Origin of the sequence: Drancourtella sp. An12 (assembly GCF_002160935.1) — a bacterium.
Lineage (GTDB): Bacteria > Bacillota > Clostridia > Lachnospirales > Lachnospiraceae > Sellimonas > Sellimonas catena.
Map to the genome: position 1 here is coordinate 172,302 of NZ_NFLO01000001.1, position 57,671 is coordinate 229,972.

Annotated in this window: 51 protein-coding genes and 2 pseudogenes (2 of these 53 cut by a window edge); 49 read left to right on the top strand and 4 right to left on the bottom strand. The window is 44.5% G+C overall.

The genetic code is table 11. From position 1 onward, the window contains the following. The 4 genes from B5E64_RS00845 to B5E64_RS00860 form a co-directional block, all read left to right on the top strand. Positions 1 to 344, top strand: partial view of a glycoside hydrolase family 3 N-terminal domain-containing protein gene (locus B5E64_RS00845; RefSeq protein ID WP_087166637.1) — the 3' portion only. 922 nt of this gene lie to the left of the window's left edge; 344 of the gene's 1,266 nt are visible here — the last part of the coding sequence; the start codon falls outside the window, past its left edge; it ends in the stop codon at positions 342 to 344. Further along, complete coding sequence (locus B5E64_RS00850) at positions 341 to 1,126, top strand: RNA methyltransferase (protein WP_087166638.1); 786 nt, start codon at positions 341 to 343, stop codon at positions 1,124 to 1,126. The genes B5E64_RS00845 and B5E64_RS00850 overlap by 4 nt, the downstream gene beginning before the upstream one ends. A 152-nt stretch (positions 1,127 to 1,278) precedes the next feature. Beyond that, entirely contained in the window at positions 1,279 to 1,602 is a 324-nt protein-coding gene (locus tag B5E64_RS00855) for a type II toxin-antitoxin system RelB/DinJ family antitoxin (RefSeq protein WP_087166639.1), read from the top strand. Continuing rightward, positions 1,603 to 2,172: a Fic family protein gene (locus B5E64_RS00860; protein ID WP_087166640.1), complete on the top strand. Its 570-nt coding sequence runs from the start codon at positions 1,603 to 1,605 to the stop codon at positions 2,170 to 2,172. It begins immediately after the preceding gene. A gap of 66 nt (positions 2,173 to 2,238) precedes the next feature. On the opposite strand, the gene B5E64_RS00865 is transcribed toward B5E64_RS00860, so the two are convergent. Further along, positions 2,239 to 2,760 carry a GNAT family N-acetyltransferase gene (locus B5E64_RS00865; RefSeq protein WP_087166641.1) on the bottom strand — a complete coding sequence of 174 codons (522 nt, stop codon included), beginning with the start codon at positions 2,758 to 2,760 and terminating at the stop codon, positions 2,239 to 2,241. Positions 2,761 to 2,887: 127 nt separating this feature from the next. Here B5E64_RS00865 and B5E64_RS00870 point away from each other — a divergent pair, with 127 nt between their 5' ends. Further along, positions 2,888 to 3,634 carry a 3-oxoacyl-ACP reductase family protein gene (locus tag B5E64_RS00870; protein ID WP_087166642.1) on the top strand — a complete coding sequence of 249 codons (747 nt, stop codon included), beginning with the start codon at positions 2,888 to 2,890 and terminating at the stop codon, positions 3,632 to 3,634. 208 nt (positions 3,635 to 3,842) lie between these two features. Continuing rightward, positions 3,843 to 6,371 (top strand): FAD-dependent oxidoreductase, encoded by a 2,529-nt coding sequence (locus tag B5E64_RS00875; protein ID WP_087166643.1) that lies wholly within the window; start codon positions 3,843 to 3,845, stop codon positions 6,369 to 6,371. Positions 6,372 to 6,436: 65 nt separating this feature from the next. Here the strand turns inward: B5E64_RS00875 and B5E64_RS00880 are convergent, their stop codons facing one another. Both B5E64_RS00880 and B5E64_RS00885 read right to left on the bottom strand, forming a co-directional pair. Then, positions 6,437 to 7,348, bottom strand: a complete 912-nt coding sequence (locus B5E64_RS00880) for a CorA family divalent cation transporter (RefSeq protein WP_087166644.1) — start codon at positions 7,346 to 7,348, stop codon at positions 6,437 to 6,439. An 86-nt stretch (positions 7,349 to 7,434) separates the two neighbouring features. Continuing rightward, on the bottom strand, positions 7,435 to 8,400 hold the full coding sequence (locus B5E64_RS00885) for a helix-turn-helix domain-containing protein (protein WP_242960050.1): 966 nt from the start codon (positions 8,398 to 8,400) through the stop codon (positions 7,435 to 7,437). A 192-nt stretch (positions 8,401 to 8,592) separates the two neighbouring features. Between B5E64_RS00885 and B5E64_RS00890 the strand changes: the two genes are divergently transcribed. The 3 genes from B5E64_RS00890 to galE all read left to right on the top strand — a co-directional run bounded on the left by B5E64_RS00890 (position 8,593) and on the right by galE (position 11,726). Then, positions 8,593 to 9,519: a sugar phosphate nucleotidyltransferase gene (locus tag B5E64_RS00890; protein WP_087166645.1), complete on the top strand. Its 927-nt coding sequence runs from the start codon at positions 8,593 to 8,595 to the stop codon at positions 9,517 to 9,519. A gap of 2 nt (positions 9,520 to 9,521) precedes the next feature. Further along, a complete protein-coding gene (locus B5E64_RS00895; protein ID WP_087166646.1) occupies positions 9,522 to 10,637 on the top strand; it encodes an aminoglycoside phosphotransferase family protein in 1,116 nt (371 codons plus the stop codon). Positions 10,638 to 10,703: 66 nt separating this feature from the next. After that, positions 10,704 to 11,726, top strand: a complete 1,023-nt coding sequence (gene galE / locus B5E64_RS00900) for a UDP-glucose 4-epimerase GalE (RefSeq protein ID WP_087166647.1) — start codon at positions 10,704 to 10,706, stop codon at positions 11,724 to 11,726. Positions 11,727 to 11,757: 31 nt separating this feature from the next. Here galE and B5E64_RS00905 read toward each other — a convergent pair whose 3' ends face one another. Beyond that, positions 11,758 to 12,690, bottom strand: coding sequence for an AraC family transcriptional regulator (locus B5E64_RS00905; protein WP_087166648.1), 933 nt, complete (start codon positions 12,688 to 12,690; stop codon positions 11,758 to 11,760). Positions 12,691 to 12,842: 152 nt separating this feature from the next. On the opposite strand from B5E64_RS00905, the gene B5E64_RS00910 reads away from it, so the two are divergent. The 40 genes and pseudogenes from B5E64_RS00910 to nusG all read left to right on the top strand — a co-directional run. Further along, complete coding sequence (locus B5E64_RS00910) at positions 12,843 to 14,729, top strand: DUF5696 domain-containing protein (protein ID WP_087166649.1); 1,887 nt, start codon at positions 12,843 to 12,845, stop codon at positions 14,727 to 14,729. 297 nt (positions 14,730 to 15,026) lie between these two features. Further along, positions 15,027 to 16,316 carry a Gfo/Idh/MocA family oxidoreductase gene (locus tag B5E64_RS00915; RefSeq protein WP_330677539.1) on the top strand — a complete coding sequence of 430 codons (1,290 nt, stop codon included), beginning with the start codon at positions 15,027 to 15,029 and terminating at the stop codon, positions 16,314 to 16,316. A 79-nt stretch (positions 16,317 to 16,395) separates the two neighbouring features. Beyond that, positions 16,396 to 17,661 (top strand): sugar ABC transporter substrate-binding protein, encoded by a 1,266-nt coding sequence (locus B5E64_RS00920; RefSeq protein ID WP_087166650.1) that lies wholly within the window; start codon positions 16,396 to 16,398, stop codon positions 17,659 to 17,661. A gap of 17 nt (positions 17,662 to 17,678) precedes the next feature. Further along, positions 17,679 to 18,602: a sugar ABC transporter permease gene (locus tag B5E64_RS00925; protein WP_087166651.1), complete on the top strand. Its 924-nt coding sequence runs from the start codon at positions 17,679 to 17,681 to the stop codon at positions 18,600 to 18,602. A gap of 14 nt (positions 18,603 to 18,616) precedes the next feature. Further along, a complete protein-coding gene (locus B5E64_RS00930; RefSeq protein WP_087166652.1) occupies positions 18,617 to 19,444 on the top strand; it encodes a carbohydrate ABC transporter permease in 828 nt (275 codons plus the stop codon). A gap of 393 nt (positions 19,445 to 19,837) precedes the next feature. Continuing rightward, positions 19,838 to 20,482: an Rpn family recombination-promoting nuclease/putative transposase gene (locus B5E64_RS00935; RefSeq protein ID WP_242960051.1), complete on the top strand. Its 645-nt coding sequence runs from the start codon at positions 19,838 to 19,840 to the stop codon at positions 20,480 to 20,482. 121 nt (positions 20,483 to 20,603) lie between these two features. Then, on the top strand, positions 20,604 to 21,221 hold the full coding sequence (locus B5E64_RS00940) for a flavodoxin family protein (protein WP_087166653.1): 618 nt from the start codon (positions 20,604 to 20,606) through the stop codon (positions 21,219 to 21,221). 69 nt (positions 21,222 to 21,290) lie between these two features. After that, on the top strand, positions 21,291 to 21,740 hold the full coding sequence (locus B5E64_RS00945; RefSeq protein WP_087166654.1) for an Rrf2 family transcriptional regulator: 450 nt from the start codon (positions 21,291 to 21,293) through the stop codon (positions 21,738 to 21,740). A gap of 79 nt (positions 21,741 to 21,819) precedes the next feature. After that, on the top strand, positions 21,820 to 24,078 hold the full coding sequence (locus B5E64_RS00950; protein WP_162610111.1) for a beta-L-arabinofuranosidase domain-containing protein: 2,259 nt from the start codon (positions 21,820 to 21,822) through the stop codon (positions 24,076 to 24,078). A 183-nt stretch (positions 24,079 to 24,261) separates the two neighbouring features. Beyond that, positions 24,262 to 27,405 (top strand): glycoside hydrolase family 38 C-terminal domain-containing protein, encoded by a 3,144-nt coding sequence (locus B5E64_RS00955; protein WP_087166656.1) that lies wholly within the window; start codon positions 24,262 to 24,264, stop codon positions 27,403 to 27,405. 25 nt (positions 27,406 to 27,430) lie between these two features. Continuing rightward, positions 27,431 to 28,447, top strand: coding sequence for a M20/M25/M40 family metallo-hydrolase (locus tag B5E64_RS00960; protein WP_087166918.1), 1,017 nt, complete (start codon positions 27,431 to 27,433; stop codon positions 28,445 to 28,447). A gap of 16 nt (positions 28,448 to 28,463) precedes the next feature. Next, positions 28,464 to 29,147: a D-lyxose/D-mannose family sugar isomerase gene (locus tag B5E64_RS00965; RefSeq protein WP_087166657.1), complete on the top strand. Its 684-nt coding sequence runs from the start codon at positions 28,464 to 28,466 to the stop codon at positions 29,145 to 29,147. 9 nt (positions 29,148 to 29,156) lie between these two features. After that, the gene (gene pepV / locus B5E64_RS00970; RefSeq protein ID WP_242958823.1) at positions 29,157 to 30,545 is read left to right on the top strand and encodes a dipeptidase PepV; all 1,389 of its coding nucleotides are present in this window, start codon (positions 29,157 to 29,159) and stop codon (positions 30,543 to 30,545) included. 294 nt (positions 30,546 to 30,839) lie between these two features. Beyond that, complete coding sequence (gene ugpC, locus B5E64_RS00975) at positions 30,840 to 31,979, top strand: sn-glycerol-3-phosphate ABC transporter ATP-binding protein UgpC (protein WP_087166658.1); 1,140 nt, start codon at positions 30,840 to 30,842, stop codon at positions 31,977 to 31,979. Beyond that, entirely contained in the window at positions 31,976 to 32,845 is an 870-nt protein-coding gene (locus B5E64_RS00980) for a sugar ABC transporter permease (protein WP_087166659.1), read from the top strand. The genes ugpC and B5E64_RS00980 overlap by 4 nt, the downstream gene beginning before the upstream one ends. A 10-nt stretch (positions 32,846 to 32,855) precedes the next feature. Continuing rightward, positions 32,856 to 33,764 (top strand): carbohydrate ABC transporter permease, encoded by a 909-nt coding sequence (locus tag B5E64_RS00985; protein WP_087166920.1) that lies wholly within the window; start codon positions 32,856 to 32,858, stop codon positions 33,762 to 33,764. An 89-nt stretch (positions 33,765 to 33,853) separates the two neighbouring features. Further along, positions 33,854 to 35,260, top strand: coding sequence for an ABC transporter substrate-binding protein (locus B5E64_RS00990; protein ID WP_087166921.1), 1,407 nt, complete (start codon positions 33,854 to 33,856; stop codon positions 35,258 to 35,260). Between the two features lie 126 nt (positions 35,261 to 35,386). Beyond that, complete coding sequence (locus tag B5E64_RS00995; protein ID WP_087166660.1) at positions 35,387 to 36,133, top strand: glycerophosphodiester phosphodiesterase; 747 nt, start codon at positions 35,387 to 35,389, stop codon at positions 36,131 to 36,133. Next, positions 36,120 to 36,920 (top strand): HAD-IIA family hydrolase, encoded by an 801-nt coding sequence (locus B5E64_RS01000; protein WP_087166661.1) that lies wholly within the window; start codon positions 36,120 to 36,122, stop codon positions 36,918 to 36,920. The genes B5E64_RS00995 and B5E64_RS01000 overlap by 14 nt, the downstream gene beginning before the upstream one ends. Before the next feature lie 84 nt (positions 36,921 to 37,004). Further along, positions 37,005 to 37,715, top strand: a complete 711-nt coding sequence (locus B5E64_RS01005) for an FCD domain-containing protein (RefSeq protein ID WP_343215452.1) — start codon at positions 37,005 to 37,007, stop codon at positions 37,713 to 37,715. Positions 37,716 to 37,828: 113 nt separating this feature from the next. Continuing rightward, on the top strand, positions 37,829 to 38,998 hold the full coding sequence (locus tag B5E64_RS01010; RefSeq protein WP_087166663.1) for a PLP-dependent aspartate aminotransferase family protein: 1,170 nt from the start codon (positions 37,829 to 37,831) through the stop codon (positions 38,996 to 38,998). A gap of 15 nt (positions 38,999 to 39,013) precedes the next feature. Continuing rightward, complete coding sequence (locus B5E64_RS01015) at positions 39,014 to 41,236, top strand: alpha-galactosidase (RefSeq protein WP_087166664.1); 2,223 nt, start codon at positions 39,014 to 39,016, stop codon at positions 41,234 to 41,236. A 17-nt stretch (positions 41,237 to 41,253) separates the two neighbouring features. After that, a pseudogene (locus tag B5E64_RS18265) lies at positions 41,254 to 42,294 on the top strand (Gfo/Idh/MocA family oxidoreductase); the annotation flags it as partial. A gap of 102 nt (positions 42,295 to 42,396) precedes the next feature. Then, positions 42,397 to 42,789 (top strand): annotated as a pseudogene (locus B5E64_RS18270) (oligopeptide/dipeptide ABC transporter ATP-binding protein); the annotation flags it as partial. Positions 42,790 to 42,932: 143 nt separating this feature from the next. Next, positions 42,933 to 43,061, top strand: a complete 129-nt coding sequence (locus tag B5E64_RS18700) for a hypothetical protein (RefSeq protein WP_330677541.1) — start codon at positions 42,933 to 42,935, stop codon at positions 43,059 to 43,061. Further along, positions 43,058 to 43,570 (top strand): hypothetical protein, encoded by a 513-nt coding sequence (locus B5E64_RS01025; RefSeq protein WP_343284029.1) that lies wholly within the window; start codon positions 43,058 to 43,060, stop codon positions 43,568 to 43,570. The genes B5E64_RS18700 and B5E64_RS01025 overlap by 4 nt, the downstream gene beginning before the upstream one ends. Positions 43,571 to 43,804: 234 nt before the next feature. Then, on the top strand, positions 43,805 to 45,232 hold the full coding sequence (locus B5E64_RS01030) for an NAD(P)/FAD-dependent oxidoreductase (protein ID WP_255396370.1): 1,428 nt from the start codon (positions 43,805 to 43,807) through the stop codon (positions 45,230 to 45,232). A gap of 4 nt (positions 45,233 to 45,236) precedes the next feature. Next, on the top strand, positions 45,237 to 45,989 hold the full coding sequence (locus B5E64_RS01035) for an arginase family protein (protein ID WP_087166666.1): 753 nt from the start codon (positions 45,237 to 45,239) through the stop codon (positions 45,987 to 45,989). A 103-nt stretch (positions 45,990 to 46,092) separates the two neighbouring features. After that, complete coding sequence (locus B5E64_RS01040) at positions 46,093 to 46,596, top strand: CarD family transcriptional regulator (protein ID WP_087166667.1); 504 nt, start codon at positions 46,093 to 46,095, stop codon at positions 46,594 to 46,596. Positions 46,597 to 46,692: 96 nt separating this feature from the next. Then, the gene (locus B5E64_RS01045; protein ID WP_087166668.1) at positions 46,693 to 48,045 is read left to right on the top strand and encodes a hypothetical protein; all 1,353 of its coding nucleotides are present in this window, start codon (positions 46,693 to 46,695) and stop codon (positions 48,043 to 48,045) included. A 406-nt stretch (positions 48,046 to 48,451) separates the two neighbouring features. Next, positions 48,452 to 49,114, top strand: coding sequence for an amino acid ABC transporter permease (locus B5E64_RS01055; RefSeq protein ID WP_087166670.1), 663 nt, complete (start codon positions 48,452 to 48,454; stop codon positions 49,112 to 49,114). 79 nt (positions 49,115 to 49,193) lie between these two features. Continuing rightward, positions 49,194 to 50,030, top strand: a complete 837-nt coding sequence (locus tag B5E64_RS01060; protein WP_087166671.1) for a transporter substrate-binding domain-containing protein — start codon at positions 49,194 to 49,196, stop codon at positions 50,028 to 50,030. Between the two features lies 1 nt (position 50,031). Continuing rightward, complete coding sequence (locus B5E64_RS01065) at positions 50,032 to 50,793, top strand: amino acid ABC transporter ATP-binding protein (protein WP_343284030.1); 762 nt, start codon at positions 50,032 to 50,034, stop codon at positions 50,791 to 50,793. A gap of 60 nt (positions 50,794 to 50,853) precedes the next feature. Further along, entirely contained in the window at positions 50,854 to 52,134 is a 1,281-nt protein-coding gene (locus B5E64_RS01070; RefSeq protein ID WP_087166672.1) for a M20 family metallopeptidase, read from the top strand. Beyond that, the gene (locus tag B5E64_RS01075; RefSeq protein ID WP_087166673.1) at positions 52,122 to 53,282 is read left to right on the top strand and encodes a MalY/PatB family protein; all 1,161 of its coding nucleotides are present in this window, start codon (positions 52,122 to 52,124) and stop codon (positions 53,280 to 53,282) included. The genes B5E64_RS01070 and B5E64_RS01075 overlap by 13 nt, the downstream gene beginning before the upstream one ends. A 120-nt stretch (positions 53,283 to 53,402) precedes the next feature. Continuing rightward, entirely contained in the window at positions 53,403 to 54,542 is a 1,140-nt protein-coding gene (locus B5E64_RS01080; protein WP_087166674.1) for a helix-turn-helix domain-containing protein, read from the top strand. After that, complete coding sequence (locus tag B5E64_RS18705; RefSeq protein WP_087166675.1) at positions 54,539 to 56,674, top strand: double-cubane-cluster-containing anaerobic reductase; 2,136 nt, start codon at positions 54,539 to 54,541, stop codon at positions 56,672 to 56,674. The genes B5E64_RS01080 and B5E64_RS18705 overlap by 4 nt, the downstream gene beginning before the upstream one ends. A 193-nt stretch (positions 56,675 to 56,867) precedes the next feature. Continuing rightward, entirely contained in the window at positions 56,868 to 57,017 is a 150-nt protein-coding gene (gene rpmG, locus B5E64_RS01090) for a 50S ribosomal protein L33 (protein ID WP_087166676.1), read from the top strand. Between the two features lie 23 nt (positions 57,018 to 57,040). Further along, positions 57,041 to 57,241: a preprotein translocase subunit SecE gene (gene secE / locus B5E64_RS01095; protein WP_087166677.1), complete on the top strand. Its 201-nt coding sequence runs from the start codon at positions 57,041 to 57,043 to the stop codon at positions 57,239 to 57,241. A gap of 36 nt (positions 57,242 to 57,277) precedes the next feature. After that, positions 57,278 to 57,671, top strand: the 5' portion of a protein-coding gene (gene nusG / locus B5E64_RS01100; RefSeq protein ID WP_087166678.1) for a transcription termination/antitermination protein NusG. The gene runs 122 nt beyond the window's last position; 394 of the gene's 516 nt are visible here — the first part of the coding sequence; it begins with the start codon at positions 57,278 to 57,280; its stop codon lies beyond the right edge, outside the window.

Consider the following 57,671-nt stretch of genomic DNA (forward strand, 5'->3'; position numbering starts at 1 on the left):
GACATATTTCGCTTCCGAATATTCTGGAGGATGATACACCGGCTTCTCTGTCCGAAGAAGTAGTGACAGAGATGCTGCGTAATGATCTGGGATTTGACGGGATCGTAATTACAGACGCTATGAATATGGGAGCAATTACAAATAATTATACATCTGCTGAGGCAGCGGTACAGGCTGTTCAGGCGGGAGTTGACATGATTTTAATGCCGCAGGATTTTGAGGATGCATATCAGGGAATTTTGAGCGCGGTAAATTCCGGCACAATATCGGAAGACCGGATCGATGAATCCGTAAGACGGATTCTGGAAGTGAAAATGGGAGAATCAGGAGAGAGCGCGTCATGATTACAAGTACAGCAAATCAGAAAATCAAGCGGATACTGAAGCTGCAGAAAAAGGCAAAAGCAAGAAATGAGGAAGGAATCTTTATCGTAGAGGGGATCCGGATGATGAAGGAAGCGCCGGAAAGCCGGATCAAAGAGCTGTATATTTCAGAGACATTTCTGCAAAAATATCCGGATCTGCCGGAACATTTAAAAAAGAAAGCGGAGATGGTAAGTGATCCAGTGTTTGCCCACATGTCGGATACAAAAACGCCGCAGGGAATTCTCGGGGTGATTCGGAGAATGTCCTGGACGATGGACGAGCTTCTTCACGGAGAAGACGGAAGGGCACCTTTTCTGATGGTGCTGGATCATCTGCAGGACCCGGGAAATCTGGGAACGATTTTTCGGACGGCGGAGGGTGCCGGGGTGACAGGAGTGATCCTTGGTTCGAACTGCGCGGATCTTTATCAGCCCAAAGTCATCCGGTCCACGATGGGATCGATTTACCGGATGAGAGCAGTTTGTGTAGATGATATGAAAGAGACTGTTCGCCTTCTAAAACAACATGGAATTCACACGTATGCGGCACATCTGGATGACAGCCGTTTCTATGATGAGGAAGATTATACAAAACCGACGGCATTTCTTATTGGAAATGAGGGAAATGGTCTTCCGGAAGAGATATGTGCTGAGGCGGAGCATAAAATCAAGATTCCGATGCATGGTCAGGTAGAGTCTTTAAATGCGGCCATGGCAGCGGGAATTCTGATGTATGAGGTCTGCAGGCAGAGAAGAAAATAGGACAGACAGGGAAAGAAGACAGACGATCGGCGGGTGAGAGTTTTCGGTTTGATTATGAGGAGGAGCAGGATTTTGGGCCCTGCTTCTTGATGTTGAGCGTATTGACAATGTAAATACAAAAATGTAAAATAGAATACGGGAGGTGCAGAACAATGGCGAAGACATTTTTACAGGTACGGACAGATGAGAGAGACAAAGAGCAGGCCAGTGTGATTCTGGAAGAGCTCGGAACGAATCTGTCTTCTGTAGTGAATATGCTGTTGAAACAGATCATCATGACAAAAAGTATTCCGTTTGAAGTAAAAATGCCGCAGGCTTACACAGAACAGGAAAAGGCGGAAGAAGTCAAAGCCTCCATGGAGATGGAGAGGCTGACGTTGACAGAAGAAGACCTGAAACTGTTGAACAAGTACCGGAAAGCGGCAGATAAAGACAAATTCAGGGAGGAGATCCTGGCAGAATACGCGGAGGCATAAATGAGTGATACGATTTACTGTTATCCGGATTCGGACGTACTGATCAACAAGATGGACATCCGGGATCAGGCGAAACTGGAAGAGGCTGAGAGACGGCTAACAATGTTTCGCATGAGCGATTTGCTGGATGTTCCCGTGAAAGGTGATTTTGATTTGGATCACCTAAAGAGCATTCACAGATACCTGTTCCAGGATCTCTATTCCTGGGCAGGGGAGATCCGTACGGTTGATATTTCCAAATCGGCCGTCTTTTGCAAAGCACGTTTTATTGAGGGGCAGGCCGATGAACTGTTCGGAAAATTGAAAGAGGAGCATTACCTTGCAGGGCTTCCGAAAGAGCGGATTGTCAGACGTCTTGCCTATTATTTTTCCGAAATTAATGCGCTGCACCCGTTTCGGGAAGGTAATGGAAGGACACAGAGAGAGTTTATCCGGGAGCTTGCGCTGAAAAGAGGTTATGTAATCCGGTTTGCGCGGGTTTCCAGAGATGAGATGATGGAGGCGAGCAAGGAGTCTTTCCTGTGCAGATATGAAAAAATGGAGGCACTGTTCTGGAAGGCAGTGCAGTAAATGATAAAGGTAAAAAGGACTGCCCGGCAGAGAGAAAGATATTTCTGCCGGGCGGTCTTTTTGCAGTTATAGTTTTTTCGACAGATATAGTATGAGATCATCGTCGTTACAGCAGTCTGTATAAGGTTCACAGATATGATCTCCATACCAGACGCCGCTTCCGTCCGGAATGTATCCGCGTTTGATGTACATTCTCTGGGCGCTTCCATAGCCGCTGTGAAGCCCGACACCAAGATAGACTGTATCGGCAAATCCGGCAGCAATCTGTTCTGCGGTATCCATCAGAAGAGAGCCGATCCCATGGTTCCGGTATTTTTTCAGGACACCAAAATCAACCAGTTCCGGCAGCCCTTTTCCTGCAAAGGCGCCCCGGTCAGAATCCGGGTAGATGCTGATATAACCGGCTGTCTGCCCCTGGTATTCGGCAGCCAGTGCCACGGCTTTTCCCTCTGCCTGATCCTGAAGACGCATGTCATATTTTTCGCGGGTCACATGGTCGCCCTGGAACTGTTCTTCCTCTGCAAGAATCTGCGCATCATCCGGGACCAGCGTCCGAATCAGGATGATGCCGTCATCATAATAAATCATAATACTCCTCCCTGCGCATTTGATAATTTGATTTTATCATACTATTGTGAGTTTATCACCGAAAAATCTGAAAAATGTGTTATGATAATGATAAATAAAGAGGACGAACAAAAAGGAGGCGTATGATATGAAACTGAAAGACAAAGTTGCATTGATTACCGGAGGGAGCCGCGGAATCGGATTTGCTACAGCAAAACGTTTTCTCGAAGAAGGAGCAAAAGTGATTGTGGCTGCCAGCAGGCAGGAGACGGCGGATAAAGCAGTCGCTCAGCTGAAAGAGAGCGTTCCGGGAGCATCCGTGGAGGGAATCTGTCCGGATCTTTCCAGTCTGGAATCTGTGCGTGAAGCTGTAAAAGGCATACATGACACATATGGACGAATCGATATTCTTGTCAATAATGCAGGAGTTTCGGACAGCGTACCGTTTACAGAATATACGGAAGACTTGTTCGACAAGGTTATGAATCTGAACGTGAAGGGCGTGTTTAATGCATCCAGAGCAGTTGTGGATTATATGGTGGAGCAGGGAGAAGGAGTGATATTATCCACCTCATCGATGGTAAGTATCTCCGGACAGGCAGCAGGTGTGGCTTATCCGACTTCCAAATTTGCGGTAAATGGGATGACGATTTCACTGGCACGGGAACTTGGCCCGAGAGGAATCCGCGTCAATGCGGTGGCACCGGGAATTACGGAGACGGATATGATGAAAGCGGTACCGAAAGAAGTGATTGATCCGTTGATTGCGCAGATTCCGCTCCGCCGTCTCGGGCAGCCGGAAGATATCGCCAACGCATTTGTATTTCTGGCATCAGAGGAAGCATCCTATATTACAGGAGTGATTCTGAGTGTAGACGGCATGAGCAGGGCATAGAGATACTGTTCTTGAAAAAACGATTGTTTTAAATCAAAGGGGCTGTCGGGAAACGAAATTCCCGGCGGCTTTGTCTGTGGATTTGACAGAGGATACAGATGAAAAGAGGAATTGCAGATTGCGAAAAAAAGCTGGATTTTTTTGCCGACATGGATTATACTAAAAACAGTAATTATTATTTTTATCAGACATAACCGGAGGTTAGAGAATGAAAGCACTGAAACTAAGGGAGAATTTTTACTGGACAGGAATTGTAGATGCCGATCTGCGTGTATTTGACATTATCATGTACACAGAATTTGGAACAACATACAATTCTTACGTTCTGAAAACAGGGGACAAGACCATCCTCTTCGAAACTGCAAAAGAGAAATTTTTCGATGATTATCTGGAAAAACTTAAAGAAATTACCGATGTGGAGAGCATTGACTATCTTGTTGTAGAGCACACCGAGCCGGACCATGCAGGCAGTGTGGAGCGGCTTCTGGATCTGAACCCGGGTATGAAAATCATCGCTACAGGCTGTGCCCTTGGATTCCTGAAAGAGATCGTAAACAGAGACTTTACCGGAATTCCGGCAAGAGACAACATGACAATGAAGATCGGAGACCGTACGCTCCGTTTCCTCTTTGTACCGAACCTGCACTGGCCGGATACCATGTATACTTATATTGAAGAAGAACAGATTCTTGTTACCTGTGATTCCTTCGGATCCCATTACGGATTTGACGATGTCCTGCTGAGCAAGGTGACAGACTGGGAAGGCTATATGAGAGCCACAAAATATTATTATGATAATATTATCGGGCCGTTCAAGCCGTTCATGTTAAAAGCACTGGAAAGAGTGCGCGAGCTGGATATTTCCATGATCTGCACCGGACACGGACCGGTTATCGATGATAAGATTGACTTTATTCTGAATACCTACGAAGAGTGGAGCACAGTAGTCAATCCAAATCCGAAGAAAACGGTGATCATGCCATATGTCAGCGCCTACGGATACACCAAATCCCTGGCGGAAAAGATTGCAGAAGGAATCCGTGCAAGCGGGGATATCGATGTGCGGGCCTATGATATGGTAGAGGCTGATCAGGCAAAAGTACTTGAAGAGCTTGGATTTGCGGACGGTATTCTGTTCGGGTCTCCAACAATCGTCGGAGAAGCCCTGAAACCGATCTGGGATCTTACAACTTCCATCTTTGCGGGAACACACGGTGGAAAACTTGCCAGCGCATTCGGAAGCTATGGATGGAGCGGAGAGGCTGTGCCGCATCTGATCGAAAGATTGAAACAGCTGAATATGAAGGTGACAGAAGGATTCCGTGTACGGTTTAAACCAGACGAAAATCAGCTTCAGGATGCCTTTGATTACGGATTCAACTTTGGATGCCTTCTTCAGGAAAAAGAGAATCCAAAGAAGAAAAAAGGAGCAAGGACACTGGTAAAATGTCTTGTCTGCGGCGCTGTTTTTGATTCCTCCATTGACATCTGCCCGGTTTGCGGAGTAGGACCGGAAAACTTTGTGGAAGTGGAGGCGGAAGAGAACGAATTTTCCAATGATACAAAGAATTTCTATATCATTCTCGGAAACGGAGCAGCAGGCCACTATGCAGCAGAAGCGATCCGGAAGAGAGACCGTACCGGAACCATTACAATGATTTCCAATGAACCTTACCGGACATACAACCGTCCGATGCTGACCAAATCCATCATGGCAGGTCTGAATGAAGAACAGATCGCAGTGGAAGACGCATCCTGGTACGAAGAAAATCATATTTACCAGATTCTTGGACACGAAGTAGTCAAAATCGATCCGGAAGCAAAAGAAGTACATCTGGATGACGGAAGCAAATATCATTATACAAAACTGATTTATGCACTGGGATCCGAATGTTTCATTCCGCCGATCAAAGGAGCGGACAAAGACGGAGTCATTGCAATCCGGAGGCTTTCCGATACAAAGAAAGTAGCAGAGAAATTAAAAGAGACAAAACACGCAGTTGTCATCGGCGGAGGCGTTCTCGGCCTGGAGGCGGCATGGGAACTCAAAAAATCCAGATGCGAAGTGACAGTGCTGGAACTGGCACCGGTACTGATGGGACGCCAGCTTGATAAAACGGCAGGAGAAATGCTCAAGAAGATCAGCGAAGGACAGGGAATCCAGATCCACACCGGCGTACAGATCGAAGCCATCGAAGGCGGCGAAAAAGCAGAAGGCGTACGCCTCGCTGACGGCACCGTGATTCCGGCTGAACTCGTTATCGTATCCTGCGGCGTAAGAGCAAACACCGCACTTGCAAAAGAAGCAGGCATCGAGACAGACCGAGCAGTGATTGTCAACGAGAAGATGGAAACAAACATTCCGGATATCTACGCATGCGGAGACTGCGCACAGTACGAAGGCATCAATTACGCCATCTGGCCGCAGGCAGTAGAAGAAGGAAAAACAGCCGGAGCACAGGCGGCAGGAGACGACAACACCTACAGCACCGTACCGGCAGCATTAAGCTTCCACGGCATGAACACCGCCCTCTTCGCAGCAGGCGATAACGGACAAAATCCGGACCTCATCTACAAAACCGTAGAATACAAAGACGAAGGAAAAAAACAGTACCAGAAATACTACTTCCTCAACAACCGCCTCTGCGGCGTCATCCTCATCGGAGACACCAGCCGCATGGCAGAAATGACCGAAGCATTAAAACATCACAGACAGTATAAAGAAATAATTAAATAATGCTAATTTTGGGGACGTGTTCCGATGCACCGGAACACGTCCCCAAAAAAATAACCAAAAAAACATCAAATCAGCTTCTTTTTTTTGAATATAATGATGCATAGTATGATGATGAGAATGCAGAGTATGACGACGTTTCCATAGCCGTTGTCGAGCCCCGGCATGTTTTTGAAGTTCATTCCAAACCATCCGGTGATGAGGGTGAGCGGGAAGAAGATGGTGGAAATTACGGTCAGGAACTGCATGTTGTTGTTCTGCCGGGCATCGATCTGGGACTGGTAGGCTTCTTTAATCTGCTGTGCGTAATCCAACAGATGGTTTGTTTTACTCAGCAGCCGGTCGGCCCGGTCTCCGATCGTGCCAAAATACTTGAGATGCTTCTTGATAAAAAAGCCATTTTCATTCTCTTCAAGTGCGCGTCCAAGATCCATGATTTCATCATAATAGCTGCGGAATGTGAGCAGTTCGCGCCGCAGGGGAATCAGTTCGTGCTGAAAGTTTTTTACTTTTTCCTGTATGACATCCTCTTCCATTTGAAACAGTCGTTTTTCATAATTGCTCAGAATTTCCGGATCCAGACTGATAAACTCAGAAATATAATTATAGAGGAACCGTTCTTTTGTCTCCCCCTGATGTGCTTTCTTCTGCTGTATTCGATATATCAGCCGGTCGGAGAATCCATCATCATCTACGATTACGATATTATGACGATTGACAAAGAGGTAAATGCGGTATCTGCTTCCGAGGACATCTGCCAGTTTGGGAATGCAGAAAGTGCTTACGAGACATTCCTGCTGGGTTTCCAGTTTGCAGAACCGGATTTTGGATAAGGAAATTTCATTTTCATATATGATATTTGCCTGCTCCAGAATATCCGGAGCATGTTTGGAGTCTGTTACAAATATTGCAGGCTCCCGCGCTGTTTCCCATTCGGCAAATGGAATGGGGAGGAGTTGTTCTCCGTATTGATAAATCATAAGATCACCTGTATTTCTTGTTTTGTTGTTTGATTATAAAAGTAACCTGTAAATAAAGTGCAAATATTATGTTAGATCTGTGTAAATCATTCCGAATCCTGATCCGGCTGCGGGCGATGGCTCCGGTCTGCCATGGCCTTGATGGAGGAGGCGTATTCGGAAGGCGTCATTCCGGTTACCTTTTTAAACTGCCTGGAAAAATAGTGGATGGAGGTGTAACCGAGTTTTTCTGATATCTGTGTAAAATTCATCTGTTCGGTGCGGATCAGCTCCTTTGCAGCTTCGATCTTCATATTGGAAAAGTATTCGATGATGCCAAGACCGGATTTTTTGCTGAATATTTTCTGGAGCTGAGATCTCCCGATCAGATTGTCTTTGCAGATTGTTTCGATTGTGACCCGACCGGAAAGGTGCTGGCCGAGGTAGGCAACGACCCGGTTAAAGACCTCTGTATCGATATTTTCTTTCATGGTCTTGTCCGGCTTGTCCGGCTTTTCGTCTGCCGGGGTGGAAAGATCGGAATATTTCCGGTAGAAATAGATCATCAGTTCCTCCAGATAAAGCTGAATCAGCTGGGCGGAAGCAGGAGGCTGAGAAGACTTTGGACGGAGCACTGTCTGATATGGATCGTCAAGCCGGCCCTCCAGAAAATTGCCGGCTTCTGTAATGATCCGGGCAAGCAGACTTCTGGCAAAGTCGTCGGTTCGCAAAATTTTTTTCCTGAAAAAGTTCATCATCGGGCTTTTGGAGGAAAAGGAGATGACGATCAGATTTGGCGCAATACTTCCATTTGCCTTTACCCAGTGAAATTCGTTTGGTTCGTGAAAAGCAATATCCCCTTTTTTCAGTGTGTGGATCTGATCACCGGCGCCGATGGTGACTTCCCCTTTGTCCACGCAGACAAATTCCCAGAAATTGTGAGCTTCTCCGGGAAAGGAAAATGTACTCATATATTCAAAATAATGAAGGGAAAACAACTGGTCAATAAGCAGTTCTTTACGAAAAGAAATTCCTTTATATGTCATCGCATACATCGCCTTTCTGTTTATCATACTGTATCGGTTTCTTCCTGACTCCATCATAGCCTATTTCAGTATAAAATGTCAAAGTAAAAATGCAGATTGTACAAATGAAATCAAATATCAGACAAAGATTTTTCCTCGGTTTTATCATACAATGATGTCAGAAACAAAAAGCGTGAAGAGGAACGGAAAAGTTCTGAAAAAAATAAGGAGGTTTCGGATATGAAAAAACCAGTTTTAGTAATTATGGCAGCAGGAATGGGAAGCAGATACGGCGGATTAAAGCAGATCGACCCTGTTGATAAAGAAGGACACATTATCATGGATTTCTCTATCTTTGATGCGAAGCGTGCAGGATTTGAGAAAGTCGTATTTATTATTAAAAAAGAGAACGAAGCTGATTTTAAAGAGGCAGTAGGAAAGAGAATGGAAGAGATCATGGATGTTGCGTATGTATTCCAGGATCTGAATAACATTCCGGAGGGCTTCGAGGTGCCGGAAGGACGCGTGAAACCTTGGGGTACTGCGCATGCTGTTTTAAGCGCCATCGATGAAGTGGACGGACCGTTCGCGGTTATCAATGCGGACGACTACTACGGACGCCATGCGTTTGAAGTGATTTACAACTATCTGACAACACACGAAGATGACGACAAATACCGCTACACGATGGTTGGTTACCGCCTGAAAAATACAGTTACAGACAATGGCCATGTTGCAAGAGGAATCTGCGAACTGGATGAAAACAAACAGCTTGTTGCAATTAATGAAAGAACACGCATCGAGAAGAGAGACGGAGGCATCGCCTACTCTGAAGATGATGGGGAAACATGGGTATCTGTAGATCCGGACACACTTGTATCCATGAATATGTGGGGATTCACAAGAAGTATTCTGGACGAGATCAAGGCAGGATTCCCGGCATTCCTTGAGAGTGGCCTGAAAGAAAACCCGATGAAGTGCGAATACTTCCTCCCGGCTGTTGTAAGCAAACTGCTTGGAGAAGAACGTGCAACAGTAACTGTTCTGGAATCGGAAGACAAATGGTACGGTGTAACTTATAAGGAAGACAAACCGGTTGTTGTAGCTGCCATTCAGGCACTTAAAGACGCAGGAGTATATCCGCAGAAATTATGGGAGGACAAATAGAGATGGCGCGTGTAAATAAAGTACAGATCGATGAAGCGATTGCAAATTTTCAATACGAAGGAATGCTGATTGATGAAAGACCGTACGGAAACGGACATATCAATGATACATTTCTTCTGACATTTGAGATTGCAGAGATGGGAAAGATCAAAGTGATTCTTCAGAGAATGAATAAAGAAGTATTCACAGACCCGGTAGCTCTGATGGAAAATATTATCGGAGTAACATCCTATCTGAGAAAGAAGATCATTGAAAACGGCGGAGATCCGGACAGAGAGACACTTAATGTTATTCCGGCCGTAGACGGTAAGCCGTACTTTGTTGACTATAAAGGAGAATACTGGCGTTCCTACAAATTTATCACAGATGCTTCCAGCTACGATCAGGTAGAAAAACCGGAAGACTTTTACCAGAGTGCATATGCATTCGGAAACTTCCAGAGACTTCTGGCGGATTATCCGGCAGACAGCCTGCATGAGACAATCAAAGGCTTCCATGATACAAAAGCAAGATTTGAAACATTTAAAAGGGCGGTAGAGGCGGATGTCTGCGGACGCGCAAAATATGTACAGGATGAAATCAATTTTGTTCTGGAACATGAGGACGTGGCAAATGTATTCGGAGAACTTCTGGAAAAGGGAGAAATTCCGCTTCGTGTTACACATAATGATACAAAGTTAAATAACGTTATGATTGACAACCTGACCGGAAAGGGCATCTGCGTCATCGACCTTGATACAGTAATGCCGGGTCTTGCGATGCATGACTTTGGTGATTCCATTCGTTTTGGTGCAAGTACAGCGGCAGAGGATGAACAGGATTTAAGCAAAGTATCCTGTGATATGAATCTGTTCGACGTATATGTAAACGGATATCTGGAAGGATGCGGCGGCAAGCTCACTCCAAGAGAAGTTGAGCTGCTTCCGATGGGTGCCAAAGTGATGACATTCGAGTGCGGTATGCGGTTCCTGACAGACTATCTCGAAGGCGATCATTATTTCAAGATCCACAGAGAAAACCACAATCTGGACAGATGCAGAACACAGTTTACACTGGTCAAGGATATGGAAGCAAAGTGGGATACAATGAACGAAATCGTGAAAAAGTATCAAAAATAGTGAAAAGTGTGATATAATCAACCTGATAATGTAAGAAATGAATCAATTTATCAAGGAGGAAAAGGCATGTCTATTTTAGTAACAGGAGGGGCGGGCTTTATTGGAAGCCATACCTGTGTGGAGCTCTTAAATGCAGGATATGAAGTAGTTGTTGTGGACAATTTATATAACTCTTCTAAAGAAGCTCTGAAAAGAGTGGAGGAGATCACAGGAAAAACTGTGAAATTCTATGAAGCAGACATCCGCGACAAAGAGGCAATGAATGAAATTTTCGATAAAGAAGCAGATATCGAATCTGTTATTCATTTTGCAGGACTCAAAGCAGTAGGAGAATCTGTTGTAAAACCGATCGAATACTATGATAATAATATTGCCGGTACACTTGTGCTGTGTGATGTTATGAGAAATCACGGCGTGAAGAATATTATTTTCAGCTCTTCTGCAACGGTTTACGGAGATCCGGCATTTATTCCTATCACAGAAGAATGCCCGAAAGGAACATGTACCAACCCATACGGCTGGACAAAATGGATGTTAGAGCAGATCCTGACGGATTTACATACAGCAGATCCGGAATGGAACGTGGTACTGCTCCGCTACTTCAATCCGATCGGTGCGCATAAGAGCGGAAAAATCGGCGAGGATCCGAAAGGAATCCCGAACAACCTGATCCCGTACATTACTCAGGTTGCCATCGGCAAATTAGAGAAACTCGGCGTATTCGGAAATGATTACGATACTCATGACGGCACAGGAGTGCGCGATTACATCCACGTTGTAGACCTTGCTATTGGACATGTACGCGCTGTAGAAAAGCTGAAAGAAAAAGCGGGCGTATCCGTATACAACCTGGGAACAGGAAATGGATATTCCGTACTTGACATGGTAAAAGCATTCAGCAAGGCATGCGGAAAAGAAATCCCATACGAGATTAAACCGCGCCGTGCAGGAGACATTGCAACCTGTTACTGTGACGCTACAAAGGCGAAGAATGAACTGCACTGGGTAGCAGAACGCGGATTGGAAGAAATGTGCGAAGACTCCTGGAGATGGCAGAGCCAGAATCCGGATGGATATGGAGATAAATAATATAAAAATGGAAAAAACAGCAGGGAGAAACTTAAATGTTTCTCCCTGTATCTTCTCTTCGAAGTGACCGGCTGATGCCTTTGACGGAGGATGAATACTCCAACGGGGACATTCCGGTTGCTTTTTTAAATTGTTTGGAAAAATACTGCAGCGAGCTGTAGGAAAGAAAATATGCAATCTCTGTAAAATTCATCGTACCATCACGAATAATATCCTTGGCACGTTCGATTTTCATATTGTTAAAATATTCAATAACGCCGCAGCCTTTTTCTTTGTGGAACAGTGCCTGTAAAGCAGAACGGCTCAAAGAATGTGCCTCACATATATCTGTGATTGTAAGCTGTTCGCAGATATGGAATTCCATATATTCAATGATTTTCTCCATGCGTTCACTCTTATTCATTGCACGTTCCGGAGAAAACGTTGGTGCGGGACTCTGGGTGGATGTGTTCTGGGCACCGTGATTTCTCGCAACGGTGATCAGGAAAAGCTCCAGATAAAGAAGAATCAGCTGTTCAGAGCCGAACGGTGTATTGGGGCGCAGTTTAACCTGTTCGATGGATGGAAGGTTCATCGGAGTGGCAAGTGTTTCGCGTGCAATGCTGATCAATTTGGATATGAGGGTACGTTCTTCCATTGTCAAAGTACAACGCTTCTGCCTGAATATCTGCATAGCAGAAGAGTGGGTAACGAATGATACGGCAACAAGATTCGGAGATGTATTGCCGACAGATTCGATTGCATGAAATTCGTTTGGCTCGTGGAAGATGATATCACCCGCATGAAGAAGATACTGTTCCTCACCGGCCTGGATCCGGACACTTCCCTTGTCTACATAGGCAAATTCCCAGAAATCATGAGCTTCGCCATGAAAAATAAAATCCCGTATGTATTCAAAATAATGTATGGTAATAATGGAATTAATGACAATTTCTCTTTTTAAATGTGTTTTTACATAGGTCATGAAGCTGCCTCCTTTTCGTTATTGTAGCAGAATATGGATAATAAGACAAGAAAATCAGATAATAAGGCAAGCGGGTTTATGCAAAACCATGTATAATTGGAAATACAATAGGGTGAAACTGAACAAAATGGACAAAAAGGAAGGAAATTGGTATGATTGAGATCACTAAAGCAGGTACAACTCTTATATTCGATGAGAATAAGCTGACCTTTGAGATGCGAAGAGATCAGGAAGCATGGAGATGGGCCGGTAATTATGTACCGAAGATGATTTGTGAAGAAGGAGAATTTCTGTTTCAGGATGCCAGCAGAATTTCACATGAAAAAGCCGAGAATGGAACGGGAAGCGGAATCCTCAGTGTTTATGAGGGATTTTGTGTAAACGGTACAGAAACTCCTTACACCTTTGAAACATTTGTGTGGATTGAAGAGGCAACAGGGGATGTGTTTTTTGAGTGGATTCCTGTAAAAGAAGAGGGGCTTCAGGTGCAGAAAGTGCTCTGGCCGGGTGAAATGGAATTTGAAGAAGCGAAAGAAGACTGGTATACACTTCTGAATCAGGAACAGGGCATGTTGATCCCGAATACATGGCCGCAGGAGTTAAAACCGGTGATTTTTGACGGATTTTTCGGAACTGCAGGAGGATATATGCCGTGGTTTGGCCAGGTACGAGGATGTGCAGGATATATTGCGATCTGTGTAACGCCGTGGAATGCAGGATATCAGGCAGAGCATCCGGCAAACGGACCATATTCTCATGTCAGCGTGAGATTTGAGCCAAGTCTTGGAAAAATGGATTACAGAAGAATTATGAAATATACTCTGTTATCTGACTGCGATTATAATGATCTTTGTAAAGTATACAGAAATTATGTCAATGAACAGGGAAGACTCAGAACACTGGAAGAAAAAGCAGCAAGAAATCCTTCTGTAAATGACCTGATCGGATGTGCATTTGTACATAAGGGAATCAAGACAGAAGTGCAGCCGAATTCTGATTTCTTTGACCCGGAAAATCCGGAGAAAAACAACCATCTGACTACATTTGAAACAAGAGAAAAAGAAATCCGTCATCTTCATGATCTCGGCGTAGAAAAGCTGTATCTGCATCTGGACGGATGGGCACAGCCGGGATACGATAATCAGCATCCGGATTACCTTCCGGCATGTAAAGAGGCCGGCGGATGGGAAGGCATGAAATCTCTGGCAGATACCATGCATGAATGCGGATATATGTTTGGAATCCATGATCAGTACAGAGATTACTATCTGGCAGCTCCAAGCTTTGATGAAAATTATGCTTGCCGTCTCACAGATGGAAGCATTCCAAAACATCAGAGATGGGCGGGCGGACCACAGTCCTATCTGTGCGCGACACAGGCTCCTTACTATGTAAAGAGAAACTTCCAGGAAATTGAGAAAAACGGAATCCGTCTGGATGGTGCTTATCTGGACGTATTTACATGTAATGAGGGAGACGAGTGCGATAATCCTATGCACAGAATGACAAGAAGAGACTGTTATGAATTCCGTGCAAAATGCTTTGAATACCTTCTTTCAAAAGGAATTCTTCCAAGTTCTGAAGAGGTAAGCGACTGGGCAGTACCAAGTCTGGTATTCTGCCATTACGCGCCGTATGATTTCATGCTGCGCCAGCCGGGAGAACCAAAGCAGGGAATTCCGGTACCGCTTTATAACCTTGTTTATCATGACTGCGTGATCGAACCGTGGATGATGGATAAAGTAAGTGAGGAAGAAGACTACATGCTGTATGCGCTTCTGAACGGCGGAGCACCTTACCTGATCCGTGACGCCGCTTATCCGAATTTTGACGGTGCATTTGAAGCAGGTGTGGAATTAAAGCTGGAAGAAGATATCAAACGCTGCAAAGTGGTTTCGGACCTTCATGAAAAAGTTGCAAAATGCGAGATGGTACGTCATGAGATGGTAGACAGCAATCCGATGATTCAGCGGACTACGTTCTCAGACGGAACGCAGGTAACGGTTGACTTTGAAAAACAGACATATGAGATTGCTTAAAAAGTAAATATAAATGAAAATGGCGGAATTTATGTGACAGCATTGAAATCATATAGATTCCGCCGTGTTTTTAAAGCGGCACTTTATTGTGCTAATATACAAAAATCAAACTGAAAAAATAGGACAAGGTGTACAGACAAAACAAATGATAAGAATGTGTATTATGCAATTAGACTAAAAGCAGGATGATTTGACAATATAACAGGACGATAGGAAAAGCATTTATGCATAAAAAACTATATAATTAAGTCAATCGATAGTTGAAAATTACAATATAAAGGAAGAAAGTGAGGGGTAATGTTGGGCGGTAAGATTACAATTGCTTTGGCAGGTCTGGGAAGCCGTGGGAAAGATACTTACGCACAGGCGGTAAAAAAGTTTCCGGAGAAAATGGAAATTGTAGCAATCGCAGACATTGATCCTGATAAGGTAAAGGAAGTGGCGGAAGAGTTCCATATTCCTCAGGAAAGATGCTTCGTAAGTGCGGAAGATCTGATTGCACAGGACAAGCTTGCTGATGTGATGTTCATCACAACGCAGGATCAGCAGCATGTAAGGCAGGCTATACCGGCGTTGAGAAAAGGATATCATCTGCTTCTTGAAAAGCCGATATCACCGGATCTGGATGAGTGCAGAGAATTGGTTAAAGTCGCGAAAGAATGCGACAGACAGGTTATTGTATGTCATGTGCTCCGATATACACCTATCTACTCTAAAGTAAAGGAAGTTATTGATTCGGGAGTAGCGGGTGATATTGTTTCAGTTATGTCTATTGAAAATGTTGGATACTGGCATCAGGCACATAGTTTTGTCAGAGGAAACTGGAGAAATTCCAATACGACCAGCCCTATGATTTTGCAGAAGTGCTGTCACGATATGGATTTACTGCTGTGGCTGACAGGAAAGACATGCGAGTCGGTATCTTCTTTTGGGGATACATACTTATTCAAAGAAGATTGCGCTCCGGAAGGTGCTGCTCACCGCTGTATGGATGGATGTAAAGTAAAGGACAGTTGTCCATATGATGCAGAGAAGATTTATCTGAAACATCCGGAAATTGGCGTTGAAAATGGTCATACAGAGTGGCCGGTGAATGTACTGACGCTGCATCCTACAGTAGAGAGTGTAACAGAGGCGATCAAGACGGGACCTTATGGTCGGTGCGTGTATTACTGTGACAATAATGTGGTTGACCATCAGGTCGTGAACTTAAAGATGACAGATGGTTCAACGATCAGCCATACGATGTGCGGCTTTACAGGAACTGGAAGCCGTTATGCAAAGTTTATGGGAACAAAAGGCGAGATTATCGCCGATATGACAGCTAATACAATTCAGATTACACCGTTTGGTCAAGAAACGCAGACAATCGATGTAAACAAAATTGCTACGGATTTCTCCGGACACGGCGGCGGAGATGTCAGAATGGTAGAAGAGTTTATTGATATGCTGCTCGAAGGGAAGGGCCCTTCCGGAAGAACTACAACTGTAGAGCAGTCTGTAGAAAGTCACTACTGTGCGCTTGCTGCAGAACAATCCAGATTACACGGTGGTGCTGTAGTGGATCTGGATACATTAAGAAATTAATGTTTGATATGTAAATGGGACACCATTTCATATATGCGAGAAACTGGCGAAAGCTAAAAAAGAAAAGGAGAGTGTTATTATGAAAAAGAACCTCAAAAAAATTACGGCTGTTGGTTTGACAGCTATTCTCGGCGCCGGCCTCCTTGCTGGTTGCGGCGGTGATGGTAAAAGTGCTGACGGAAAAACAGAAATCGTATTTGGTATCTGGGATGAGAATCAGAGACCGGCGATGGAGCAGATGGCTGAAGCTTATGAAAAAGAGCATGACGATGTAACTATTGAAATTCAGTTGACACCATACAAAGATTACTTCACAAAGCTGGAAACATCTGCAACAGGTGGAAAAGCTCCAGACGTATTCTGGGTAAACGTACTTCACCTTGACTCTTATGTAGAAGGTGGTATCCTTGCAGATCTGACAGATGCAATTGCTGATTCTGATATCAATGACAGCTATTCTGAGACTCTGGTTAACAACTATGTGCGTGATGGTAAAAATTATGGTGTACCGAAGGACTTCGATACAAACGCATTATGGTACAACAAAGAAATGTTTGATCAGGCAGGTGTTGCATACCCGACAGACGATATGACATATGAAGATCTTGTAGCTCTGGCAACAGAACTGAAAGACAAACTTCCGGATGGTGTATATCCGTTTGCCTGCCCGGTAGACTTCCAGACATGGTACTATCAGACAGTATTTGCTAACGATGGATGGATCTTAAATGATGACGCTACAGAGACAGGATACACAGACGAGAAGACAATGGCTGGTATCCAGTGCTGGATTGATATGATCAATGCCGGATTATCTCCGAGTTCTTCCGCACTTTCTGAAACAGGATCAGATGCAATGTTTGAAGGTGAACAGATTGCCATGACATTTGCAGGTTCTTACATGGTTCCGGAATATGCTGCAAACGAAACAATTAAAGACAAAATTGATTGTGTAGAAATTCCTACATTCAACGGAAAAGAAGACAATGTTATTAATGGTCTTGCTTACTGCGTATACGAAGGATCCAAGAACAAAGATGCTGCTACAGAATTTGCAATCTGGCTTGGAAGTGCAGAAGCACAGCAGATCCAGGGCGAAACAGGTGTAGTTATCTCCGCGAGAACAGATGCTCAGCACTGCTTCGGAGAAGCAAATGACAAATATAACCTTGCAGCTTATACAAACCATGCAGACGAAGCATATCCACTTCCGGTTTGCAACAAAGCAGCTGAGCTGTACGATCTGGAAGCACAGTACCTCAAACAGGCTTATGACGGAACTATGACTCTGGAAGAAGCTTGTACACAGTTAAAAGAAGAGGCGGATGCATTACTCGCAGAATAAGTGTAGGTGATAAGTAAATGTCTGAAAATAAAGCAGTAGCGAAAGGCTCTAAAAAGGGCCTTTCCTGGAAGAAAAAGGACTGGATTGCGGGCTATATTTTTATCGCACCGGTTACACTCGGTCTTCTTGTATTTTATATCTGGCCCTTTATTCAGAATGTATGGTTCAGTTTTAACGATGTAAACAAGTTTAATATGACGACTTTCTGTGGCCTTGAAAACTATAAACAGTTGATCGGGGACAAAGAAGTGTGGGCAGCACTTGGAACAACGTTGAAATACGTAGTGTTTACAGTGCCGATTGGGCTGTTCCTTTCTATTCTGGTTGCAGCACTTTTGAACTCTAAGATTAAAGGAAAATCCATCTATCGTACATTGTACTTCCTTCCGTCTGTAACAATGGCAGCAGCTGTTGCTATGGTATGGAAATGGATCTACAATGAGCAGATGGGTGTTCTGAACAGTGCGATCCGTGCGCTTGGCGGAGAGGGACATGGATGGTTGACAGATCCAAGTACAGCACTATTCTGCATTATGCTGGTTGGACTTTGGATGAAAGTTGGATACGATATGATTATCCTTCTGGCCGGTATGCAGGGAATCTCCAACAGCTACTATGAAGCGGCAGCGCTTGACGGGGCCGGACCGATTCAGCAGTTCTTTAAGATTACGATTCCGATGCTGACACCAACGATTTTCTTTACCATGATTACAGGAATTATCAGTGGATTCCAGGTATTCGACGTTATCTTCATGATGATCGGTAAGACGAATCCGGCATACGAAAGTACGAAGACAGTTGTTATGTTATTCTACCGTACCGCATTTGACTATGGATATAAGGGATATGCGGCGGCAATCTCCATTTTGATTTTCGTAATTATTATGTTAGTTACGGTTGTTCAGATGTGGGGACAGAAGAAATGGGTTAATTACGATTAAGGAGGAAAAGATCAATGAGAGGAAAAGCAAAAATAAATCATCTGATTGTCCATCTGATCCTTCTGGCCGGAACAATAATTGTTGTATTCCCGTTTCTCTGGATGATTTTGACATCCTTCAAAACAAATGGCGAAGCGATGCAGATTCCGCCAACAATTTTACCGACAGAATGGGTAACAGATTCTTATCAGGAAATATTGACAGCTATTCCGTTTGCTACGGTATATATGAACACCATTATTTCGGCTGTAGTTACAACAGCAGTTCAGGTTGCATTTTGTGCGATGGCAGCATATGCTTTTGCAAGAATTGAATTCCCGTTCAAGAACATTATTTTCGTTCTTCTTCTTTCAGTACTTATGGTTCCGGGACAGATCTTCCTGATTCCTCAGTATTTGATTGTGCAGAAATTGGGATTGCTTGATACATTGCCGGCATTGATGCTTCCTAACCTGTTCAGTGCATTTGGTACATTCCTTCTGAGACAGTTCTTCATGTCTCTTCCGAAAGAACTTGAAGAAGCTGCAGTTCTGGATGGATGCAGCCGTTATCAGATTTTTGGAAAAATCATGCTTCCGCTTGTAAAACCAGGCATTGTAGCGCTGGTAATCTTTACAGCAAAGTTTGCATGGAATGACTTTATGTGGCCAATGATCGTTAATACTTCTACAGATAAAATGATTCTTGGACCGGCTCTTGCAACTCTGCAGGGTCAGTACACCACCCAGTATCCAATGCAGATGGCCGGAGCAGTATTAGCTGTAGTTCCACTTGTCATTCTGTTCTTCATCTTCCAGAAGCAGTTCATTGAAGGTGTTGCACAGTCTGGTATTAAAGGCTAAAAATTACATAAGTATTTTTGGGGCGCAGAAAAATCTGCGCCCTTGCTTTTTACCGCGGATTCTGCTATGCTGAGAGAGTAATCTAATCACAAATCTATGTTCAAATCTGATTTATTTTCAATTCAAAGGAGGCTTCTGCCTATGCGTAAAAAGCAAAGAAAAACCATATCTAAAACTCACAGAAAAACCATATCTCAAAACAGCAGTGTTAATCGAAAGTACAAAGACACACTTTTCCGAATGATCTTCCGGGACAGGAAAAATCTTTTATCTCTCTACAATGCATTGAACAACTCTTCTTACACAAACCCCGATGAAATGGAAATTACAACACTGGAAGATGTTATTTATGTAGGAATGAAAAACGACGTATCTTTTCTTTTTTCTAGCATTATGAATCTGTACGAACACCAAAGCACAGTGAATCCGAATATGCCCGTACGTGGACTTTTCTATCTGGCGAGAATTTATCAAAACTATATAAAGAAAATGGACCTTAATATTTACAGCTCCGGGCAGATTCCTTTACCGGTTCCGGTATATGTGGTATTCTATAATGGAGGAAAGGCGGAAGACGAATACCAGGAATTGAAGCTTTCGGATGCGTTCATGAAATCGGAATTCACAGGGCAGGCAGCTTTGGAGTGCAATGTAATGGTGATTAATATTAACCTGGGACATAACGAAGAATTGTTGGAAAACTGCAAAATTTTGTGGGAGTACGCATACTTTGTAAACGAGGTCCGGGAGAACCAGAAGCATGGATTTTCCATAGAAGAAGCGGTTCGGAAAGCTCAGAAGAACTGTATTGAACAGGATATACTGAAAGAATTCCTGAAGAAAAACAGTGCGGAGGTGAAGGACGTGATTCTGGAAGAGTTCAATCAGGAGCAGTATGAGGAAGGACTCCGAAAAGAAGGACAGATGGAGGGCAGAAAAGAAACATTGATTAATCTTTACCGGAAACATCTTCTGACGCTGGAGCAGGCGGCAGAGGAATATGGAACGACAGTGGAAGAGTTTCAGAAACTCCTGTGATTGCTCCGGCGGGCAGCCGGATATCCTTTCCGGCCGTTATAAAGAAGATTTGAAAACCGGCCTTCTGGTGTTATAATAGTATTGTTGGGAAACATCAATTTTGAGTCAGGAGGTACATATCATGAAAGTATTGATGATCAATGGAAGTCCGAAGAAAAACGGGAATACATCGATTGCCTTGCAGGAAATGGAAAAAATTTTTGCAGAAGAGGGAATTGAGACAGAAATTCTGCATGTCGGAAACAAGCCGGTCAGAGGCTGCATAGCCTGCGGACAGTGTTTCGAGAAAGGCAGATGTGTCTTTGATGATATTGTAAATCAGGCGGCAGAGAAGTTTGAGGAATGTGACGGACTTGTTGTAGGATCACCGGTCTATTATGCGTCAGCAAATGCAACACTGGTAGCATTTCTGACAAGACTTTTCTACAGTACACATTTTGATAAAACAATGAAAGTCGGTGCTGCGGTGGCAGTAGCCAGAAGAGGTGGACTTTCCTCTACTTTTGATGAGTTGAATAAATTTTTTACTATTTCAGGCATGCCGGTAGCATCCGGACAGTACTGGAACAGCATTCACGGAAGAGAGCCGGGAGAGGCCGCAGAGGATGCGGAAGGATTGCAGAGTATGCGCACACTTGCCAGAAATATGGCATTTCTGATGAAGAGTATTAAGCTCGGAAAAGAAACATATGGACTGCCGGAAAAGGAAGATCCGATCAGAACAAATTTCGTCCGTTAGACCATATTGTAATCGTTGACATTACATCGAAATGCGGATAAAATAGTATGCATGAAGGAGGAATTTACGATGCAGATTTCAAGTAGATTTACTCTGGCAGTACACATTTTTGCCTGTATCGATGTGTTTGGAAAAGATCATAAGGTCACAAGCAGTTTAATTGCGGAGAGTACCAATGTAAATCCGGTGATTATCCGGAAGATTCTTCTGCAGCTGAAGGCGGCGGGGCTTGTAAATGTGGCACGGGGTTCAGGAGGAACAACGGTTGCCAAACCATTAAGTGAAATCACATTTCTCGATATTTACCGTGCAGTGGAGTGTATTGAAAATGGAGAACTGTTCCACTTTCATGAGAATCCAAATGCCGACTGCCCTGTCGGGAGAAATATTCACAGGATACTGGATGATAAGCTGGAACGTGTACAGGCCGCAATGGAAGGAGAACTTGCATCCATCACTTTGGAGGATGTCAGACGGGATACGGAGAACTATATCTCCACAGGAGCCGTTGCAGACTAGATGAAAGAACATCTATGGAGCAATGGCTCCATTTTTACACCAATCTGTTTTTAAAGAGCAAATGAAAAGGAGAAAGAACGTGGAAGCGAAAGAAATCATCAAAAAAGACATGGAAGCCCTGTACCTTGGTAATCTGAATACAGTAGAGTTTAATCTGAATCTTCCCAAAAAGGGAAAGTATGGGTCAGAAATTATCTGGAAATCAGGACACGAGCGCTTCCTGGATTCTGAAGGAAATGTAAAAAGACCTCCGTACGGGACGGGAGACCGGACGATCTCACTATGGGCAACATTTTGTGCCGGCGGTGTTACAGAGGAGAAAGAGTATAAAGTCTGTATCCTGGAAGAGAAGCCTCAAATAGTGGTTGAAAGTGTAGAAGAACCGGAGCTGGAGGCACAGGCGGGGGTACAAGTTTATCTTCCGTATGTGGCTGTGATTTATACCAGAGACGGGAAGACACTGGTACACCGGATAAACTGGAAAGAGGGTGCGCAAAGAGTATATGAACGGGTCGGAAACTTTCGGGAGGAAGGCATGCTGGACGGCCTGGACTTTCCGGTTTTCTGCAAAGTGACAGTCAAAAAAGAGATTCAGAAAGCGGAAAAGAACACAGAACCGCTGATTGGCTATTTTGACCATGGAGAAGCAGTCCTGGAGGAGGGAAGCAGATTTTATACAGCACAGGAGGAGATGCAGGAATTTCTGCTTCAGATGGATGATGACAGAATGCTTTATAATTTCAGGGAGGCCAGCGGGCTGGATGTGAAAGGAGCAGAGCCGATGACCGGATGGGACGCGCCGGAATGTCATCTCAAAGGGCATACAAGCGGTCATTATCTGTCAGCGCTTGCGCTTTGCTATAAGGCAGGCGGAAACAAAACGATTAAAGAAAAAGCATGTTATATGATTGAGGAACTTGGCAAATGTCAGGATGCTTTTGAAAAAATACCGGGAATCCGGAAAGGATTTTTAAGCGGGTACCCGGAAGATCAGTTTGATAAGCTGGAGGAATACACCCCGTATCCTGAGATATGGGCTCCTTATTATACACTTCACAAGATTTTTGCAGGTCTTCTGGACTGTTATGAGTTTGTCGGAATTGACCAGGCACTTGAAATTGCCGTAAAACTTGGTGAGTGGGTATATCGCCGTCTTTCGGGGCTTCCGAGGGAAAAGCGGATGAAGATGTGGGGAATGTACATTGCGGGTGAATATGGTGGAATGAATGACGTCATGGCCAGACTGTACCGGATTACCGGAAAGAAAGAATTCCTGGAGACCGCCGGATATTTTGATAACGAAAAGCTGTTTCTGCCAATGGAAAAAGGGATTGATGCGCTGGAAAACCTGCATGCGAATCAGCATATTCCTCAGGTGATAGGGGCAATGGAAATATTCCGTGCCTCCGGAGAAAAGCGGTATTATGACATTGCTTCCTATTTCTGGAAAGCGGTAACAGAGTCGCACTTATATACGATCGGAGGAACCGGAGAAAATGAGATGTTTCACGGTCCGGGGTGCATCGGGAATCTCCTGACAAAGCATACAGCGGAAAGCTGTGCATCCTATAATATGCTGAAGCTCACAAAAGAGCTGTACCGGTATGAGAATAAAAAGGAAATGATGGATTATTATGAGAGGACAATGACCAATCACATTCTTGGAGGCAGAGAACATGGTGCAACGGGAGAAACGGTATACTTTATGCCGCTGGCTCCGGGATTCCATAAAGAATTTGAGCATGAGAATTCCTGCTGCCATGGAACGGGAATGGAGAGTCATTTCAAATATGCCGATATGATTTACGCATATCAGGGAGAGAAACTGTTTGTCAATCTGTTTGTAAAATCCAGGCTGGAATGGAAAGAGGCCGGAATCACCATCCGTCAGAAAACAGAGATGGAAGCTCCGGAATCGGTTATTCTGGAAGTGGAAAGCAAGAGAGAATTCCCGATGTATATCCGGATTCCAAAATGGAGCCGGGAAGGAAGAAAAATCTGGATGGATAGTGTGGAACAGAATGGATGGACCGAAGCGGATGGATATATCCAGATGGATGTGCCGGAAGGCAGGCATGAAATCCGCTGCCTGTTCCCGTGCGGATTTTATCTGGAAAAGACCCCGGACCGTCCGGAACTTCATACCCTGCTGTACGGACCATATGTCCTGGTGGCCTTGAGCGGTGACCAGAATTTTCTGGAACTGGATCTTGACGGTCAAAAGGCAGCTGATGAAGTACGCAAAACAGGGCTGGAATTTCAGTATCGGGATCTGACCTGGAAACCGCTGTTTGATATTGAGGAAGAAGCATTTCAGGTGTACTGGAAGAAGAAGTAACAAGGCAGCAATGTATGCAGTGAAAATTCCGGAGATGAACTTCGGGATTTTCCTGTTTATAGAAGAAATTGTTCAAAGAATTTACAACTATTGGGGAAAACACCCGTCAGGAATTGACATATTGCACAAAAAATGATACGCTATATCCAACCTATAATATAGCTTATGGCACCGGGAGGTAATATGAATCTGATTTTTGAACTGGGGCGGGCGCAAAGGCTGAGAGAAGATATCGAAAAGATGATTATTGTAGAAAAAAGAGAAATTACAGCCTATAAAAGCCTGGAAGGAAAGAAAAAGGACGGGCATGTATGTGCAATTGATGGACAATGGAAAGACTATGTAATGGGAACGGCGTGGAATCAGGTGGATGCTCACCGGTGGTTCCGTACAACAATTACGATCCCGGAATCTATGGACGGGAAGCATGTGGAGTTCCTGATTACAACAGGACGGGAAGGTGAATGGGATGCAACGAATCCGCAGATGATTTTCTATCTGGACGGACAGTTGATTCAGGGGATTGATGTGAATCATCGGGAAGTGACAATCTCAGGAAAGGCAAAGGCCGGTGACTCTTATGAAATTGCGGTTCTTGCCTATAGCGGGATGGTAGAAGGGGATCTTGTGATTCATACATACCTTATTGCAGTAGATGACCGGGTACAGAAATTGTATTATGATTTGCTGATTCCTCTTCAGAGTGCCTATGTATTGAAAAAGGCGGACGAAGAAAACTACAGAAGAGTACTTCAAAGTATGGCACCGGCGCTGGATGCACTTGATTTGCGGGATGCATACTCGGAGAAATTTTACAGTTCGATTGAAAAGGCTGAACAGATTTTAAAAGAAGCTTTCTATAGTGAAGAACGGGAGTGCCCGACAGTCAGCGCCATCGGACATACACATATTGATATTGCATGGCTCTGGACGGTGGAGCAGACAAGGGAGAAAGTGCTTCGCAGCTTTTCTACTGTACTTCGTCTCATGGAGCAGTATCCGGACTATAAATTCATGTCCAGTCAGCCGATTCTCTATCAGTTTGTAAAAGAGCAGGAGCCGGAAATGTATGAGAAAATCAAAGAACGGATCCGGGAAGGCAGATGGGAAGTAGACGGAGCCATGTGGCTGGAAGCAGACTGCAATCTGACGGGAGGAGAGTCACTTGTCAGACAGATCATCAAGGGGCATCGTTTCTTTCTGGAGGAGTTTGGAAAAGAAAGTAAATCTCTGTGGCTCCCTGATGTTTTCGGTTATTCTGCCGCACTGCCGCAGATTCTGAAAAAATCCGGAATTCCATATTTCATGACAACAAAAATCGCATGGAATCAGTACGACCAGCTTCCGAATGACACATTCATATGGAAGGGAATCGATGGATCGGAAGTCTTTGCATTTATGCCGACAACAACGGATTATGATAAGGATCAGGGACTGAATATTTCTTTCTCTGATACAAGAAATACAACGACCTATACAGGAATCGTAAACCCGAATATGGCGCTCGGAACATTTAAACGGTTCCAGAACCGTGATCTGACAGAAGATACTTTGATGCTCTTTGGATTCGGCGATGGAGGCGGCGGTCCGACCAAAGAAATGCTGGAGAGTGCCGAAAGGCTGAAATACGGAATACCGGGAATTCCGAAAATCCGTCAGGAATTTGAACAGGATTATTTTGACCGGACATATGAAAAGATCCATGATCTTCCGGACATGCCGACCTGGGATGGAGAACTGTATTTCGAATACCACAGGGGAACTCTGACTTCCATGGCAAGAAACAAGCGGAGTAACAGAAAGAACGAGATTCTGTACACGCAGATGGAGACGGCCTCCTGTATGGCCGGTATAGAAAAAGATGAACAGCTTCAAAATGTGCTGGACAAGGGCTGGGATATTCTTCTCATCAACCAGTTCCATGATATTGTACCGGGTTCCAGTATCAAACCGGTGTACGAACAGACAGATAAAGAGTATCATGAAATTGAAGAGGCGGGAAAAGAGGAATTGAATCGGGTTGTATCCGCGGCTGTCGGCAGGCTTTCAATGGAAAAAGAAGGCGTCGTAGTGATGAATACCCAGGGATATGAGAGAGATGATCTCGTAGTGCTGGATGATGGAACAGAAATCCCGAGACTTGTAGATGAAGACGGAAGAAATGTGCCTGCGCAAAAAACGGCAGATGGCAGATATCTGCTCTATGTAAGCCATATTCCGCCGCTTGGATATAAAAAATTATATGAAACAGAGGAATTACTCGAAGAAAGTACCGGAAAAGAATGGGATTACACATTTGAGAATCCATTTATCAAGGTCTGCTTTAATGAGAAGATGGAAATTACGTCGCTCTATGAAAAAGAAGCAAAAAAAGAGCTGATTCAGGAAGGCAGGTGCGGTAACGTTCTACGGACATATGAAGACCGTCCGATGCAGTGGGATAACTGGGACATTGACGTGTTTTATCAGAGAAAACCTTATGAGGCAGACTGGTATTCTCCGGCAAGAGTTATTGAAAATGGAGAAGTCCGCATGGTAGTGGAATATGAATGTGGATTCCTTGATTCGACAGTGACGCAGCAGGTATGTCTGTATCACCAGATTCCGAGGATTGACTTCCGGACGAAAGCAGACTGGAAAACGCATCATGTGATTTTGAAAACACATTTTCCGGTAGATGTCAATACGACAAGAGCGTCATATGAAATCCAGTTTGGAAATGTGGAACGTGAGACGACAAACAACTACAGCTGGGATACGGCGAAATTTGAAGCGTGTGGACACAAGTGGGCGGATCTTTCAGAAAACAGTTCCGGAATCAGTCTGCTCAATGACTGTAAGTATGGATATGGAATCAAAAAAGGTGATATGAGTCTGACTCTGATCAAATCCGGAACCTATCCGAACGAAGATGCTGATATCGGAGAGCATGAATTTACCTATTCCATCTATCCGCATGCGGGAAGATGGCAGGAAGCGAAAACCGTAGAGATGGCATACAACCTGAATGTGCCGATGCTGGCAAAGAGAACCGGAAGGCAGGAAGGCTGCGGCGGAGAATACGAAAGCTTTCTGAAATGCAGTCAGGAGAGCTGTTTTGTGGAAGTCATCAAAAAAGCAGAGGATGGAAACGGCGTGATTGTCAGAATGTACGAGAATAAAAATAATCGCGTCAGAGCACAGATTCAGACAGCATATCCGATTGCACATGTATATGAATGTAATCTTCTGGAAGAAAATGAAGAAGAACTTACGGCCGGCAAAAACTGTTTTGAGACCGTATTTAAACCATATGAGATTAAGACATTCCGGCTGATCTTTGAATAAATGGAACCGGGGAAAAGGAGAAAAAATGATCAAGGATTATACACAGACGTGGGGAGTAAGCGGACTGGAAAAAAATGTGTCCGACCTGATTATCAGGGAAGTCATGGATTATGCGGACGAAATTACAAGAGACGCAATGGGGAATCTGATTGTTTTAAAGCGGGGAAGCGGAGCTGACAAGAAAAAAATCATGTGTGCGGCACATATGGATGAGATCGGCCTCTGTGTAGTGAAGATTCTAGACAACGGACTTCTGAAAGTGAAGCAGATCGGAGGGGTGTCCGCACTGTGCTCCTTCATGAACAGAGTACGTTTTGAAAACGGAACTGTTGGAACAGTCGGAGTAACGGATCCGATAGATACCGTTAAGCCTAAAGAGATTGACAAACTTTATATTGATATCGGAGCGATGTCAAAGGAAGAGGCCGGAAAGTATGTCAAACCGGGCGACTGCGCGGTATTCTGCGGAGATTATGCAGAACTTGCGGGACGCAATGTGATGTCCAAAGCCTTTGATGACCGGATTGCATGCTATATTCAGACTGAAGCGTTGAAGAGAATCAAAAACTGTTATCATGATCTCTATTTTGTATACACTGTACAGGAGGAGGTCGGACTGTTCGGTTCTACAACTTCGGCAGAAACAGTACAACCGGATCTTGGAATCGCTGTTGATATTACCGGATCTTTTGATGTCCCGGGTGATGAAAATGGGAATCCGGTACTCGGAAAAGGGGCAGCGATCAAAATCAATGACAGCAGTGTCATCTGCGACTGTGAGATGACCAAAGGGCTGATCGACTGCGCCGAAAGAAACCGGATTCCGTATCAGCGGGACGCACTTGTGGCAGGAGGTACTGATGCAGGGGCAATCAATAAGTCAGGAGGCGGTGTGAAAGTACTTGGGATTTCGATTCCGACCAGGTATGGTCATACACCGAACAGTATTGTCAATCTGGATGATGTGGAAGCATGTATCCGGCTGATGGAATGTTATCTTCAGGAGGAAATTCCGATTATCACACAGGAAAAAATCAAGTAAGGAGGAGAATGAGAGGATGAAACGATCAAAAATCAATCAGTGTATTAAAGACATGGAAGCATTGATCAAAGAGCATGGATTTGAGCTTCCGCCATTTTGCCACTGGACACCGGAAGACTGGCGGGAAAAAGGACATGAGTATGATGAGATCCGTGACAACATGCTTGGATGGGATATTACGGACTACGGGCTGGGAGATTTTGACAAGGTCGGATTTTCTTTGATTACAATCCGGAACGGAAACCAGAATAATCCGAAATATAAAAAAGTCTATGCGGAAAAACTGCTGATGCTGAAAGAAGGACAGCATTCCCCGATGCATTTCCACTGGAAAAAATCGGAGGACATCATTAACCGGGGCGGCGGAACTCTGATCATCCACCTGTATAATGATGATGGAGAAGGAGGGCTTGCGGATACTGATGTGACAGTAAATTCGGACGGAAGGTCATATCAGGTAAAAGCCGGAACGGGAGTCAGGCTGCAGCCGGGAGAGAGTATTACACTCTGGCCGCATCAGTATCACGATTTTGATGTAGAACCGGGAACCGGTGATGTGCTGATCGGGGAAGTTTCCATGTGCAACGATGACAATGTAGATAACCGTTTCTATGAAGAGGTAGGAAGATTTCCGGAAATTGAAGAGGATGAAGCACCATACCGTCTGCTCTGCAATGAATATCCGGAAGCAGAGGAGTAAGGCAGAATCATGGAGCAGAAAAGAGGAGATGAAATCATGGATTATACAAGATTAAGGGAAAAAATCCGGGAAATGCAGGATGAGATTATCGGAGGAATTCAGGACTGTATCCGGATTGACAGCGTAGGCGGTGAGCCGGAAGAAGGTGCACCATATGGAAAAGGCCCGAAAGAAGCGCTGGATTTTGCGCTGCAGCTGGGGAAAAAATTAGGATTTCGTACGGGCAATGTGGATAACAAGGCCGGTTACGTAGAGATGGGAGAAGGGGATGAGATGATTGCGGTTCTCGGACATCTGGACGTAGTACCGGTGGGTGATGACTGGAAATACCCTCCATTTGGAGCTGAGATCCATGATGGAATCCTTTACGGAAGAGGTGTGGCTGATGATAAAGGGCCGACGATCGGCGCTATCTATGCAATGAAAGCCATTCAGGATCTGAACCTTCCGCTGGACCGCAGAGTACGTGTGATCTTCGGAACGAATGAAGAGCGTGGATGTGACTGCATCAAACATTATGTTGAAGCCGGGGAAGAACATCCGGTGCTGGGAATCACTCCGGATGCGGAATATCCGCTTATCTTTTTTGAAAAGGGAATGACAACCGTGATCGGAGGGAAAAAACACCCGGAACAGGGAGAAATCCGTGTCCTTGAGTTCCGGGGCGGAACTGCCGGAAATATTGTGCCGCTTCATTGCAGACTTGTTCTGGAAGGAGAGCATGAGCTTGCAGATGACAGTGTTACAGTAAGCATCCGGGATGGAAATACGGTAATTGAGGCAGAAGGAGTCAGCGCGCATGGCAGCAGACCGGAACTCGGAGAAAACGCGGTTGTGAAGCTTCTTCTTGCAGTCCGGGGAATGGGAATCGGTGGAGACTTCCAGAAAATGGCTGATTTTGTATGCCAGAAAATCGGAAAGGAAACAAATGGGGAAACACTGGGAATCTGTTTCCGGGATGAGGAAACCGGTGAGACAACTGTCAATCTCGGTGTAATCGAATATACAGAGGAGGAAATGAATCTGAATCTGGATATCCGTTATCCGAAAAACGGTGATGCGGATGTGGTATATCATCAGCTGCATACGGCGCTTTCCTCCTATGGAATGGAGATTCTTGTACACAGAACAACTGATATGCTCTATGTTCCGAAAGATTCTGAACTTGTCCGGAAACTGATGGAAGTATACCGGGAGGGAACCGGCGAAGATCCTGAACCAAAGGCAATCGGAGGAGGAACGTATGCCAAAATGTTTAAAAACATGGTGGCATTCGGACCGATGTTTCCGGGAGAACCGGATGTAGCCCACCAGCCAAATGAGCAGATGCCGGTTGAAAATCTTATGAAATCTATTGAGCTGACAGCGGCAGCCATGGCGGAACTTGCAAAAAAATAATACGAAATAATCCGGACGGGAATGTGCTTCCCGTCCTTTTTTTATGAAAAAGTATACGTAAATTTTACATTGAATAACAGGAATTTTACGAAAATAAGAAAGAAAAACAGTCCGGTTTGCGCTGAAAAACCGCGGAAATAAAGGGAAAAGAAAAGGAAACAAGAGGGAAAAAATCTTTAACGACCATTTAACAAAAATTCCATCAAACATTAATGATGAATCAATATAATCTCTTGTGTTGTGAAAGAAATAAGGGAAAAAGAGAATAAAACTTCAGAAAGGGAGGAAAAAGCCGTGTCAGAAATTACATTGAGAAATGTATGCAAATCCTATGACAAAGAGCATTACGCGGTAAAGGATTTTAATCTGGAAATCCATGATAACGAATTTGTCATCTTTGTCGGACCGTCCGGCTGCGGGAAATCGACTACACTTCGTATGATTGCGGGACTGGAGGAAATTACGAGCGGAGAACTTTGGATTGACAAGCAGCTCTGTAATTATGTGGAACCGAAGGACAGAGACCTGTCCATGGTTTTCCAGAACTATGCGTTATATCCACAGATGACAGTCTATGATAATATGGCCTTTGCGCTGCAGATCCGGAAGGTTCCGAAAAATGAAATTGATCAGAAAGTGCATGAGGCTGCGGCCATTCTTGGCATTGAATCTCTTTTAAAAAGAAGACCGGGACAGCTTTCGGGAGGACAGAAACAGCGGGTTGCCATTGGAAGCGCGATTATGAGAAAACCAAAGGCATTTCTGATGGATGAACCATTGTCCAACCTGGATGCAAAGCTGAGAGCCCAGATGAGAGTAGAGCTTGCGGATTTACATAAACGGCTTGGGACAACGATCATTTATGTTACGCATGACCAGACCGAGGCCATGACACTTGGAACAAGAATTGTTGTCATGAAAGACGGATTTATTCGTCAGGCGGATGCGCCAAGAACAATTTATGAAGATCCGGCGGATCTGTTTGTTGCCGGATTTATCGGATCCCCGTCCATGAACTTCATGGAGGGTACAATCCGGAAAAACGGAAGCGGTGTAGATTTTGTGCTGGCATCCGGACAGAAACTGGAGGTTCCGCAGACGAAGGCGGCTCTGCTGGCAGGACAGTATGCAGACAAGAAGGTAATTCTTGGAATCCGTCCGGAGCATTTTTCAGAAGAAGTCAAGAAGGAACACGCAAACCTGAATCCTTCCAGATGCAGGCTGACCGGAAAAGTCGTAGTAAAAGAAATGCTCGGATCAGAGTCCATCTTCTACCTGAAAGAACAAAGGGCGGGCGAATATGCGGCACGGCTTACGGTAGATACAAAGGGAGCTCCGGGAGATGAAATGACCTTATATGTGGACATGAACCGGGTGCATTTCTTTGATGCAGATACAGAGAAAAATATTTTTTATCATGGAGGTCAGCAATGAAACAGTTGATGGAGAAAACGAAGGGCAGAAATGCTTATTTCTATTTGATTCCCTGCTTTCTGGTGTTTGCGGTTTTCCTGTTTTATCCTTTTGTGAAAACGATCTACCTGAGTCTGTTTTTGACAGACAAGCTGGGACAGGCAAAGGTGTTTGTGGGACTGGACAATTACGTGGATCTGCTCACGTCAGAATCATTTTATAACAGTCTTTTAGTAACCGTGATTTTTGTTGTAATCGTTGTAATCGGCAGCATGCTGATCGGTCTGATCGGGGCGGTGCTCTGCAGCAAGGCCTTTCCGGGAATCAGGGTGTTCAGCACATCCTATGCACTCCCGATGGCGATTGCGTCCAGTGGAGCCGCAATGATTTTCAAGATTATTCTGAACCCGACAATCGGTATTCTGAACAAACTGACCGGACTGGATATCAACTGGATCGCAGATCCGAAATATGCGCTGATCTGTGTGGCGGTTCTTACAGCATGGCTGAACAGCGGGATCAATTTCCTGTATTTTTCGGCAGGACTTGGAAACATTGACGAGTCCATTTATGAGCGTGCTTCTGTAGACGGAGCGAACGGAATTCAAAAATTCTTCCGTCTGACGCTTCCGGGATTAAGCCCGATTATGTTCTATACACTTGTAGTCAATATCATCCAGGCATTCCAGTCCTTCGGACAGATCAAGATCCTGACGGCCGGAGGACCGGGAGAGTCCACGAATGTAATTGTATATTCAATTTACAGGGACGCGTTTTTTAACTACAAATTTGGAAGTGCGGCGGCACAGTCCGTTGTACTGTTCCTGATCATCATGGTACTGACACTTGTGATGTTCAAGATTGAAAAGAAAGGAGTCAAATATTAAGATGGCTGGAATGAATAGTACGATTTCAATAGAGCTTGATTCTTATAATGCAGAGGAAGTGGAGAAACTTCACAGACTGATGAACGCCCGCGCCTTGAGGAAAAAGAGAATCCGTAAAACGGTGCTGGTTGCTGTAAATATCATTTTTGCCCTGTTTATGCTGTTCCCGCTTTTATACTCTGTCAGCGTATCTATTATGCCGGGAGATGAGCTTTTTACGATGGATCTGAACATTATTCCATCACATCCGACATTTGAAAATTATATCAGGGCATTCACACAGGTGCCGCTTGTACGGTTTATCCTGAATTCTTTCCTTGTAGCAGGATGCATTACAATCGGACAGATTATTACCTGTTCTCTTGCGGCGTTTGCGTTCTCCTTTTTGGAGTTCAAAGGGAAAAACTTTCTGTTCATGCTTGTCATGGCTACCATGATGGTTCCGGGAGAGGCGGTTATCATCTCCAACTATCTGACGGTCAGCAGCATGGGAATTCTGGATACTTATCTGGTTCTGATTCTTCCATCGCTGACATCCGCAATGGGAATCTTCCTCTTCCGCCAGTTCTATATGACATTCCCGATCTCTCTTTATGAGTCGGCGAAACTGGACGGATGCGGAAACCTGAGATTTATTGTAAAGATCCTGATTCCGCTTACAAAATCCGCAATCGGGGCAATGGCAGTGTATACATTCATCAATGCATGGAATATGTATATGTGGCCGCTTCTTGTAACGGGATCTGAAGAAATGCGGACCGTACAGATCGGTATCAGTATGCTGAACAGTGTAGATGCCCAGTCTATTACGCTGATGATGGCGGGCGTTGTGGCAATTATCATTCCGTCCATGGTGATTTTCATCGTAGGACAGAAACAGCTGATCAGCGGAATGTTTTCAGGTGCAGTCAAAGGTTAGACTGGTCTGTTTACATATATCAACATGAAGGCAGACGCCGGATGAACCCGGAAAGGGCGCCGGCGGAAAAAGAAAAGGAGAAAATATCTATGAAAAAACGAGTAATCGCAGCGATGCTCGCTGCTCTGATGGTTGTTTCTACCCTTGCTGGCTGTGGAAACGGGAAAAGTGCTTCCGAGATGAACGGGCAGACTTCAGAAGGGGAAGAAAGCACCGGGTCCGGAGTGATCACTGACAATTTTAAAAATGTTGACACAAATGGAACAACGATTACATTCTGGCATTCCATGGGCGGTGTTAACGGAGAAGCCATGGATTACCTGGTAAACAAATTTAATGAAGAAAATGAAGATGGTATCACGGTAGAAGCTGTATACCAGGGCGAATATGATGATACGATCAACAAGCTGAAAAGTGCTCAGATCGGAAACATGGGAGCGGATCTTGTACAGATCTACGATCTGGGAACCCGTTTCATGATCGATTCAGGATGGATCATTCCGATGCAGGAAATGATCGATGCGGACGGATATGATATGTCGGAGCTCGAACCGAATGTAGCCGCATATTATACAACAGAGGACGGAACGATGTACTCCATGCCGTTCAATTCTTCCACACCGCTTCTGTACTACAACAAAGATATGTTTGATGCTGCGGGTATCACAGATATTCCGACCAGCCTTCCGGAGATCGCAGAAGTAGGTGACGCATTGAAAGAGAAGGGTGGAGCTCAGGAAGTATTTGCAATCAGCATTTACGGCTGGTATTTCGAACAGTTCCTCTGCAAACAGGCTCTGAATATGGTAAATAACGGAAACGGACGTGAAAAAGCAGCTACCAAAGTGGAGTTTGATGAAAACGGCGGCGGTCTGAACATCTTAAATGCATGGTATGATCTTTTTGAAAAAGGTTATGCTCCGAACGTCGGACGTTCCGGAAGTGATACTGCGACAACAGACTTTACATCCGGAAAAGCAGCTATGATGGTTGGATCAAGTGCTTCCCTGAAACAGGTTCTGGAAGACAGCGGCGGAAAATTTGAAGTAGGAACCGCATACTATCCGGCAGTCAGCTCAGATGACAAAGGCGGAGTTTCTATCGGAGGCGCATCTTTGTGGGCACTGAACAATGAAGACGAGACAAAGGCGGCAGCAACATGGAAATTTGTTAAATTCCTGATTTCTCCGGAATCCCAGGCATACTGGAACGCACAGACAGGATACTTCCCGATTGTTACAGGAGCACAGGAAGAGCAGACGTTCAAGGATAACATTGCCAAATATCCGCAGTTCCAGACAGCTCTCGATCAGCTGCATGATTCCACACCGGAATCCGCAGGAGCACTCCTCAGTGTATTCCCGGAATCCCGCCAGATTGTTGAGACTCAGATCGAAAATATGCTGAACGGAGATGTAACGCCGGAAGAGGCAGTGGATAACATGGCAAAGGAGATCAATGATACGATTGAAGAATACAATCTTGTCAACGGCTAAAAAGTAAAAACGGATCAATTCTGTCCACAGTAATTGGAAAAGCGTGTCTGAAAGAGAATGAAATGATTTCCGGCACGCTTTTCTTTATCGCGAAAAATGTTATGATGATACAGGAGGTATAAGATCATGAAAGAAGTAAAGATTTTTGCGCACAGAGGGGCAAGCGGATATGCACCGGAAAATACACTTGCAGCATTTCGGCTCGCAGAGGAACAGGGTTCCGATGGGGTAGAACTGGATGTACAGCTTACAAAAGACGGGGAAGTGGTTGTCATCCACGATGAGAAAATTGACCGGACCAGCACCGGAACCGGATTTGTCAGAGACTATACATTGGAAGAGCTGAAAAAGTTCTCTTTCCACAATCATATGGAAGCGTATGAAGGAGAAACGATACCGACACTGGAGGAAGTGCTGAATCTCCTGAAACCTGGAAAAATGGAAGTGAATATTGAACTGAAAACCGGAATTTTCTGGTATCCGGAAATCGAAGAGAAGACAATGGAAATTGTAAAAAAGACGGGGATGGAGGACCGTGTCATCTATTCATCTTTCAACCACTACAGTATTCAGGAAGTTCGCCGGCTGAATCCGGAGGCTGAGACCGCGTATCTGTACGGGGACGTCATACTGGATGTGGAGAAATATGCAGCGGGAACAGGTGTACAGGGACTGCATCCTGCATTGTACCATCTGTATATGTCTGATTTCCTGAAACGCTGGAAGGAGAGCGGTCTGAAAGTACGTGTCTGGACTGTAAACAGGGAAGAGGATATGAAGCATTTTATCGAGGCAGGGCTGGAAGCCGTGATTACCAACTATCCGGATACAGCAATTGCGGTACGCAGGCAGGTGGAACATGCTGAAAAATAAGAAACTCTTTCTTCTCGATATTGACGGTACGGTCTGTATCGGACAGAGACTGATCAGCGGGACAAAAGAGTTTCTCGAGGATGTCAGGGACAATGGAGGCCAGTTTGTGTTCATCACAAACAATTCTACCAGAAGCATTGAAGATTATATCCATTCTTTTCAGAAGATGGGAATCATGACCGATTATTCCAACTTTATTACTGCGTCTTTTGCCACTGTGCAGTATCTGAAAAAGAATTATGAAGGAAAGCTGATCTATGTGATGGGAACAAAATCCCTGCTCAGAGAACTGAAACGTAACGGGATCAGGGTGACGGTAGACTGTCTGGATCCTGAGATTGCCTGTGTTCTGGTGTCTTATGATAATCAGCTGACTTACGAAAAGATTCAGGACACCTGCCAGATCCTGAGCACACGGCCGGAAGTGGGCTATATAGCCACAAATCTGGATTATGTCTGCCCGATCGAATTCGGCTATGTACCGGACTGCGGCGCCATCTGTCAGATGATAGAGCATGCGGTGAAAAGGCAGCCGGAATATATGGGGAAACCCGGGACGGCTATGGTCGAGTACTCTCTGAAACTGAATCATTTCTCAAAAGAACAGGCTTTGATTGTGGGCGACAGGCTTTATACGGACATTCTCTGCGGACACAAAACCGGAGTGGAGACTGCTCTCGTACTGACCGGAGAGACCACGCGTCAGGAAGCAGAAGCATGCGGATATGGGCCGGACTACATTTTTTCCTCAATCGACGAACTGGCAGAGGCATGGCGGGAATCATGACCTCTGCCCTTTTGTACAATTTTAATAAAAAAAAGAAATCAGTTGACGTGGAATTGGAAGAAGTATATAATGATCCCAAGGAACATGATAGGGAGAACAGTGATGGCAAAACCGATCAAAAGAGTTTCTTTACAATCAGAAATTATTAAGTACATTCAAAGCTACATAGAGGAACATGATCTGAAAGAAGGTGACAGACTTCCTTCTCAGGGACAGTTCATTGAAATGATGCAGGTCAGCAGGACAGCGCTTAGAGAGGCAGTGAAGACTCTGGAGGCGGAAGGCATTGTGGAAGTGAAGAACGGCAAAGGCATATTTGTAGGATGCCGCGGAAGGAAAGCAACGGCACTGGAGTCTTTGATCGGTTTTACAATGGAGAGAGAGTCTCTGATCGAAGCACTGGAGGCCAGAAGAGCGATGGAGACAGAACTGATGGCCATGGTAGTGCGGAATGCCACTGATCAGGAGATGGACGAACTGGGGGAGATCACGGAGGTCCTTATGAAGAAGGTACGGGCGGATGAGCGGGATACCGAAGAGGACAAGGCATTTCATGAGAAGATCTACCTGATGTGCCACAACAAAGTGTTTTATGCAGTACTGAAAGTACTGGATGAATATACGGATAAGCTCTGGCAGTTTCCGCTGGATATTGAAGACCCGTTCAAGGCAAGCATGCCGTATCATGAAATGCTCTATCAGGCGTTGAGAGAGCGTGATATCAAGAAGGCACAGAAGATTAACAACAAGCTTTTGGACTGCGTATATGATGATATTGCAATAGCACATCAGTGAATCCGCAGAACTGATGTGCTTTTATTTTAAACAATCAAGCTATATTATAGCATATAGATGATACCTGACAGAATATAGTCTACAAATAACAAAAGGAAAGAGGAAGGAAAGCGATGAAAGAGAAAACAGGTATGATACTCGCACATGCCGGGGAGGAATACGATCAGTATTTTAATGCGATCGTTCCGCCGGTTTTTATGAATTCATTAAATATTTTTCCCACAGTGGACGAGTACTATGACTCGGATAAGCGGGATAAACACACGTACTGTTATGGACGTGTCCAGAACCCGACTGTAAGAATTCTCGAAGAAAAGATTACCGAACTTGAAAAAGGAGTAGAAAGCTACGTGTTTTCATCCGGAATGGCGGCAGCGACAGCGGCGGTTCTTACTGCATGTTCCTGCGGCGGACATGTAGTCTGCATCCGCACTGCCTATGGCCCGCTGAAAGATTTTCTTCAGAATTACTGCAGAGAGCATATGAATGTCCGGACGACTTTTATTGACGGGGATGATCCGAAAGAGATTGAAGAGGTTCTGGAGGATGATACACAGCTGCTGGTGCTGGAGAGTCCCTCCTCTGTTGTATTTCGAGTTCAGGATATAAAAAAGGCGGCTGAAGCGGCTCATGCAAAAGGAGCCCTTGTATATATCGATAATACATTCTGCACACCGATTTACCAGAATCCGCTGGAACTGGGAGCTGACTTTGTAATGCATACCGCATCCAAGTATCTGGGAGGACACAGTGATATTATCGGAGGATCCCTGACGGTAAAAGATCCGGAACTGGGAAAACGGGTAAGGACAATCCGGGAACAGATCGGAAGTATTATAGGACCGATGGAAGGCTGGCTGATGATGAGGGGGCTGCGTACTCTGGAAGTGAGGGTAAAGGAACACGGAAAGACAGCACTTGCTGTAGCACAGTATCTGGAACAGCATCCCAAAGTAAAGAAGGTACACTATACCGGACTTGCATCCCATCCACAGCACGAACTGATCGAAAGACAGCAGTCAGGACATACCGGACTATTGAGCTTTGAACTGGACAGTACAACGCAGGAGGCAAAAGAATTCTGCCAGGCGCTTCGGATTTTTAAAATCGGAGTATCCTGGGGAGGATTCGAAAGTCTGGTGATGATGCCTTACGCGAGGGAAGATGAAGAAACCTGTAAGAAGATGGGAGCCGGACAAAACGTAATCCGCATCCACTGCGGATTGGAAGGGACAGAAAATCTGATTGAAGATCTGGAACAGGCTTTCCAGCAGGTTTTCTGATAGAGAGGAGAAGACATGCCGATCATATTTCATAAAAATACAAAAGAGTTTCATCTTTATAATAATGAGATCAGTTACATTTTCTGTATCCTGAGAAACGGACAGCCAGGACAGATTTATTATGGAGAGAGAATCAAAGACCGGGAAAGTTTCCAGCATCTGATTGAGTATTCCCTGCGTGATATGGCGCCTTGTACTTATGAGGGTGACCGGACATTCTCCATGGAATATCTGAAACAGGAATATCCTTCCTACGGCCACGGGGATATGAGAGAACCTGCCTATGAGATTCTGCAGGAAGACGGAAGCCGTATTACAGAATTTACGTTTGAAGACTATGTGATTCTGAAAGGGAAGAGGAAACTCGAAGGGCTACCAGCTGTTTATACAGAATCCGATGAGGAGGCAGAAACACTGGAGATCTACCTGAGAGACCGGGTGATGAATACAAAGATGATTCTTTCTTACACGATTTTTGAGAATCTGCCGGTAATTATCAGAAATACAAGATTTGTCCATGAGGGAGAGAGCAGCATTGTGCTGGAGCGTGCCATGAGCCTGAATCTGGATCTGCCGGACGACAGATATGAGATGGTCGAGTTGACCGGGGCATGGGCAAGAGAACGTTATGTGAAAACAGCACCTCTCCACGAGGGAATTCAGGCTATTTACAGTATGCGCGGGCACAGCAGCCACCAGTTCAATCCATTTTTTGCACTGAAGCGGCCGGAGACGACAGAGGATGCCGGAGAAGCAATCGGGATCAGCCTGGTTTACAGCGGAAATTTCCTGGGACAGACAGCAGTGGATACATTTGGAGTGGCAAGAGCCATGATCGGGATTCATCCGGAAGGATTTTCCTGGACACTGAAAAAGGGCGAAACTTTCCAGACTCCGGAGGCGGTACTCGTTTATTCCGGAGAGGGACTCGGAAAGATGAGCAGGACATTTCACCGGCTTTATCGCAAACGTCTTGCAAGAGGATACTGGAGAGATCGTGTCCGACCGGTGGTAATCAATAACTGGGAAGCCACCTTTATGGATTTTACAGAAGATAAAATTCTGAAATTCGCGGAAACAGCCCGGAAACTCGGGGTTGAGATGATGGTGCTTGATGACGGCTGGTTTGGACACAGAGATGACGATACTTCGTCTCTCGGGGACTGGTATCCTGATCCGAAGAAACTGCCGCAGGGAATCCGCGGACTGGCAGAAAAGATTGAAAACATGGGAATGAAATTCGGGCTTTGGATTGAGCCTGAAATGGTAAATAAAGACAGCAGACTTTATGAGGAACATCCGGACTGGGTGATCAACGTTCCGTATCGGGATGCATGCCACGGGAGAAACCAGTTTGTGCTGGACTTTTCGAAAGAGGAAGTGGTGGATTATATCGGTGACCAGATTTCCGGAATCTTGCGGAATGCGCCTGTATCGTATATCAAATGGGACATGAACCGAAGTATCTCGGAGGCATTCTCGCAGGGAAGAAAAGCAGAGGAGCAGGGAAAACTGTTCCACCGGCATATTCTCGGCGTCTACCGCCTGTATGAACGTCTTACATCTGAATTCCCGGAGGTGTTGTTTGAATCCTGCGCGAGCGGCGGGGCCAGATTTGATCCTGGAATGCTTTACTATGCACCGCAGTGCTGGACGTCGGATAATACGGATGCGGTAGAACGGCTTCGGATTCAGTACGGAACTTCTTTTGTATACCCGCTGAGTTCCATGGGATGCCATGTATCGGAGGCCCCGAATCAGCAGACATTTCGAAACACGCCGCTTTCCACAAGAGCGGAGACGGCATACTTTGGATGTTTCGGTTATGAAATGGATCTGGACACTTTGACAGAAGAGGAAAAAGAAGAAGTCAAAGAGCAGATTCAATATTATAAACGAATCCGGAAACTGATTATGGAGGGAACATTTTACCGGTTAATCAGTCCGTTTGAAGGAGACGAGGCGGCGTGGATGGTCGTTTCAGAAGATAAAAGGCATGCACTGGCAGGATATTACCGGATGAGGCAGCCGGCCAACGCACCGCTGAAACGGCTGACACTAAAAGGGCTGGATCCGGATGTCAGATATCAAATCCGGGAAACCGGACTGGAAGCATACGGAGACGAACTGATGAGAGCCGGAATGGCGATTTCGGATTATGCGAGCGGTATCCGTGAAAAAAAGGAAAGACAAGGTGATTATCAATCGAGACTTTTTGAACTGACAGCACAGTCATAGAGAAGGAGCGCTGGACGATGAAAAAACTTATTACGTGTGCAATTGCGGGGCTTGGAAACAGAGGAAACGATATCTACGGGAATTACCAGTTTGTAAGTCCCGAAGAAATGAAAGTTACGGCGATTGCTGAACCACAGGAAGAAAAACGCGAAGCAGCCAGAATACGATACGGTCTGCCGGAGAACAGATGCTTTTCGTCCGCGGAGGAAATGCTGGAAGAGCCAAAGCTGGCGGACGTCATGGTTATTGCAACCCAGGACAGACAGCATGTAGAGCAGGCGGTAAATGCAATTCAAAAGGGATATCACGTACTTTGCGAGAAGCCAATCTCACCGGATCCGGAGGAATGCAGACGTCTTCAGAAGGCGGCCCATGAATACAAAAGAATTGTGGCAGTTGGGCATGTACTCCGTTATACGCCATTTTATTCAAAGATTAAGGAACTGATTGCAGGCGGAGCTATTGGGGAAGTTGTTTCAATTCAGGCGATGGAGCAGGTTACCTACTGGCATCAGGCTCACAGTTATGTGAGAGGGAACTGGAGAAGGACAGACGAGACGAGTCCGATGATTCTTGCAAAGAGCTGTCATGATCTGGATATTTCTGTCTGGCTCCTTGGGAAACAGTGCAAAAAAGTTTCTTCTTACGGAGGGCTGTATCTCTTCAGGCCGGAAAAGGCACCGGAGGGCGCTGCAAAACGATGCCTGGACGGATGCCTGGCGAAAGCTGACTGTCCGTATGATGCAGAGAAGATTTATATTACAAATAAACGCACAGGAATCCGGACTGTAGTCCGGGAAGGAAAGACCGGAGATGCAGCCTGGCCGTGTTGTGTGCTGACACCGAATGACCTTTCAGAGGCGGCAGTACGGAAGGCACTTGAAACCGGACCTTACGGCAGATGCGTTTATGCATGCGATAACGATGTAGTTGACCATCAGGTCGTCAACATGGAATTTGAAGATGGAATTACGGTAGATTTCCAGATGACAGCCTTTACGGGAGAGGGTGGGCGGACCATCCATATCTGCGGAACAAAAGGAGACATCAAAGGAAATCTGGGAAAAAATAAAGTAATACTGACACAATTTGGAAGGACACCGGTAAGCTTTGAGGTCGCAGAAGGCGACATGAGCGGACATGCCGGAGGTGATAATCGTCTCAACCTTCTTGTCAAGCTTCAGAGAGAACTTGGCCTGACTTACCTGTTTATTGCACACGACCTGTCTATGGTTAAACATATTTCCGACCGTGTCGGTGTTATGTATATGGGACATATCGTGGAACTTGCGTCCAGTAAGGAACTCTATGCAAATCCTCAGCACCCGTACACAAAGGCGCTTCTGAGCGCGATTCCGATCCCGAATCCGGAGAAGGAGAAAAACAAGGTTGTGCTCCCGCTCGAAGGAGAAGTGGGAAGCCCGATCAACTGCGGTCCGGGATGCCGATTCGCAAGCAGATGCAAATATGCTACAGAAAGGTGCAAAAACGAAACACCGGTATTAAAAGAGATCGAAAAAGAACACTTCGCAGCATGCCATCTGTTCGACTAAGGACGGACAGATGGGGCTGCAAAACCCCGACGGGAGCAGTGAAAGCTGCTCCTTTTTCTATGATAAAAAGACAAGGGATAGATTTTTTCCCGATGCGGGCTTATAATAAAGGCATAGAATTCCTCTGTATATGGAGGAAGAATATGGCGAAAAAGAAAACATTACAGGAATTGACAATCAAGGACAATTTTCTTTTCGGAGCAGTCATGGTGAATGAAGAGAACTGCAAAGAATTTCTGGAGAATATGCAGAGATTCCTAATACTTATGTGATCTTTGTATGCGATTTTGACCCATTTGGAGAGGCAAAATATCGATACAGTTTCCAGAATATATGTAAAGAAGTGCCAGACATCCAGTTACCGGACGGCAGAAAAATCATCTATTTGAGCACCTGCGGAAAGAATCCGGCGGAAGTTCCGGAAAAGCTGGTGAAATTTCTTGCGTTTGTAAAAGCAGATTTAAAAGAAAGTCAGAATAACTTTGCAGATTCATATGTACAGAAGCTACAGGAATTTATCGTGGATGTGAAGAAAAGCCGGGAAATGGAGGCGAGGTTTATGATTCTGGAAGAGATGCTGAGAGACGAAAGGAACGCCGGAAAAACAGAAGGAGTAAAGTACACTTTACTGGAAACTATAAATGCCTATGGAGAAATTCCTTCCGAACTTCAGGAAAAAATTGAAAAAGAAACAGATCTGGAAGTTTTGAAAAGCTGGTTTCAGACAGCGCTTCGAGCGGGATCTGTTGAGGCATTTGAAGAGGCAATTCAGAGCAGATAATCAGCGGTCATTCTGAGCCGCAAAAGAGATTCATTTTTGACTGTCGGTATCACAGTGAATTCATAGCTGCATATCGACAGTCTCAGATCTATGTTACATATCAAAACTGTCGATTCGGCAGAGATTCAATTAATGATACAGAGGAATTCTATTTCAATTTAAAAGCGAATTGAGTTTTCCGAAAAAGGGTATTATGATAAAAGAGGAGGAAAACTGCAAAAGAATCGGAGGTACTTGAATATGGCGAAGACAAGAAATATGTATGACGTGATTATTATCGGGGCAGGACCGTCAGGTATTTTCTGCGCGTACGAGCTGATGCAGAAAAGGCCGGATTTGAAGGTTCTGATGCTGGAAAAAGGACGTTCGATTGAAAAACGGACATGCCCAAAGAGAAAGACGAAAGTCTGCATGGGGTGTAAGCCTTGTTCCATCACGACAGGATTTGCAGGAGCAGGAGCATTTTCCGACGGGAAACTTTCTCTCTCTCCGGAAGTCGGAGGGACTCTTCCGGACATTTTAGGTTATGAAAAAGCAGAGGAACTGATCCGGGAGGCGGACAGCATTTATCTGAAATTCGGAGCAGATGAAAAGGTTTACGGTCTGGATGATATGCAGGCGATCGAGGACATCCGTGCAAAATCCATCCGTGCAAATCTGAAATTGATTGAGTGCCCGATCCGGCATCTTGGTACAGAAGAAGGATACAAGATTTATACAAGACTTCAGAAGCATCTGGAGGAAACTAATGTAGAAATCCGGTTTATGACGATGGTTCAGGATATTCTTATAGAGGATGGAAAAGCAGTCGGAGTGGTCACAGAGAAAGGAGAAACCTTCTATGCGCCGGAGATCGTTGCAGGCGTCGGCAGGGAAGGCTCTGAATGGTTTTCGCATATCTGTCAGGAACATGGGATTGAAACGCAGAATGGAACGGTTGATGTGGGAGTCCGTGTAGAGGTCCGGGATGAGATTATGAAAGAGCTAAATGAAAAGCTCTATGAAGCGAAGCTTGTCTACTATACACCGACATTTGACGATAAAGTGCGTGTATTCTGTACAAATCCATCCGGAGAAGTAGCGACAGAATACTATGAAGGCGGACTTGCGGTTGTGAACGGGCACGCCTATAAATCAAAAGATATGAAGACAAAGAATACCAATTTCGCTCTTCTGGTGTCAAAGAACTTTACCGAACCGTTTAAAACTCCGATTGAGTACGGAAAACACATTGCGCAGCTTGGGAATATGCTCTGTGATGGAAAAATTCTCGTTCAGAGATACGGGGATTTCCGGCGCGGCAGAAGAACAACATCAGAGCGTCTCGTAAGAAACAACCTGATTCCGACTTTGAAAGATGCAGTGCCGGGAGACCTTTCATTGGTATTCCCGCACAGAATCATGGTTGATATTGATGAAATGATCAAAGCCCTTGATAAGGTGACTCCGGGAATTGCAAGTGATGAGACACTGCTCTATGGAGTGGAAGTCAAATTTTACTCCAATAAGGTTGTAACGGACAAAGAATTTGAGACAAATATAAAAGGCCTCCGTGCAATGGGAGACGGAGCAGCCATTACAAGAGGCCTTCAGCAGGCATCGGCTAACGGCCTTTATACAGCAAGGTGTATTCTGAACAAGATGGAACAGGCGGAGGAGTGATCGCATGAGGCAGGACGGCAGGCCGGTGGTGATGAATTTTACTGGCATTTATGAGAAAGAGACATTTTACCGGAGCGAAAAAATCTGCTGGATCGACTGCAGAGATATCCACGGGACAAACTGCTACTGTGATGAACAGGCGGAGCAGATTCTGGAAGAGCGGATAAGGAAACTTCCGCCGGAAGGGATTCACTTTATTGACTCCGGAAATTATCACTATATGACAAAACTTTGGACCGATAAGATCAGGGAGCCGTTTGTCCTTATTTTAATCGATCATCATCCGGATGCCCAGCCATCTCTGTTTGAAAATCTGCTTTCCTGCGGATGCTGGGCTGCGCGGGTGCTGGACGAAAATCCGCATGTAAGAAAGATCGTTCTGCTTGGAGCGGAAGAGGAACTTGTAAAAAGTCTTCCGGAAAAATACAAAGACAGAATTGCCGCCTACAATGAAGAGGCTGTGGTGCATGACCGCATCTGGGAGGAATTCCGGAAGAAACATATTGAAGTGCCGGTGTATCTTACGATCGACAAGGATATTCTGGATCCTTCGCAGGTGAAGACAAACTGGAATCAGGGGAAAATGAAACTTGCGGATTTGAAAAAGGTAATTTATCAGATTCTGCTTCATGAGCAGGTGATAGGTGTAGATATCTGTGGAGAATGTACCGGTTCTATTCTGGAAGAAGCAGGCAGGAAGGAAATGGAACAGGACGACCGGATTAATGGTAGTTTACTTCATCTGCTGGAATGCTGAGAGAAATTTGCAATTCATGCCTTATTTATAATGGAAAAAAATGTTATACTATATATAAATAGGTAACGAAAGGGATTGATTGAGCAAAGAAAGGCGTGAGCGCATGTTTAAAGTTGGAGAGTATGTTGTATATGGTCATAATGGCGTCTGTCGGATCACAAAGATCGGGCCACTGGAGACAGTGGCAAAAGATAAGGACAGGCTGTATTATACCCTGATTCCCTTTGGGGAGACGGGAAGTACAGTATTTGCTCCCGTAGACAGCCAGAAGATACCGATGAGAAAGATTATCAGTAAAGAGGAGGCTCTGTTGCTGATTGAGGAAATGAAGGAAATTGCGGTACTTGGGATTACGGAAGAGCGGAAGCGTGAAGAGACTTATAAAAACGCACTTAAGACATGCGACTGCAAAAAGCTGGTCAGTCTGATTAAGACCATCTATCGCAGAAAGCAGGAACGGGAAGCACAGGGGAAACATCTGACAGCGGCGGACAGCCGGTATTTCCGGACAGCGGAACATGTGCTTTATGATGAGCTGGCTGCGGCTCTGGAGATCGAGAGCGGTAAGGTGAAAGATTTTATTTCGGAAAAATTAGGTGAAGAATAGTCCCGCGTTTTACACGCATTTAACGAAACAGGCGGGGTGAATTTAACCGTGTTCTCTTATACTGATAAGAAATTGTATGAAAAGAGAGCACGAATCATGGAAAAAACAATTACATTTTTTGTAAACCGGTCAACACCGGCAAAACTGGAAGAAACGATCACAATATCCAAGGCAATGAAACGAATGACAATCACTTCAAAAACAGACTGGGCCGGATATATTGTGATCAGAGATGAAAAGAACAGGATCCGGCTTTTACGTATGTGCGGATACGGAGAGGAAGACTTTACGATTGCACGACATGCTTCCCACACGTCTCCGGGCGGCGTCCCGGGACCTGTTGGAGCAGGCAGATGGAAAATCTGCCTGTATCTTTTTCCGGAATTTTTCGAGACGATTCCCGAAGGTGAGACGATACCGCTGCGGATCTGCATCAGCGGAGAAAAGGGAGAATTGCAGGAAACAATGGGATCAAAAGTCTGGGTTGACCGGCATTATCGCGAGCAGTTATGGCTTGGATATTTTAACAGCAAGGAGTTTTACAGCAACAGGACAGGGTGGTATCTCGGAGCTCTTCATACACGTACCCGGATGTCCGGCGGGGAAAATACGATCCGGGAGGCTGTAAAGAGAGCGAAAGCAGATGGCGTCGATGTCTATGTCACGACAGAGAGAAATGTGGTGGCGACAGGTTGGAAGGACAGCTCCGTCATGACAGTCCCGGGCGTGGAACTTACATCCTGTTTCGGAGACATAGGATTGATCGGAATTGATAAGATGCCGGAACGTCTGGAAGAACTGATAGAGAGCAGAGGGACAAAAGAGAGCGGACAGTATCTTTATGAGACAGTTCGGGAAGCGGTAAAGAGAGGATGGATTCTGAATCTGGAACATCCGTTTCAGAAAGGAAGCGAATGGAAAGAGGATGCCATTCCGGTTTCGTCACTGACCTGTATGGAAATCGGAAAAAGTATGGAAGAATTCGCGAAAACATCGGTACTTCTGGACAGGTTATGGGGAGAAGGATACCGGATCTGGGCGACAAAAGAAAAAGAAACTCTGATACATTGCGAGGCACTTACACCGGAAATCTTTCTGGAAAATATTAAAAAAGGTCATATGGTTCTGGCGGAAAACAGGAATTCAGAACTGAACATACGGTCAGAAGGAGAAGAGTATCTTCCGGGAGATGAACTTCCGGAACAGAACAGGAAGATTGATATTCGCATTTACATTGAATCAGCCAGGAAGCCGGAAGTTTATATCATACATAACGGAGAGAGAATCCGTATGGACGTGGTACAGACAGAGAGCGGGTGGAAAGCAGAAGAGAAAATCCGGTTCCGCAAAGGAGAGTGGAACTGGGCGAGAGTTGAGGCATTCCATCCGGAGAAAGGCCTGCTGTTTTACAGTAATCCGGTATGGCAGGGGAAAAAAGAAACTTTGTGATTAACATTCATAGATAAAAACAGTAAAAATAAAAAATAAAAGAACAGTTTGTTCTCAGGCACTGGGAGCAGGCTGTTTTTTTGTTTAACAGGAAACTTTGTTCCCTGTTAAATAAAAACGCTTCGCGGGATGCGCACTCGCGCAAAGCAGAAGCTTGCCTCTAAAGCGACCACGCTCGGTGCAAGAGTTCCGCAAGCGCAACTCTTTGTTATGGAAACAGGCAATATTTCTAATTGGATCATAATTATAGAAAAAACAAATAAGAAAAAAGGAAGTTATAGAAAATGTGCGAAACATACAAAAATAAAAATTGAGTTTGTAGAATAATCATGATGAAAATTTTGCGATAAAAGTTAAAATGAAGAGGTATGTAAAATATTAATTATGAAAGAGTGGAGTAAGTGCGATGTTCAAAGTAAGTTATTTTATGGAAGTGCTTCCTGTTATAGCGAGCAAGGTAAACGTTACTTTTGAGCTTACGATTGCGGCAACGATTTTTGCACTTCTGGTAGGTGTGGTGATTGCGGTCATAGGCTATTATAAAGTACCTGTTTTAAGCCAGCTTACCAGAGTGTATGTTTCGGTTATGAGAGGAACACCGGTTGTGGCACAGCTGTATTTTTTCTATTATGGAATTGCGCTGTACAGCAACTTTGTAAAAAATATGACACCTTTGGTGGCGGTAGCGGTAGTTATGAGTTTGAATATGGGGGCTTTTATGTCAGAAAGCATCCGTGGTGCACTTCTTTCTGTAGATGAAGGACAAAAAGAAGCTGCATATTCTCTGGGAATGACCAATCTTCAGCTGGTGGTCCGTATTATTATTCCACAGGCTGTGCGGATTGCGCTGCCTCCGCTTTTTAACGATGTCATCAATCTTATTAAAATGACATCACTGGCATTTATGATCGGCGTGCCGGATATTATGGGAGCCGCCAAGATTGAAGGAGCCAAAACATTCCGTTATTTTGAAATTTATGCGGCGGTTATGCTGATTTACTGGATTATTGTTTTTATACTTGGAATTGTTCACAAGTTCCTGGAGAAAAAATGCGCAAGTATGTATTAATATTCAGCTGTTTTATGGGATCTTAAACGGAGTGCCGTTGAGATAAACATGATACTTAGAAAGAAAAGGAGTAATGATTATGAAAAAACGTGTATTAGCAGCAATAATGGCAGCGATGATGGTGGTTCTTACGGCAGGCGGCTGTGGGGACGGATCGGGTTCTGATTCAGATTCCAATAAATCCTCTGATCAGAAAGCGAATGATAAAAAAACAGTAACTGTTGTAACGGCCGGAACTGGAGAACCGTATTCCCTTTTGGCAGATGATGGATCATGGACAGGGATTGATTCCGATATGTGGGCCGAAATTGAGGAACGGACAGGGTGGAATGTAGAAGTAAAACAGGCTGCATTCGACGCAATGTGGGGAGAACTGGATACAGAACGTGCAGACGTTGTTGCAAACTGTACAGCTGTGACAGACGAAAGAATGGAGAAATATAATGCGACAATCCCATATTATGGTGATGCACAGTGTATTATCGTAAATAATGAGAACGAAGATCTTCAGACAGTTGAGGACTTGAAAGGTCTGACTGTAGGATGTACTAATGGACAGGCGGCACAGAACATTATTCAGGGCCTCGCAGAGCAGTATGGATTTACAGTCACTCTTTATGAAGACAGCGCAGTAGGAATGAACGATCTGATGCTTGACAGAATCGATGCTTATGCGAATACGACTACAAACGTAAACCAGTTTATGCATAATAACGAAGAGGCTGATTTCCGTTTCTTTGATGAAAAGCTTTTGGCGAATAATGTTGCCTATTTCCTTCCGAAAACAGATGAAGGAAAGGAACTCTGTGATGAATTAAACGGTCTGATTCAGGAAATGCTGGATGACGGAACCATTGCGGAGATCACAGAAAAATGGATGTATGCAGACATGACACAGTTGATTCAGGAAGAGTAATATGATGGAGAAAGAAAAACAACTTGTAAAAATTGAACACCTTTATAAAGAATTTGACAGTGATACAAAAGTACTGAAGGATATCAACCTGACAATCAATAAAAATGAAGTGATTGCAATCCTTGGACCGTCCGGAACCGGAAAATCCACACTGCTTCGGTGCCTGAATTATTTGACTGAACCGACATCAGGAGTCATTTCCATCGGTGATGTTACAGTAGATGCCGCGCATCACACGAAGAAGGAGATTTTGGAACTTCGCAAACATTCTTCTATGGTATTTCAGAGCTACAATCTTTTCAAAAATAAGACAGCTCTGGAAAATGTAATGGAAGCATTGACACAGGTTCAGAAGAAACCAAAGGCCGAAGCGGAAAAAATTGCCCTGGAATTATTAGGAAAAGTAGGAATGCTGGAAAGGAAGGATTTCTATCCTTCAAAACTCTCCGGCGGTCAGCAGCAGAGGGTAGGAATTGCAAGAGCACTGGCGGTTAATCCGAATGTTCTTCTGTTTGATGAGCCGACTTCTGCACTGGATCCCGAACTGGTAGGTGAGGTACTAAATACGATTAAAAAACTTGCGGAAGAAGGCACGACTATGATTCTGGTGACACATGAGGTAGGGTTTGCCAGAGAGGTAGCTACCCGCGTCCTCTTTATGGATGGAGGGCAGATTGCTGCGGATGGAACACCGGAGAAAATTATTGATCACCCGGAAAATCCGAGGATTCGGCAGTTCCTGAATTTTGTAAATCGAAAGTAGATAGAGAGATGACCTGCACGGATCTGGTGCAGGTCTTTTTCTAAAAGAGGAGGACGGACAGTGGAAGAAAAATTATTTGAAAAAAGTCCTGACATGGAAGAAAGGATCAAATATCTGGCGGAGAAGGAGGAACAGACACTCATACGGATCCGGAGAGAGCTGCATAAGGTGCCGGAAACAGGAGTGTATCTTCCGAAGACGTATGAAATTATCCGAAGAGAACTTCAGAAGATTCCAGGGGTGGAAGTAATCGAACATGCGGCGGAAGGATACGGACTGATTGGAATTATGCGTGGTAAACTTTCCGATGGGAAAACCGTACTTTTGAGAGCTGATATCGATGCACTGCCGGTAGAGGAGCCGGAAGGACTTCCATATCGTTCAGAACATCCGGGATGTATGCATGCTTGCGGTCATGACGGCCATGCGGCCTGGCTCATTGGAGCTGCCAGAATTCTCTCAGACATCCGGGACAACTGGGGCGGATGTGTTAAGTTTGTGTTTCAGCCCGGGGAAGAGGTCGGAAAGGGAGCAACAGCATTGATTGAAAAAGATCAGGTGCTGGAAAACCCAAAAGTAGACATGGCATTTGCGGCGCATGGATGGCCGTCTGTGGAAAGCGGGAAAATAGGAATCGCGAGAAGATACGCATTCGGATGTGTGGGAGGATTTTCTATAAAAATCATGGGAAAAAAGGGGCATGCTTCCTGGCCGGAAGAGACAATAGATCCGATTGCCGCTGCCATTGAGATTTACCAGCATATGCCGTCTGTTCTGACAAAAAAAATATCCGGAACAGAAGCAAAAGTCTTTTCTGTAACCTATATGCAGGCTGGAGATGTGAAAATCCACAATGTGATTCCGGAGACATGTGAATTTGGTGGCACAATGCGTGCGGCGAATATGGATGTATTAAAGAGAATGGGGAAAGAACTGGAAAAAGAAGTCAGGGCAGTCTGCCATGTGGCAGGTGCAGAATATAAGGCGGATATCCGGATACATGGAGGAGCTGTGCACAATGCGGTAGATCTGTTGGAAGGAACTGAGAAAACAGCAAAAGGAATTCTTGGAGAAGATAAAGTGTATTTTATTGAGCATGACCATCTGGGAGGAGAAAATTTTTCTGAATTCAGCAGCCGCGTTCCGGCTGTCTACCTTTTTATCGGAATTCGGCCCAAAGAAAAAGAACAGATTCCGGGACTTCACAGCGCGGAGTATCGGTTTGATGATCACGTTTTAAAAGGAGCAGCGGGAGTATTTGCGGCACTTGGCTACTATGGGTGCATGGGCATTCTACAAAAACAAGAGAAGGGTACAGGTACAGAAGAGTGGAAGAAATAAAATATGTAGACAGAAGAAATACGAATTGTAATAAATGGGATGGACAAAGCAATATGTTCGGAGAGGAAGGACTTCACGCCATGTGGGTGGCGGATATGGATTTTCAGGTCCCTCAGTGTGTGATAAATGCGCTGCGGAAGTATGTAGATCAGGGGGTATACGGATACTATAAAATTCCGGATTCCTATTATCAGGCTTTCATAGACTGGGAAGAAAAACGGCACCATTTCAGAGTAGACAAAGAATGGATCAGGTTTTCTCCGGGTGTGGTTGCCGGTTTCCATTGGCTTGTCCAGATACTAACTCAGCCGGGGGAAGCCGTGATTGTTCATACGCCGGTATATTACCCGTTTTTAAATGCAGTGAAAAATAACAACAGGACACTGATCTGCTCGGATCTGATCACTAATCAAGGGAAATACACGATTAATTACGAGGATTTTGAGAATAAAATTGTAGATAACAAGGTAAAGCTATTTATCCTTTGTTCGCCGCACAATCCTGCCGGGCGTGTGTGGAAGAAAGAAGAACTGGCAAGGATGTTTAAGATATGCAAAAAGTACGGGGTCTATATTATCTCGGATGAAATTCATCAGGACTTGATTTTTGATGGCAGCAGACATATTCCGTCTCTGTCTGTTGAAGGGTATCAGGATCATATGATTATGCTGGCTGCCCCATCAAAAACATTCAATCTGGCAGCCGGACAGAATTCGCTTGTAATTATTCCGGATGAAAAGCTTCGAAATCTGTGGGATCAGTACACGACGGCAAACCGTGTCATTTCCGGGAATGCCTTCGGCTATATTGCGGCACAGGCAGCGTATGAAGGCGGGGAAACATGGCTCGAAGATGTTCTCAAAAAAATATGGGATAACTATCAGTATGTAAAAAATGAGCTTGCCCGGAAACTTCCGGATGCGGTTGTGACACCGCTGGAAGGGACCTATTTGTGCTGGATTGATCTTGGGGCTTATGTCAGCAGAGAGAATATGAAAGAGCTGATTCAAGGGAAATGTCGCATAGCTGTAGATTATGGAGACTGGTTTGGCGGAGAACGGTTCGGAACATATATCCGGATGAATCTTGCGACTTCCATGGAAAATGTAGAAAAAGGTGTGGATGCACTGGTTTTAAATCTTATCTGATGCATGAAAAATACATGGATTTAAAGGCTGATAGAAGCGCTCTATGGATTTCGTGGAAAAATTCAATTTGACATTCCGGGGCAGTACATTACATAATATTCCGCAAATGGAGTGAGAAACATGTATGACATTAATGACTGTTATAAGATTATTTTTGAAGCAATGGCTGAAAATCTGTCCCTGAATAATATAGCAGAACGGATTTACAGATATACGAAACAAGGAGTCGTATTTATTTCAGGGAGCGGACGGTTGATGGCAAGTGCCGGATTTGGAGGGGATAAGAACTCATTTTCCTTTTTTCGGAAAGAACATTTGTCATGGAACGGATACGAACTGTTTTTTGTAAAAAAGAAGGTCGGAAAAAGCACTCTTTATACAGAACCGATTTATGATAAAAAGAAAGTATCAGGATATGTGCTGCTCATATGCGAGGATATGAAAGACGGAGAGTTTTTTGAGAAACTGGGGCGGTTTTTAGCAAAAATCGTAGAACGTTTTTTTGCGCAGGAACAGAAAAGGTATCTGTATAATCAGTCTCTTCGAAGACATATTATTGCATGGGCAATGATGGAAGACGATATCGATACCGGGCAGGTAAAAGAATTGCAAGGAGGAAAGTATATGGCGGTCCTGTTTTTAAAAAGCGGGAATACTGCTGCCGGTCTTTCCGGATTTTTAAGAGACAATGGAAGTTCCGCATATGTATATGAGAATGAATGGGAAGTCCGGGTATTGTTCTGTAAACTGACGGACAGGAGTGCAGGGAGAATCCGGAAAAGAATGGATGAATGTCAGCTTACCGGCTGTGTGAGCGAGCTTTTTTCGGACTGGCATCTCTGCAGAGCAAAACAGCATCTTCTGGCACGTATCATACGGTCCGGCAAGTCTGTACCGGGAGAACAGGGAATCAGACAGGAAAAGGAATGGTTTATTCCGGGAATATACAGTTATGCGACTCCTTTAATTGAGGAGGCCGGACTGATGGACTACTCCATTCAGCGGCTGCTGGAAGAAGATGAAGAAAAACATACGGGACTTTATCATACGCTAAAAGTATATCTGATATGTGAAAATAATATTACACTGGCAGCCAAAAAACTTCATATTCACAGAAACACACTTGTATACAGATTGAAACAGATTGAAAAATGTCTGGAAGTGGATTTGAATGACACCGAAAATTCATGGGATTTATTAGCATTCATCATGATGCATGATATGGTAAGGCGTAAAACAGGAGAAAGAAAAGAACGATGAAAGTAATTCAGAATTTACCGGAAATATTTGAAGAATTTGGAGAACAGAGACGAAAGGCGTTTCTGGAAATCAAAGAATATAAAGATAAAAATATCCCAGTAGTAGGAATGTATTGCGCATATTTTCCGACAGAACTTGCGATGGCAGTAGGAGCGATTCCGGTAGGACTGTGCTCCTATGCTAACGAGACAGTAGCGGCAGCAGAGAGAGATCTGCCTAAAAGTATCTGTCCTCTCGTCAAATCCAGTTATGGATTTGCGGTGGAAGATAAATGTCCCTTTTTTCATTTCGCGGATCTTGTAATCGGCGAGACAACGTGTGATGGAAAGAAAAAAATGTTTGAAATGATGTCTGAATTCAAACCTGTCTATGTAATGGAGCTGCCAAACAGCCAGTCTGAGCGGGGAGTGAAATTCTGGAGAGAAGAGGTCGTCCGGACAAAAGAGTATTTTGAAGAGTTCTTTCATGTCGTAATAACGGAGCAAATGCTCAGGGATGCTGTTCATCTGAATAATCGCATCCGTACTGCTCTCAAAAATCTTTGTGATGTGATGAAACTGGATCCTGCTCCGGTTACAGGAGAGGATATTCAGAAAATGGTACAGGGCAGTAAATACCGATTTGATTTTTCTTCTACTCCCGAGGTGGTAAATGGAGTGCACGATAAGATTTTGGAGGAATATAAACAGGGTAAGCATCTGGAAAAACGACCGAGGATTCTTGTGACCGGCTGTCCGATCGGGGGAGACAGTATGAAAGTTATCCGCGAAATAGAGGAAAATGGCGGTGTAGTAGTTGCGATAGAAAACTGCAGCGGAGTCAGGACACTGGGGACCATGGTCGATGAGAATGCGGAGGATATTTATGAAGCAATTGCCCGGAAATATCTTTCCACCGGGTGCTCCATCATGACACCAAATGATCATCGTATCGATTTGATTGGAAAAATTATTGATGAGTATCATGTAGACGGAGTAGTTGAAATGATTCTGACCGGATGCCATTCGACAGGAGTAGAATCATTTTATATTCGAAAATTTGTAAACGAGGAGAAACATCTACCGTATCTGGCTGTGGAGACCGATTACTCTCAGGCGGATACAGCGCAGATCTCTACCAGAATGGCGGCTTTCCTTGAAATGATTCAGCCGGAGCGCAGAGAGACCACCGAAATGAAAGCAAATTTTGATATTAATTACTGCTATAAAATCATACTGGAAGGAATTGTAAAAAGAAAGTCTCGCAGGGAAATTCTGGAAGAAATATGGAGATATACCGGGGTTGCGCTATGTGTGTCGGATCCTGGTAATCAGGAAGTATTTTGTATAGGTGAAAAACCGGCAGATTTGAAAAGCTGCATAAGAGAGCTGCCGGAAGGAGGAAAAATAACAGGATATCTGACTTCGGAAACGGATAAAGAAAAAGTAGAAGAACTGCTGGATGTTATCATACAAAGCTATCGTGTGGACTGTGAAAGAGACAGAAACGAAGAAGAACGCCCTGACTTTATCTGGATTCTCACGGATATGGAGGAAAATGCGGATCAGATTTTCAGGATGCTGAATGAAGAACAGGACCTTTTTTTGAAAGTGCAGAGGGAAGGCAAAAAGGAACTGTTTATTTCCGGAACTGACGGAAAAGAAGATAGGGACAGGATGACTGCGAAAGTAAAAGAACTGATGAAAGAAAGGGATGGCAAAATCCTAATAGGAAACGGATTTCAGACCTTTGAGAGCAAAGAAAAGAACAGGGAACTACAAAGGTATGTATTTTCTATTATAAAAAGTAAAAAAGAACGCAGGAAAGTCTGTCTCGTGGAGGACTATTATCACGATCTGGCAGTTACTTACATTGGAAAAAGAATCGAAAAAGAAAATCTGTACGTAGATGAGCTGGAGTGTGTGGAAAAGGAGGACAAAGAAAAAGGGAAAGATCTGTATGAAACACTGTACTGGTACCTGAAGATGAAAAGAAATGCCGCCCAGACGGCAGCAAAACTCAGAATTCATCGAAATACGCTGATGCCGAGAATTGTCCAGCTGAATGATATGATTGGAATTGACGATAAAGACGGTGCAGAATGCGAGAGACTTCTGATGGTTATGGAAATGAAAAAAGTAAAAAACATGTAAGTTAGGAAAACAGACAGAAATTGTGAGGAAACTGTAAATAAATAAGGAAAAGACTTGACTTCACACTTGGCCATGTGATATTCTGATATGGCGAATGGAAGTATAGGTCTTTTTTTTATGCCTAAAATCAGGCAGCTTCGCAAACTGCCGCGTAACCAGTAAAAAAGAAGTAAAAAAAAGCGAGGTGGAAGTTGTGCGTACAAGAATTACATTAGAATGTACAGAATGTAAGCAGCGTAATTACAACATGACAAAGGATAAGAAAACTCATCCGGAGCGCATGGAAACAAAGAAATACTGCAGATTCTGCAGAACTCACACAGTACACAAAGAAACGAAATAGTCGTTTGAGAAGGAGCGGATGTTATGGGCGATTCTAAAACGAAAGCAAAGAAGCCTTCCAAAATCAAAGGCTTGAAAGCAGAGTTTAAGAAAATTATCTGGCCAGACAAGAAGACTCTTGCAAAACAAACGGTGGCAGTTGTCTCTGTTACTGTAATCTTGGGAGCGATTATCTCGGTAGTCGATGCGCTTCTAACATTCGGAATCGATTTCTTGGTTCGCTAAGAAACTGATGACCTGACAGTAAGAAAGGTGATTAATATGTCAACGGCAAAATGGTATGTAGTTCATACTTATTCAGGGTATGAAAATAAGGTAAAAGCCAACATTGATAAGACAATCGAAAACAGACACCTGGAAGACCAGATTCTGGAAGTCAGGGTTCCGATGCAGGACGTAGTGGAGCTCAAAAACGGAGTTCAGAAAGCTGCCCAGAGAAAGCTGTTTCCGGGCTATGTACTGATTCATATGATTATGAATGACGACACCTGGTATGTTGTACGTAATACACGGGGCGTAACCGGGTTCGTAGGACCGGGATCCAAGCCGGTACCGCTCACAGATGAGGAAATGGCGCCGCTTGGAATCAAGAAAGAAGATATTGTTGTGGACTTTGAGGTAGGCGATACAGTCAGCGTCGTATCAGGCGCATGGG

Excerpts from the sequence above, each read along its gene's own strand:
- B5E64_RS01010 (WP_087166663.1), top strand. The coding sequence starts at position 37,829 with ATGAAAGAGAAAACAGGTATGATACTCGCACATGCCGGGGAGGAATAC.
- B5E64_RS00995 (WP_087166660.1), top strand. The coding sequence starts at position 35,387 with ATGAAAGAAGTAAAGATTTTTGCGCACAGAGGGGCAAGCGGATATGCA.
- B5E64_RS00850 (WP_087166638.1), top strand. The coding sequence starts at position 341 with ATGATTACAAGTACAGCAAATCAGAAAATCAAGCGGATACTGAAGCTG.
- B5E64_RS00860 (WP_087166640.1), top strand. The coding sequence starts at position 1,603 with ATGAGTGATACGATTTACTGTTATCCGGATTCGGACGTACTGATCAAC.
- B5E64_RS01005 (WP_343215452.1), top strand. The coding sequence starts at position 37,005 with ATGATAGGGAGAACAGTGATGGCAAAACCGATCAAAAGAGTTTCTTTA.
- B5E64_RS01065 (WP_343284030.1), top strand. The coding sequence starts at position 50,032 with ATGATGGAGAAAGAAAAACAACTTGTAAAAATTGAACACCTTTATAAA.
- B5E64_RS00955 (WP_087166656.1), top strand. The coding sequence starts at position 24,262 with ATGAATCTGATTTTTGAACTGGGGCGGGCGCAAAGGCTGAGAGAAGAT.
- secE (WP_087166677.1), top strand. The coding sequence starts at position 57,041 with ATGGGCGATTCTAAAACGAAAGCAAAGAAGCCTTCCAAAATCAAAGGC.
- B5E64_RS00870 (WP_087166642.1), top strand. The coding sequence starts at position 2,888 with ATGAAACTGAAAGACAAAGTTGCATTGATTACCGGAGGGAGCCGCGGA.
- B5E64_RS00915 (WP_330677539.1), top strand. The coding sequence starts at position 15,027 with ATGTTGGGCGGTAAGATTACAATTGCTTTGGCAGGTCTGGGAAGCCGT.
- B5E64_RS00890 (WP_087166645.1), top strand. The coding sequence starts at position 8,593 with ATGAAAAAACCAGTTTTAGTAATTATGGCAGCAGGAATGGGAAGCAGA.
- B5E64_RS00880 (WP_087166644.1), bottom strand. The coding sequence starts at position 7,348 with ATGATTTATCAATACGGAGAACAACTCCTCCCCATTCCATTTGCCGAA.
- B5E64_RS01045 (WP_087166668.1), top strand. The coding sequence starts at position 46,693 with ATGGAAAAAACAATTACATTTTTTGTAAACCGGTCAACACCGGCAAAA.
- B5E64_RS00945 (WP_087166654.1), top strand. The coding sequence starts at position 21,291 with ATGCAGATTTCAAGTAGATTTACTCTGGCAGTACACATTTTTGCCTGT.
- B5E64_RS01060 (WP_087166671.1), top strand. The coding sequence starts at position 49,194 with ATGAAAAAACGTGTATTAGCAGCAATAATGGCAGCGATGATGGTGGTT.
- B5E64_RS00910 (WP_087166649.1), top strand. The coding sequence starts at position 12,843 with ATGATTGAGATCACTAAAGCAGGTACAACTCTTATATTCGATGAGAAT.
- B5E64_RS00990 (WP_087166921.1), top strand. The coding sequence starts at position 33,854 with ATGAAAAAACGAGTAATCGCAGCGATGCTCGCTGCTCTGATGGTTGTT.
- B5E64_RS00925 (WP_087166651.1), top strand. The coding sequence starts at position 17,679 with ATGTCTGAAAATAAAGCAGTAGCGAAAGGCTCTAAAAAGGGCCTTTCC.
- B5E64_RS00960 (WP_087166918.1), top strand. The coding sequence starts at position 27,431 with ATGATCAAGGATTATACACAGACGTGGGGAGTAAGCGGACTGGAAAAA.
- B5E64_RS00885 (WP_242960050.1), bottom strand. The coding sequence starts at position 8,400 with ATGATAAACAGAAAGGCGATGTATGCGATGACATATAAAGGAATTTCT.
- B5E64_RS01000 (WP_087166661.1), top strand. The coding sequence starts at position 36,120 with ATGCTGAAAAATAAGAAACTCTTTCTTCTCGATATTGACGGTACGGTC.
- B5E64_RS01015 (WP_087166664.1), top strand. The coding sequence starts at position 39,014 with ATGCCGATCATATTTCATAAAAATACAAAAGAGTTTCATCTTTATAAT.
- B5E64_RS00865 (WP_087166641.1), bottom strand. The coding sequence starts at position 2,760 with ATGATTTATTATGATGACGGCATCATCCTGATTCGGACGCTGGTCCCG.
- B5E64_RS18705 (WP_087166675.1), top strand. The coding sequence starts at position 54,539 with ATGAAAGTAATTCAGAATTTACCGGAAATATTTGAAGAATTTGGAGAA.
- galE (WP_087166647.1), top strand. The coding sequence starts at position 10,704 with ATGTCTATTTTAGTAACAGGAGGGGCGGGCTTTATTGGAAGCCATACC.
- B5E64_RS00985 (WP_087166920.1), top strand. The coding sequence starts at position 32,856 with ATGAATAGTACGATTTCAATAGAGCTTGATTCTTATAATGCAGAGGAA.
- B5E64_RS01080 (WP_087166674.1), top strand. The coding sequence starts at position 53,403 with ATGTATGACATTAATGACTGTTATAAGATTATTTTTGAAGCAATGGCT.
- B5E64_RS01035 (WP_087166666.1), top strand. The coding sequence starts at position 45,237 with ATGAGGCAGGACGGCAGGCCGGTGGTGATGAATTTTACTGGCATTTAT.
- B5E64_RS01055 (WP_087166670.1), top strand. The coding sequence starts at position 48,452 with ATGTTCAAAGTAAGTTATTTTATGGAAGTGCTTCCTGTTATAGCGAGC.
- B5E64_RS18700 (WP_330677541.1), top strand. The coding sequence starts at position 42,933 with ATGGCGAAAAAGAAAACATTACAGGAATTGACAATCAAGGACAATTTT.
- B5E64_RS00920 (WP_087166650.1), top strand. The coding sequence starts at position 16,396 with ATGAAAAAGAACCTCAAAAAAATTACGGCTGTTGGTTTGACAGCTATT.
- B5E64_RS00965 (WP_087166657.1), top strand. The coding sequence starts at position 28,464 with ATGAAACGATCAAAAATCAATCAGTGTATTAAAGACATGGAAGCATTG.
- B5E64_RS00935 (WP_242960051.1), top strand. The coding sequence starts at position 19,838 with ATGAATCTGTACGAACACCAAAGCACAGTGAATCCGAATATGCCCGTA.
- B5E64_RS00930 (WP_087166652.1), top strand. The coding sequence starts at position 18,617 with ATGAGAGGAAAAGCAAAAATAAATCATCTGATTGTCCATCTGATCCTT.
- B5E64_RS00895 (WP_087166646.1), top strand. The coding sequence starts at position 9,522 with ATGGCGCGTGTAAATAAAGTACAGATCGATGAAGCGATTGCAAATTTT.
- B5E64_RS00875 (WP_087166643.1), top strand. The coding sequence starts at position 3,843 with ATGAAAGCACTGAAACTAAGGGAGAATTTTTACTGGACAGGAATTGTA.
- pepV (WP_242958823.1), top strand. The coding sequence starts at position 29,157 with ATGGAGCAGAAAAGAGGAGATGAAATCATGGATTATACAAGATTAAGG.
- B5E64_RS00980 (WP_087166659.1), top strand. The coding sequence starts at position 31,976 with ATGAAACAGTTGATGGAGAAAACGAAGGGCAGAAATGCTTATTTCTAT.
- B5E64_RS00905 (WP_087166648.1), bottom strand. The coding sequence starts at position 12,690 with ATGACCTATGTAAAAACACATTTAAAAAGAGAAATTGTCATTAATTCC.
- B5E64_RS00940 (WP_087166653.1), top strand. The coding sequence starts at position 20,604 with ATGAAAGTATTGATGATCAATGGAAGTCCGAAGAAAAACGGGAATACA.
- B5E64_RS01040 (WP_087166667.1), top strand. The coding sequence starts at position 46,093 with ATGTTTAAAGTTGGAGAGTATGTTGTATATGGTCATAATGGCGTCTGT.
- B5E64_RS00855 (WP_087166639.1), top strand. The coding sequence starts at position 1,279 with ATGGCGAAGACATTTTTACAGGTACGGACAGATGAGAGAGACAAAGAG.